We start from the raw sequence: 57,671 nt of genomic DNA, 5'->3' as shown, positions 1-57,671 counted from the left end.
CCCCAGGCTTGTGGTTTCCCGGGCTGCATCGCGACCGCCTCGAACGCGATCCCGCGGTGTGCCAGCGTTGCCTTGACCACGTCGTACGCGCCCATGCTCACCCCGCCGGTGGTCACGACCAGGTCGACGTCGGGCAGGTCGTCGAGGGCGTCACGGAAGGCCCGTTCGTCGTCGCCGACCTGACGCCGCACGACGACCTCGGCTCCCGCCGCACCCGCGGCGGCCGCGATGGCGGGGCCGTTCGAGTCGACGAGCTGCGCCCTCCGCGCCCCCGAGAGGTACCTACCTCCTGCGGGCGCTTCCAATCGGGGCGCAGCACGCGATAAATCGCCGAGCCCAACGAAAATGGTCTTTCAAGGGGGTCCGAAGGACCAAGAACGTAGGGCTCGGCGAGCCAGTCAGTACCCAGGGCGACGCCGGGCGTGCGCGAGCGCGACAACCCAAACGGTGTCGTCGAGGACGAGATCGATCACGCCGAACGGAAAGCGTCGCAACGGCGCCCGTCGTACCTCTGCGGACACTCCTTCGAGCTCGAGTCGAGGAGCGAGATCAGGCCACCAACGGACCTGCTCGATCGTCCACCACATCTCAGCAACGAAGTCCGCCGAGCCCAGGACTCGCGTCGTGTACCAGTTACGGGCCGCTCGCGCCTCATCGAAAGCTGCAAGATCGAAGCGCACCCGCAGCGTCACCGGTCGAGCTGCTCGCGCACCTCGTCCACGGACATACCTTCGGTGGCGCCGGTCTCAATGCGACTAATACGCCGCGCGACCTCGACTGCCCACTCCGACGCGACGACAGCGGGATCGTCGGCCAGCTCATCGAGGCTGGTGAGCAGTCGGTGGGCTAATGCAGCGCGCTCCTCCGGCGGCAGCGTCAGCGCCGCGTCGAACACCTCGAGACGGGCAACCATCGACGTCGGTGTAGGTCGCGAGTCGATGCAGCGCGATCGTGTTGTTGACGCTTGTGGACGCCCAACCACACTGACGCGCAGCTGCGCAAACCGCAACTCGGACTGCAACTGAAAATGCGGGTTGGGTGTGTTTCTCCGGTGGATCGATAAAGAAGAGGACGCAGATCACGAGCCTTCTGGATCACGCCGTCAGACCGTGATGATGTCGAGCTTCCTTCCAGCCGCCGCCGCGAGCACCGTGAGGTCGTCGCGGTCGCTCGTCACGACAGCATCGCCGCGATGCAGCGCACCGATCACGACGCTGGCGTCGACGACATCGCCGCCGCCTGCACGGTCGAGCAGCGCGCCCGATGATCGCGCAATGGGCTCGTTGAAGTCATCGACGACAGTCGAGTCGAGGAGCCGCGACAACAACGGCTGCGGGCCGCCGCGCCAGGCCTGTGCCAAAGCGGCTACCGGGACAGTAGGGAGATGCGAACGTTCGAGCGCGCGGCGATGAATCGCCCAGATTCGACGGTCATTCGCTTCCGCGGCGAGCAAGGCTCCCGCGTCGTAGGTCAGGCCCGCCATTCGCGCTATGCCCGCGCCCGCGACCGGGAAGCGCGCGGAGTCGAGGATCGCCGACCTTTGCTGCTGCCGGCTGTCGTGACAGTGAGGTCCGCGACGCCTGCGAAATCGAGAACTCGATCGGCTTCGGCAAGCTCCGCCTCCGTGAAGGCACCGAACTCCGCTTCGTACGCCTCCATCGCGACCAGTCCGCGTCGGCGACGTAGGTAGTGCACGAGCGCATCGTTGATGAGCGGCGAGACCGCTCCGCCGCCGGCTTCGGAAGTCAACGCATCCCAAACGTCTGCGTCGAACGACACCGATCGCTTCACCACACCCATAGACCCATGGTACGACCATTGGTACGACCACACCAGCGACTGTCCCCAGCGCGTTCCAACGTCGTCACACTTGGCCGGCTTGGCGGAGGCTCCGGGATTTGAACCCGGGATGGGCGATAAACCCAAACCGCATTAGCAGTGCGGCGCCATAGACCGGACTAGGCGAAGCCTCCTCGCGACGTCGCCGCCGCGAGCAGCCAGATTAGCCGAGCCGCCCCCGGGCCGCTCAGGTTGCCGGGACCCAGCGCTGAAGGGCGCCGCGGCGGTCGATGAAGACGACACCGCCGGCCGGGTCGAGGGCGAAGTCGAGGACGCGCCGGCCGACGTGGACATCCGTCGGCGAGGGGTGGCGAGCCTCGAGCGCCTTGCGCGAGAAGTACGCCAGGTTCTCCCGCCGCCGAGGCATCGGCGGCAGCGACACGTAGCAACCACCGTCCCCCGCCATCACGACCCGCATGGGCGGGCCGGGCGTTGCGACGTACCTGCGCGCCGGCCGGTTGTCGGATCCCAATGTTTCGCGGACGAGGTGAGTGCCGCGACGCACCCACGCCGCCTGCGGCCCTGCCGCCCCGATCACCGGACGTCCGAGCTGGAGCGCGGCGAGGAAGGTCGTGTCGGCTCCCGGGAAGATGATCGGGACGAGGTTCATCACCCCGTTGGTGACCTCGATGGCGTCGCGGAGCCCGACCACCGCGCGCGGTCCGCCTCGCTCCTCGATCAGCCGGATCTTCAGCACTCCGCCCGGCGTGATCTCGGCGACCTGGTCGTGGCCGTTGACGGCGGCGTAAGCCCGGTCGCCGTGAAACGCCATCGAGTCGACGGGTCCGCCGGGCAATCTCGCAGTAGCGACCGCGCCCGTCGCCGGCGCCACGGCGGTGATCCGTCGCCCACCGGCGACCCACACGTGCCCAGCGCCGTAGAACAGCCGCGACGCGGGACGCGGCACCTTGACGGCGGGCCCGGCAACCTCGGTGCGCGGATCGACCTTGGTGACGACGCACCGTCCGTGACGGGGCACTCGGCAGTTCAGCGTCCAGATGCTGCCGTGTCCGCTGGTGACCGCCTGCGCAACCAGTCGAGCGCCGGCCACGGCGCCGACGGGCGGGTGGGCCCCGGCCGGGTCCACAGTCGGGCCGGCTCCTCTCGTGCCGGCGACGACTGAGTCGACGACGACGAGTGCGCACACGGCGATGCCGACCGCGACATGGCTACGCAGGCCGAGATCTCTGGGTCGCCAAAACATCTCAAGGAGACAAACGAGCCAGACACCGACAAGTCGCGCGAAACCTGCCGCGCGCGAGATCTAGAGGGTGACGACCTCGAGCTCGCCGTCGGCGTACTGCTTGCGCAGCACCTTCTTGTCGAACTTGCCGACCGAGGTCTTGGGTACGGCGTCGATCACCGTCCAGCGCTCCGGAAGCCACCACTTGACGACCCGGTCAGCGAGGAACGACCTCAGCTCCTCCGCAGTCGCGCTCGCCCCCGACTGGAGGACGACGCAGGCCAGCGGACGCTCCTGCCACTTGTCGTCGGGCACCCCCACCACGCACGCCTCGAGCACCGCGGGGTGGGCCATGATCTCGCCCTCGAGCTCCACCGAGGAGATCCACTCGCCACCGGACTTGATGACGTCCTTCGAGCGATCGCTGATCGTGATGTAGCCCATCGGGTCGATCGCGCCGACGTCGCCGGTGCGCAGCCAGCCGTCGTGGAACTTCGCGGGGTCGTCGTCCTTGTAGTACGCCGCGGTCACCCACGGGCCGCGCAGCTCCACCTCGCCGACGTCCTTGCCGTCCTGCTGCAAGACGTTGCCCTCGTCGTCGACGATGCGCGCCTCGACCCCGAACTGCACCCGCCCGGCCTTGGCCTGGAAGTCCCACGCCGCCTCTCCGGTCACGCCGGCGGGTGGCTTCGCCACCGAGGCGACAGGTGAGGTCTCGGTCATCCCCCAACCCTGGATGATCGTGACGCCGAACTCGGAGTCGAACGCCGAGATCAACGCCCGCGGTACGGCCGACCCACCACACAGCACCGCCCGCAGCGAGGACAGCGCGTCGGGTCGTGGGTTGGCCCGCAGCGACTGGAGGATGTCGTTCCAGATCGTCGGGACCGCGGCGGAGACCGTGGCCTGCTCGGCCTGGATGAACCCGATCACCGGGTCGGCCTGCAGGTAGCGATCCGGCATCAGCAGGTCCGCCCCCGACATGAAGGCGCCGTACGGCAGACCCCACGCGTTGGCGTGGAACATCGGGACGATGGGCAGCGCCCGGTCGTCGGCGGAAAGATTGTTGTTGTTGCCGGTGCAGATCGACATCGAGTGCAGCCAGCAGGAACGGTGCGAGTAGACGACACCTTTCGGGTTGCCGGTCGTACCGCTCGTGTAACACATCGCCGCCGCCGACCGTTCGTCGACGTCTTCGGGCCAGTCGAAGCTCGCCGCCGCCGACGCCAGCACCTCGTCGTAAGACAGGATCTGCTTGCCCGCGCCGTCGAGCGCGGAGCGGTCGCCGGTTCCGTTGACCAGCACGGTGTGCACCGTCGAGAGCTCGGGAAGCACCTTGGCGAAGATCGGGACCAGCGAGTCGTCGACGATGACGACGTTGTCCTCGGCGTGGTTGGCGATGTAGACGATCTGCTCCGGGAACAGCCGAATGTTCAGCGTGTGCAGCACCGCACCCATCGACGGCACGGCGAGGTAGGTCTCGAGGTGCTCGGCGTTGTTCCACATGAACGTCGCGACCCGCTGGTCGCCGGTGATCCCCAGCTCCCGCAGCCCGTTGGCCAGGCGCGCCGCACGACTGGCCGTTTCGGCGTACGAGCGACGCCGGCGCTTGCCGTCCTCGACGAGGGTCACGACCTCGCTGTCGCCGAAGACGTCCCGGCCGAAGCGCAGGATCGAGCCGATGGTGAGCGGAAAGTCCTGCATCGTGCTGCGCAACGAAGCCTCCGGAGCGGGTGCGTGGGTGCCCACATTCTGCAATGCGGACCTGTCCGTGTCTGCGGCCGTCAGGTACGCCGCAGGCACGGACAGCTTGGCTGAGGAGGCGTCGTCAGGTGACGGTCAGCGTCACGGGCGCGGAGGTTCCGGCGGTCAACCCGTGGCCGGGTGAGGCGAGCACCTGGTAGCTCTGCGCGACACCCTTCTTGCGCGCCTTGACCCGGTAGCTGAAACCGCCTTGGGCGTTGACAGTCTTGATCGGACCGGTCTGCCACTTCCCGTTGACCTTCTGCTCGAGCATGACCTGCTCGCCGTCGAACACCGGCGCGACGGTCCCGGTGAGCGCGACCGTCCCGCCGTGCTTGACCTTCGACCTCGCCAGCGTGGCGGTCACCACGGCGTGGACCAGAGTGGTCGAGGTGGCGCTCGCCGCGTCGTACCCCGATGCACCCTTGAAGACGAACTCGACCTCGACCGCGCTCGGCGGGTGCAGCGTCACGTTGACGCTGCCGTCGGAGGCGGTCGTCGTCGTCGCGAAGGTGTGCCAGGTCTTCGCCCGCGGCGCCTTGCGCAGCACCGTCACCGACTGGCCGCTGAGCGGCGTCGCCGGCGTGGTGTCGGTCCGGGACAGTACGGCGGAGATCGACAGCGGCTGGCCGTAGTTGATCGACGCCGGCTGCACGGGCGCGATCTGGGTCGGGACGACCGGCGTGATCGAGGCGCTCGGCGCCGACGGCGTGCTGGACCCGGCGGCGCTGACCGCGGTGACGGTGAAGGTGTACGCCGTCGTCGGGTCGAGCCCGGTCACCGTCGCCGACGTCGCGGCCCCGCTCACCTTCGCGGTCAGGCCACCGGGCACGGAGGTCACCACGTAGGACGTCGTACGCGCGTTGCCGTCGTTGCCGGGAACCCAGGACACCTTCGCGCTCGCCGGCCCGGCGACCGCCGTCACGGCGTGAGGAGCCCTCGGCACCGCGGTCGGCCACGGCACCGTGGCGGTGCCGTCGGACAGCGTCGTCCACGGCAGCTGCGAGCCGCCCGTCCCGAGGTACTCGGACTCGTCGACCTTCCCGCTGATGCCGTTGATCGTCGCCGAGTCGGTGTACTGCCACAGGTCCGCCAGGGGAGCCGACGACCCGTAGGAGGCCATCCACAGCGGGAACCGGGCGAACGCCGTCGGGTCGTCGAGGACGTCGGTCCAGAAGGACGGGTAGGTGTAGAGCATCGGTGTACGGCCGGTCAGCGTGCGCACCCGGTACAGGAAGATCTGCGCCCACGTGACCAGGTCGGCGCGGGACAGCCCGCCGGTGACCTCGAGGTCGAGGACGGGCGGGAGCGTGTCGGGGGTGTCGACCGCACCGATCTGGTTCACGAAGTACTTCGCCTGCGCCATCGCGGTCGAGCTGATCGGATAGGCGGGGCGCGCGAAGTGGTAGGCGCCGTGGACGAGGCCCGCGGCCAACGAGTCGGCGTAGTCGTCGGCGAAGTACGGGTTCGTGTAGTTGTTGGACTCGGTGGCCTTGATGATCGCGAAGGACATGCCAGACCCCGCGACGGCGTTCCAGTCGATCGGCTTGCCGCTGGGGTACGCCGCGGTCGCCGGGTGCTGGTAGGAGGCGACGTCCGGTCCGTTGATGGTCGTCGGGGTGATCGTCGGCGTCGGCGTCCCGGTCGGGGTCGTCGTCGGCGTACCGGTGGGACTGACCGTCGGCGTCGTGGTCAGCGTCGGCGTGGGAGTGACACTCGTGGTCGGTGTCGGTGTCGGCGTGCTGGTGGCCACGTGCGTGGTCGTCGGCGTCGGCGTCGGCGTCGGGCAGAACAGCGTGCAGAAGTCAGGAGACTGGGCTGCGCTGAGCTGCGCCGCCCCGATCTGCCCGACGGCGAGCAACAGAGTCAGCAGGGCGACGATCCGCGAACGACGATGCATGCGATGAGGGCTCCGGCCGGGGGAAGGGAGTCGACGAACTCCCAATCTAAGCCGCGACGGGCGATCGGCCCGTCGTGACGCGCGGTCTGGCGCCGCCCCGTGAGGGCGGCCGTGTGATGTTTCGCACAGCCTAATGGTTTTGTTGTACGAAGTAATCGGATTAACCTGTTCTCGTGAGCACGCCGCCGACTACGACTCCCCCGCTGTCAGCAACAGCGGCCGACCTGGTCTCGGCGTTACGCAACGTGATGAAGCGCCTGGAGCGCACCCAGATCAAGCCACCCGACCCGAGCAAGGAGACGGCGTGGCGTGACGCACCGCCGGCTCCCCGGCACGTTGCCGCCCTGATGCAGATCGTCAGCAACGAGGGCATGAGCGTCAGCGCGCTGGCCGCTCAGCTCGAGATCTCGTTGGCCACCGCCAGTCAGGTCGTCACCGACCTGGACAACGGCGGGCTGGTCGAGCGGTACGAGGACCCGACCGATCGCCGGCGCACCCTCATCAGGATCGCGGAGTCACACCGCGCGCTCGCGGAGACGATCCTCGACACCCGCCTGCGGCCCGTGCAGCGCGCGCTCGACCGGATGCGACCGGCCGAGCAGCGCGCCGTCGTACGCGGCCTTCACCTCATCGCCGAAGAACTAGAAGAAAGCGAAGTGGGGCACTAGATGCCACCGTCTCTCACCCAGCGCCAGATCCGTCTGGTCTTCGTCGGGCTCATCCTCGGGATGTTCCTGGCGGCGCTCGACCAGACCGTCGTGGCGACGGCGTTGCCGACCATCGTCGGCGACCTCGGCGGCCTCAACCACCTGTCGTGGGTGGTGACGTCCTACATCCTCGCCTCGACGGTGACCGTCCCGTTGTGGGGCAAGCTCGGTGACCTGTACGGGCGCAAGGGCTTCTTCCAGGCCGCGATCGTCATCTTCCTGATCGGCTCGGCGCTGTCGGGGGCGGCGCAGAACCTCGACATGCTCATCGCCTTCCGGGCCATCCAGGGTCTCGGCGCCGGCGGTCTGATCGTGGGTGCGCAGGCGATCATCGGCGACGTCGTACCGCCCGCGGAACGCGGTCGTTACACCGGCCTGATCGGCTCGGCGTTCGCGGTCGCGAGCGTGGCCGGACCGCTGATCGGTGGGTTCTTCACCGACGACCTGACCTGGCGGTGGGTCTTCTACATCAACCTGCCCATCGGCGCGATCGCGCTCGTCGCCGTCGCGACGTTCCTGCACGGCGACATGACGAAGGTCGACCACAAGATCGACTACCCCGGCGCCGCGGTGCTCTCGCTCGCGGTGACCGCGCTGATCCTGATGCTGACCTGGGGCGGGGTGAACTACGCCTGGGGGTCCGCAACGATCATCGGGCTCGGCGTCGGGTCGCTGATCCTGTTCGCGGTCTTCGTGCGGATCGAGTCGGTCGCCGACGAGCCGATCGTCCCGCTGCACCTTTTCCGCAACTCGGTGTTCCGCACCTCCTTCGTCACCGGCGGCACGGTCGGGTTCTCGATGTTCGGTGCGCTGACGTTCCTGCCGCTGTTCTTGCAGGTGGTCCACGGCGCGTCGCCGACGGTCTCCGGCCTGGAGATGGCGCCGATCATGGCGTTCGTCCTGATCATGTCGATCGTCAGCGGGCGGCGGATCACGGCGACCGGCACGTACCGGCGCTTCCCGATCGGCGGCACCATCCTGATGGCGATCGCGATCTACATGTTCTCCCACTTGACCGCGTCGACGCCGTTCTGGCAGACGACGATCGTCATGGCGGTGATGGGCACCGGGCTCGGCATGACCATGCAGGTGCTGCTGCTCGTCGCGCAGAACTCGGTGGAGTACTCCGAGCTCGGCGTCGCGACCTCGCTCGCCGCCTTCGGCCGCTCGATCGGCGGCGCGGTGGGTACGGCGGTCTTCGGCACGATCTTCAGCACCCGGCTCGCCCACGACCTGCCGGCGCAGATCGCCAAGGTGCCCGCCGCCGTACGGGACAACCCGCTCGTCAAGCAAGGGCTCGCCCACGTCAACGGCGCCTCGGTGACCGCCAACCCGGCCGCCCTCAAGAAGCTGCCGCCGGTCTTGCTCGACCCGATCCACACCGGTTTCACCGACGCCTTCCGGGTGGTGTTCCTGGGCTGCCTGCCGGTGGCCGTGCTCGGCATCATCGGCGCGCTGATGCTCAAGGAGGTCAAGCTCCGCGCGGCGTACGCACCGGCATCGGCTGATGGCGAGCCCGCGCTCAGCGAAGGTCTCGAGGTCGCCGAGTCGATGGGAATGCCGGCACCGCAGGAGATCGAAGAGCTCGAGCCCCCGGTCCCGGCGCAGCGCCGTTCAACGCCGGCCAAAAAGACTGCCGCAAAGAAGCGCCCTATGTGACATACGTGTCGCCATAGCGGCACCGATGTCACATAGGGCGGATCGCATTCAGGCCGCGCCGCGGCGCAGAAGACGTACGCCGGGCGGCAACGGCTGGCCCTCGAGTCGTCGGTAGCAGGCCAATACCTCGTTCAGCACTGCGGCGCCTTCACGTCGCAGTCGGCGCGGCGAGTTGTGAAGCACGGTGAGGCCGGCGGAAGTCATCGCATCGTGGCGGGCCTGCATCGACTCGAACGCATACTCGCCGCTGTGGAAGGCGCGACCGTTCGTCTCGTGGACCAGGGGAGCGTCCCGGAAGAGGGCATCGGGACTGACCCGACGTCCATCGGGCAGCTCGAGCAGCGGGTTGATGAGCGGCTCGGGCAGCCCCTTGTCGCGGCGGCAAAGCTCGAGGAAGTCGATCTCGGGCGCTGAACGGGCGCCCTTGACGACATCGATCACGGCGCGTCGAGCGATGCCGGCGCCCCGACCAGCGAGGTGTGCCAGCTCGTCAAGCAGCGCTTGCTCGCGAGCCAGACGGCGTTGGACGGCGTCCGCGACGATCGCGTTCGCCGTCTGTTGACTTCCGATCCGGGCTGCCGCCTCGACCAGCGCTCGCTCTGTCGGGCAGTACGGAAGGCCGTTGAGGTACACCGGTTCGGGGAGGCGGTGGGTACGGCGTACGACGACAGATCCTTTGCTCATCCGATGCTCGGTAGCCGGAATCAGGAGGTGGATGGCCGACTGTGTCGGCAGGAACCGCACGCCGTGTGCGGCAAGCGCCGTCACGTCGGCGAGCTGTGCCGACGAGCCGGCGTACAGCAACGCCGCCCGGCAGCGCTGCCGCAACGACAGGCGGCCAGTGAAGGTCGCGTAGACGCCGGGAAGCACCGGCGTCCAACGGCGAGCCAGGCGATGTCGGAGCTGGCCCAGCGTCAGCTCCTCGAGGGCCTGGCCACGGGTGACGATGCCGTCCTGCCGGGCAGCGAAAGATTGCAGTGAGTGCGTCATGGGCCCAAGTTGTCCGCTCCGCCCTGCGCCACGGTGACGCATGAGCCGATCGGTGGACAGCGTCAGGAGGTGTGGAGCGTCAGCTGCTCGTATGTGACATACGTGTCGCTATAGCTGCACACATGTCACATAGGCACGGCTAGGGGTGGTCGAGGGCGGCGCGGACTCGGGCGCGGGCTTCAGAGGGCCCGTCGGCTGACAGCGCTGCGGCGGCGTAGCGCACACAGTCCTCCGATGTGTGGCGCAGCAACGTTGCACGTACGTCGGCGAGCGCCCGCGCGGTCATCGACAGCGCGCCCGCACCCAACCCGACGAGCACGAGCGCGAGCAGCGGGTCGCTGGGCGCCTCGCCGCAGACCGTCACCGGCCGCCCCAAGACCGCGCCCGCCCGCAGCACGGTCGCGACCAGGTCGAGGAAGGCCGGCTGCCACGGGTCGAGCAGGTCGGCGAGCTCACCGTCAGCACGGTCGGTGGCGAACGTGTACTGCGCGAGGTCGTTGCTACCGACCGACACGAAGTCGACGACCTGCAGCAGGTCGGTCGCCCGCAGCGCGGCCGCCGGCACCTCCACCATCACGCCGGCGGTTTCGACGCCGTGTTCCCGGCACTGCGCGGCGAACCAGGCGGCCTCGGCGGTGGTCGCGACCATCGGCGCCATCACGCGCACCCGCGCCGGTGAGCCGCGCGAGGCGATCCCGATCGCGGTGAGCTGGTCGGCGAGCAGCTCCGGGTGGCGCCTGGCGACGCGCAGTCCGCGTACGCCGAGCGCCGGGTTCGGCTGGTCGCCCAGGCGGACGAACGACGCCGGCTTGTCCGCCCCGATGTCGAGCGTGCGGACGGTGACCTCGCGGTCGGGAAAGGCCGCCAGCACCTCGGTGTACGCCGCGGCCTGCTCGGCGATCGTCGGCGGCTCGTCGCGGTCGAGGAACGCGAACTCGGTACGGAATACGCCGACGCCTTCCGCCCCGGCCCCGATCGCGTCGGCGATGTCGGCCGCGCCGCCGAGCGCGGCGAGCAGCTGGACCGGCCGGCCGTCCTTGGTCCGCCCCGGCCCGGCCGCGACCAGTTCCGCAGGCTCGGGAACCTTCACCGCCTCCCCGACCGCGTCGGAGTCCGGGTCGGCGGTGACTTCGCCGCTCGCCCCGTCGACCATCACCCGCTGGCCGCTGCGCAACGACGCGACGCCGGGGCAGGCGACGATCGCGGGAATCCCAAGTGACTTCGCCAGCACGGCCGTGTGGCTGGTCGGACCGCCACGCTCGGTGACGATGCCGAGCACCCGCTGCGGGTCCAGGCCCGCGGTGACCGCGGGCGACAAATCCCGCGCTACGAGGACGAACGGCGTACCCGGGTCCGGTATGCCAGGCGTCGGCTCGCCGAGCAGCCGGGCGACGACGCGGTCGCGGATGTCGTCGAGCTCGGCGCGGTCGGGGACGGCGCGCATCGGGTCGGAGGCGCGCATGTCCCGGTACGCCGCGAACGCCTCCCACGCGGCGCGCGGTGCGGCACGCCCGGTGCTGACCAGCTGCGCCGCCAGCGCGGTCAGCGACGGGTCACGCGCGATCCGCGCCTGCCGCACCAGCACCGCGCCCGATGCTCCCGCCCGCGACGCCAACGCCTCGAGCTCACCGCCCACCGCGTCGAACGCCTCGCGCGCCCGATCGGTCTCGGCTCGCACGTCGACCGGTGCGCCGTCACGCGGCGGCAGCACCGGGCCGTGCACCCGCGCGACCGGGCCGACGGCGACACCGTTGCTCACGCCGATGCCGGCGTACGTCGAGGGCACCGTTCGAGTCTGGACTAGGCGGTCGACGGCTCCACGCCGGCGGGTACGTCGGGCGCCTGCGCGCCCGGCGGCAGTACCAGACCGGCCATGGTGAGCAGCCGCACGATTCCGAACGCAAGGGCGACCGTGACGAAGCCGGCCAGGACGTCGATCAGGTAATGGTTCGCGGTCGCCATGACCACGACCGAGAGCACGATCGGGTAGAGCGCGCCGAGCACCTGGGTCACCCGATGCCTGCCGTACTGCACGAGCTGCCAGCCGCACCACAGCGCCCACCCGACGTGCAGGGACGGCAGCGCGGCGTACTGGTTGGTGTCCGCACCGAGCCCGCGCGGCGCGCTCGCCGCGTTGCTCCACCAGCCGTAGTGGGAGAACTTCGCCATCGTGTCGATGAAGTCGGGCAACAGTCGCGGCGGCGCGACCGGCAGCAGCGAGAAGCCGACCAGTCCCAGAATCGTCGCGACCATCAGCACCGAGCGCGCCTGCGAGTACGCCGAGCCGTGCCGCCGCCACATCCAGACGAGGACGACGGGCGTCACGATGTAGTGCAGCGTCGCGTAGATGTAGTCGGCGGGCAGACCGAGCGCCATGTGCGCCGAGAACGCCTTGTTGAGCCAGTGTTCGGGCGCGAGGCCCACGACCTTCTCGAAGTGCAGGATCGAGTGACCGTTCTCGAACGCCTCGCTCGACTTGCCGGCGACCAGGTACCGCGTTGCGTCGTAGAGGGAGTAGACGCCCGCGATCAGCAGGATCTCGCGGAAGCCGCGGATCGCCATCCAGGTCTTGCGGTGGGTCTGCAGGCGGCGGTACCAGCCGAGCCGCTGCGCCTCGGTCACCGAGACGACCGGGTCCGGGGAGTGCACGATCGAAAGCGTGTCATCGGCGGGCGACGATTCCGATGCGGTGACGTCGACGCGTTCTGAGGTCAAAAGTGAACCTCCCCGCCCGACCGCCCGGATACTTACGTCGTCTTACTACTTTGGCACGAAGCGTCCCGGAACCGGAAACTTATTCCCGATCCAGGCATCTCACGCCGTTTGCACCAAGCCGTTGCCCACGACGAGCGGCAGGTCGAGGGCGGTGACCAGGCCGGGTGCCGCTTCGACGACGTGGGGCAGCGCGTTGATCAGCCGCATCGCCGTCGCCTTCAAGCCCGCCGTGTTGTGGTCGCCGTCGCTGCCCAGCAGCTGCAAATCGACGGTGTAGTTCGGCTCCCCGCTGACGATCACCCGGTAGCAGCCGTGGCCAGCCGGCTGCGGCCAGTCCGACGCGAGGTCGTCACGCAGCCGCGTCACGTGCTCGAGCACCAGTCGAGGCTTCCCGCCCACCATCCCGCGCACCTCGAAGCGCAGCGCTGCCTGCGTGCCCGCAGCGATGGTCCCGGTCGGGATGTCGAAGTCCTCCGGCGCCGGGAAGCGGGTGTAGCTCTCCTCGACCGCGTCCAACGTCACGTCGAGCGCCTTCGCGAGCTGATGGACGACGCTGCCCCACGCCATCGTCAGCACGCCGGGCAGCAGGATGAATGGCGTCTCCTCCAGCGACATCCCGAAGCCCATCAGGGGACCGAGCACATCCGCCTGGTCGTACGTCGCGTAGTTGAGCAGCTCGATGCAGCGCACCTCGTCGATCCGCTCGCTGATTCCGGTGACCAACAGCGGCAGCGCATCGTTGCCGAACCCTGGGTCGACGCCGTTGACGAAGATCGACGCGCCGCCTTCGTGCGCCGCCGCGATCACGTCCGCGGCCATCTCGTCGGCAACGCCGTACGGATACTGCAGGAACACCGGACTCGACGACACCACGTTGATGCCGGCGCGCAGGAAGCGCGCGAGGTCGGCGAGCGCATCGGTGATCCGGTCGTCCGCCCACGCGGTGTGCACGATGCAGTCCGGCTTCAACGCGAGCAGCGCCTCGGCGTCGTTGGTCGCCGCGACACCGAGCGTGCGACCGAGCCCGGCGAGCTCACCGGCGTCCTTGCCGACCTTGTCCGGGTTGGACACCCACAGCCCGACCAGCTCGACGTCGGGACGCGCGTCGATGCCGGCGATCGCGTGCTTGCCGACGTGTCCGGTGCTCCACTGCACGACTTTGTAGGTCACGAGGTCCCATTCAATGAGGCGACCGGAGCCGCGAAGTCGGGAAGCGAACACGTCTGGTCCAGGCCGAGCACCTGCATGAACCTGCCCTGCGACAGGTACTTGCCGATGACCAGCGACAGCTCGACGATCTCACCCGGGTCGAAGTGCTGTTCGAGGCGCGCCAGCAGGTCGTCGCCGATCGACAACGAGTCGCCGCAGAACGCCTCGGTGTACTCCAACGCCACCCGCTCGGCATCGCTGTAGTCGGTGGCGTCCCGCCACCCCGCCACGCCGGTCAGCACGTCCTCGGTCAGGCCCGCGTCGATTGCTTCCGGCGAGCGCCACGACAGGCAGACGGTGCAGCCGTTGATGATCGCGATCCGCATCCGGACCAGTTCGTGCAACCGCCAGTCCAGCGTGCTCGCAAACGTGGCAGCGTTCATCGCGCCGACCGCCGCCGCGAACTCCGGTCGCAGCGACAGCGCCTTGACGACGTCGAGTCCGTCGCCGTCGGGCAGAGAAATCCGGGCCATGCGTGCAGCGTCTCGCGTCCCGCGTGCGTTGTCATGGTTGTGACGACGAAAGGGCCGGGCATGGGTGAGGACTCGTTCCGCGAGTTCGTCGTCGGTCGCGGCCCCGAGCTGACCCGGTTCGCGACGTTGCTGTGCCGCGACCGCCACGAGGCCGAGGACCTGCTCCAGGACACCCTCGCGTCGGCCTACGCAAGCTGGCGGCGCATCGAGCGTGTCGACTCGCCCGAGGCATACGTACGCCGCATGCTGGTCAACCGGCACGTGTCCCGGTGGCGCCGCCACCGAGGCCGGACCGAGCCGCGCGCCGCCGTCCCCGACACCACCACGCCGGACCACGCGGAAGCCAACGCGACCGCCGACGCGGTACGCCGGATGCTGCGCGACCTGCCGCCCAGGCAACGCGCCGCCGTGGTCCTTCGCTACTACGCCGACTACACCGACGCCCAGATCGCCGAGACCCTCGGCTGCAGTGAGCCGACGGTCCGCAGCCAGATCTCGCGCGCGCTGACCCATCTCCGTGCCCCCGCCGAGGCCGCGACGCTCGGCGCGACCGATTGGACACATTCATGAACGTCGACGACCTGCTCCGCTCCGGCCTGCGCGACCTCGCCGACGAGGCCGGCGAGTTCCCCGATCTGCACCACGTCGTGGTGCAGCGAGGCCGGCGGCGACGCACCGTACGACGGGCGACGGCGGCCGGCGGCGCGGTCCTCACGGTCGCCGCGGTGGCGGGAATCGGCGTGGTCGTCGCCGGCGACACCGGCGGCGGCAGCTCCGCCGTCGTGACCCCGCTGGCCGGCGACTCGACCGCGGCCGCGCCGTGGTGGCAGACCTGGCAGGCGGACCGCCACGACGGCCCGGTCGACCAGACGTTCCTCGACGCCGCCAACCACTCCTATGAGGCGACCAGCGGCGGTGGGCCGATCGACGTCTACGCAACCGGCACGACACCCGACGGGACCGACTGGGTGATGTTCACCGACTCGACCCAGCCCGACGTCGTCCAGTGGCTCCAAGGCTGGGACGGTGCTCCGGACTTCGGCACCAGCACCGGCGACGTCGTACCCGCCATGACCTGGTCGTCCTTCGCCACACCGACTCGCGCCGGTCACGACATGGTCGGCGGCGACGTCCCGCACTGGCTCGTCGTGGTGGGCCGGCCGGGCACCACCGAGATCGACTACAGCCCGGACGGCACGTCGTGGACGGCATTGCCGCTCCAGGACGGGGTCGGCGTCATCAAGATCGCCGACGGCTACCCGCCCGCGACGGCACTCGTACGACTCTCCGACGCGACGGGGGTCTACGCAACCGGTACGCCGGACGGCTCCGGTGCCGCCGAGCCGGACGGGGACAACTCCGCTCCGGCGGGGTCGGCGACACCGACCGCGACCCCCACGACCCCGGCCACGGCCGCGACGGGAGCGCCGACACCGACCGCCACGAGCCCGTGACCCTTTCAGGAATCGCTCAGCAACCTCGCAGGGTTCTCGGCTAGCGTCGGACGGTCCCGAGCTCCCGGTCCTAGGCGACGTCCCGCGTGCCCTCCCGATTCCTCTACCGTGTCGTGCCCCGCGCGATCACGGAGCGCAAACAGCGCATCGACCGCCTGGTCCTGATGTACCGGCGCCTCGAGGTCCGCCACGCGAAGGTGCTGCCGGGTGGGCGGGCCAGCCGCGGGCTTCACCTGCCGCCGGTCGACCGGATCGAGAAGATCGAGCACGCGCTCATCGCCAAGCGGACCTACGACGACTTCACCCTCACCCTCGAACGCACCGCCGACATCCAGGCCGCGTCCGTCGCCGCCTTCCGCGCCGTGATGAACCGCGGCCGCGAAGGCAGGGCTCGCACCCTGGCCCTGGCCGTGCAGCGCAACGCCGAGACCGCCCTCGCCGGGGACGTCTGCCGTGCGATCCTCGCGATCTTCGACTGGCAGCCCGGCTTCGCCTGGGAGCTGCTGCGTCGCCACGACCCGGCGGCCGTGCTGCCACTCGCGCCGGGCGAGTTCTTCCGCGCCGCGTTCGCCGTTGCGCCCGACGAGGCGGTTGGTGTCCTCAACCGGCTCCGAGCCGGCGAGCTGCAACCGGCGATCTCCGCGGTCGGCTGGCGCGGGATCGCCAACGTCGCTTTCGCCTACGGCGAGGAGGACCTGTCGAAGTGGGCGATCGAGCGGGCGATCGCGCAGGCGAAGGGCGACCCGGTCACGTTGCAGCGCGCCGCGGAGCTGGCCCGCTGGTACGGCCGGCGCACCAAACGTGACGACCGCGACGCGAGGCGTCCGATCGCCTTCGTGCTGCTCGACGAACGCTCGCCCGAGCATTCCAAGCGCCGGACCCGCAAGCCCGATCGACGGCAGCGGCGGACCATGCTCGAGCTTCTTTCGAAGACGCGGGACACCCGCTTCGACGGCGACGTCCAGGTGGTCCGGCAGGTCAACGACTTCATGGCCCGACGGCCGGGTGACCGCACCGCCGGCACCGGTTCGACCACCGTGTGGCTCTACGCCGCGGGACGCAACGCCACGGCGTACGCCGACGTCCCGCGAGGGACCTGGCTGCCGGTGATCGGCAAGCTGCCGCTGCCGCTGTTCGGCGTAACGGCGAACTTCCCGTTCGACGACCGCTACCGGCCGATCTTCGCCTCGATCACCGTCGACGGCGTCGTCGGGCTGCGCACCCTCGTCCCGGCCGCGCTCGACCAGCTTCGACGTTGCGGTCCGGTCGGCTGCGCCGACTGGGACACCTACTGGCTGATGCGCGCGGCAGGGGTTGCGGCATTCCTCGCCGAGGACGCCCCCGACGCCCTGTCCGACGTCGTCACCAGGATCGTGGCCGGTGACGACGAGCAAGCCGTGTACGACGCGTGGCGTGCGGCGTGTGCACCCGCAGTCGCCAAAGGCCTGGCACGCGACGCGGACTACGCCGAACCGCTTCCGCTGAAGCTGGACATCGACGGCGTCTGCCGCTCGATCCGAGCGAAACGGGTCGTCGTCGAACGCACCGAACCGGCTGGCGAGGGTCCCGAGATCAACCTCGAGTTCTCCCTCGACGGCAACCTCAAGCACCAGATGGTGGTGTGCCTGGACTCCATCGTGCGCCGCGCCAGTCGGCCGATCCGGCTGTTCGTCATGTGCCGCGACCACGACGCGGCCGACTTCACGCGACTGGCGGCGTTGTTCCCGACCGTGTCGTTCGTGTGGCTGCCCACCGACGAAGTCGACCACGGCGACCTGGCTTCGATGATCAGTCACCTCACGGTCGCGACGATGGACCGACTGCTGTTGCCGGAGCTGCTCGACGACGTCGACCGCGTGGTGCACCACGACATCGACGCGGTGTGCCTCGCCGACGTCGCCGAGCTCGCGGACCTCGATCTCCAGGGGCACCCGATCGCCGCCGCGTCCTCGACCCGCTGGCGCTACCAGAGCGGCTTCAACGAGCTACGCGGCACCGCGTACCGGCTGCGCGCCCAGGGCCGGCCCGACATGGCCGAGGAGCTCATCGCCCGCACCCACCTGCGGCACGCGTTCGACTTCGGCGTGTTCAACGCCGGGGTGATCGTGTTCGACCTCGCGCGGATGCGCGCCGACGGCTTCTGCCGCAACTACTTCCCGTACATCGAGCGCTACGAGATGAACGACCAGGCCGTGCTCAACGCCTACGCCGGCGCCGATCGGCTGGTCCTTGCCCGGGAGTGGAACTGGTGTCCGCGGCTCGAGGACGTCGACGACCCGAAGATCGTTCACTGGGCCGGGCGGTTCAAGCCGTGGAAGCCGACCTGGGTGCGTGCCCGTGAGCTGTGGGACGCCGCCGAAGAGCTGGCGGCCACCCGTTCGGCCGACTGAGAGATCTCGCAGGTGCCCGTGGGCCGGTCACACCGTCCAGGGCGGACGTGCCAGCCAGCTGACGTCGTCCTCCCATGACGCCGCGCTCGCCCACTGCTCTGGTCCGCCGCGCGCGGCGAGGAACACCTCGCCCGCATAGTGGCGGATGAACCGAGACGGGAAGTCGGGCGACGACAACGAGATGCCCTGCCCGTTCTTGCCCGGCGACACGTCGAACGTGGCGTCCAACGCGTGCTGCTCGTCGCCGTCGTTGTAGTGCAGGACGAGCACGCCATGGTGATGGCGCAAGAAGTTCCCGGGAAGGTTCTGCGCTTCCAGCGACAGCTTCGAGCGGTCGGCCAACCCCGCTCGCACGACCCACGTCGCGTCGGCTCGATCCAGCGAGGAGCTGTTCCGCGAGATCGGGGACAGCAACACCTTGCCCTCGCGATGGCGCAGACAGTCACCGTTGCAGCCGGGCGTCGTCGCGCTCAGCATGATCTGTGACCCGGGCGGAAGAGACGGCCCGGCCGTACCTGTGCTCATTTCGGCCATCACCGTAGCCGAACCAGGGGTCAGGCTTCGAAGGCCTGACGCCACTGCTCGGGAGAGGTGAACTCCGCCGCCGCCTGCTGGTAACGCTCGGCAAGGGCCGGCCACTCGCGATAGAGCCGGGCGTGAGCCACAGCGCTGGCCCGCATCAGCTCGCGGAAGAGCTCCGGGTCGCGCTTGTACCAGGAAACCGTGACGCCGTCGGCCGCTGAGACGACCGCGCCGTCGAGCGGCGACAGGATCCACCAGTGTGCGTCCTGGCTCGCCACGACGGCCTGCGGCCGGTCCTTCGTCGCCGGATCGACCGGGCGCAGCTGACGCAGCCCACCGATCGCCGCCTTGATGACGAGGTCGATCGGGTTCGACGGCGACGTCGGCTCCTTGCCACGCCTCGGCGGCTTCTTGCGCTTCGCCGGCGGAAACGCCTCGACGTCAGGACTGCTCTGCGCGTCGGCGAACGTCGCACGAACCCGCCGCAGCTCGGCGGGCTTGGTCGCCAGCTCGCGGTGCATGTGCTCCGGTCCGCTGAGCACGTCCTCCAGCGCCATGAGCCGCATCTTCGCCGTCGAGTACTGCATCGACAGCAGATGCTGGACCTGGTGCTGTGAGCTCTCGCTGACCAGCGAGCCACCGCGCTTGTACGGCGAGTGCAGCAGTGCGGAGACCAGGCGGTTGCGCAGGTGGTGGTAAGCCTGCCAGTCGACGGCGTCCGTCTTGTCCTGCCACGGCACGTGCCAGACCGCGACGCCCGGCATCGACACCGTGGGGAAGCCGGCGGCCCGCGCCCGGATGCCGTACTCCGCGTCGTCCCACTTGATGAAGACCGGGAGGGCGAGCCCGATCTCCCGGATGATCGCGGTGGGGATCAGGCACATCCACCAGCCGTTGTACTCGACGTCGACGCGGCGGTGCAGCCACGACGTGTGACGCAGCGACCGGCGGCCGAAGTCGTGCCCGTGGTAGGTCCGCGGCGCCGGTCCCCACCACCAGCTGTACGGCGCGACCGTCTCGCCGAACGCGTGCAGCACGCTGCGGTCGTAGAGGCTGAACATGTGCCCGCCGACGATCGTCGGCCTGCGGGCGAGGTCGGCGAACGTGACCGCGCGCAAGATGCTCTCCGGCTCGGTCACCACGTCGTCGTCGAGCAGCAGCGCGTAGTCGCTGGTGCCGGCGCGGACGGTCTCGTCCATCACCCGGGAGAAGCCACCGGATCCGCCGAGGTTGCCCTGGTTGATGATGGCGAGTCGCTCGCCGATTCCCTTGGTCGACGCGGCGAAGTCGGCGTGGTCGGCGACCTTCTGCGTTCCCTGGTCGATGACGTAGACCTTGTCGACGACGTCGAGCACGTCGGTCGCACTCGCAAGGACTGCCAGGCCGTCGACACAGAAGTCCGGACGGTTGTACGTCGTGATGCCGATCGACACGCGACCGGACTGCTGGCGGTCGGTCTGCGCCGCCCACTCGGCCGACTCGAGCGTCACGTCCTTGGGGCCGGCGACGATGTCGAACCAGTACCAGCCGCCGTCGGCGAAGGTCGACAGGGGCAGCTTGATCGTGAGGTCGCCCACCTCAGCGACTTGGATGGACTCGACCGGGTGGACGTGCCCCTTCGCGTTGGAGCGGAGGACGACGACCGTGCACTCACCGCTGACCTTCACCCGGAGCACGACCTCGTCGATGACGCTCCAGCGGCTCCAGTACGACGCCGGGAACGCGTTGAAGTACGTGCCGAACGAAACGCGCTCACCGGCGGTGATGAGAGCCGAGCGACGGTTCGCGAGGTCGCCCATGCCTGAGGGGTTGCCGAGCGCTCGGATCAGCGACTGTGCAACGCCGGCGGCGGCGTTGACGACCGCGGAGGACTGCGTCTTCTTCTTCTTCTCCTCTTCCTCGATGTCGCTGGCGTCGAGTACGGCGAGGTTGGAGCCGCGGTCGAGGTCGGTCTCGACGTACAGCGGAAGCACGTCCATGTCGTCGGCCATCGGCAGGACGACACGCTGCAACACGCGCAGGCCGAGGCCCGCATCCGTCACGTCGACCGTGGGCGCGACCTGCAGGTCGGTCCGCTGCTCGGCGATGCTCATTCGTCGTCTCCAGATGCGAGAGGCGCGTGGTCGGCGAAGTGCGGCCGGATCCGGTTGTCGAAGGTCGACAGCGCGGCCCCGATGGCCATGTGCATGTCGAGGTACTTGTACGAGCCGAGCCGGCCGCCGAACACGACCTGCGGCTCGCGCTTGGCGAGCTCGCGGTACTTCAGCAGCCGCTCGCGGTCCTCGGCGGTGTTGATCGGGTAGTACGGCTCGTCGCTGGCGTCGGCGACCCGGGAGAACTCCCGCATGATCACCGAGGCGTCAGAGGGGTAGTAGTCGCGCTCCGGGTGCAGATGACGGAACTCGTGGATCCGGGTGAACGGGACGTCCGGGTCGGCGTAGTTGACCACCGAGGTTCCCTGGTAGTCCCCGGTGGCGACGACCTCGGTCTCCAGATCGAGCGTGCGCCAGCCGAGCGTGCCCTCGACGTGGTCGAAGTACGCGTCGAGCGGGCCGGTGTACACGATGGGTACCTGCCCCACGACGTCCTTGCGGATGTCGAAGAAGTCGACGTTGAGGTCGATCTCGATCTTGGGGTGGTCGGCCATCCGCTCGAGCCACTTCGTGTAGCCGTCGACCGGCAGACCCTCGTAGGTGTCGGCGAAGTAGCGGTTGTCGAAGGTGTAGCGCACCGGCAGCCGCGTGATGATGTCGGCCGAGAGCTCGCGCGGGTCGGTCTGCCACTGCTTTGCGGTGTAGCCGCGGATGAACGCCTCGTACAGCGGCCGGCCGATCAGTGAGATCGCCTTCTCCTCGAGGTTGCTCGCCTCGGCGGAGACGCCACCGGCCTGTTCGGCGACGAGCGCGCGCGCTTCGTCCGGGGACATCGCCTTCTCGAAGTAGGAGCAGATGGTGCCCAGGTTGATCGGCATCGGGTAGATCCGGCCCTGGTATTTCGAGTAGACGTGGTGGCGATAGTCGGTGAACGACGAGTAGAGGTTCGCGTAATCCCACACTCGCTTGTTCGACGTGTGGAACAGGTGCGAGCCGTACATGTGGACCTCGATGCCGGTCTGCGGCTCGGGTTCGGTGTAGGCGTTGCCACCGATGTGATGACGACGTTCGATGACGCGGACCGACAGCCCCAGCTCGGTGGCGCAGCGCTCGGCAACGGTCAGACCGAAGAAGCCCGATCCGACGACGACAAGGTCGCTCACCTGGTCACCGGGTCGGTCGATTTCGCGAAACGGGTGGCGACCATGGTGGTGTACAGGCTACGCCGCAGCCGCCACGGGACCAGCCGGTAACCGCCGCGGATCGCAACGTTTCGAACGTACTGCGCCCGGCTGGTGATGCCGGCATCGCGCATGCCGCGCTGCAGCCGCAGCTCGGCGCGCAGCAGGTCCCGCCCGCCGCGACGCTGGTAGGCCCCGCTGCTGACCCGGTAGTAGACGAGTGGCTCGGCGACGTTCACCGGCGTGACGCCGTTGGCGAGCATCCGCGCGAACAGCCAGTAGTCCTCCATGAGCGGCACGGTGGCGCCGTACCCGCCGGCAGCCAGCACGGCCGCACGCCGGTAGACGACGGTCGGGTGGTTGAACGGGTCGTGCAGGTGCGCGTAGCCGCGGATCGCGTCGGCCCCCACCGGCGGCGTACGCTGGCCGACGACGTTGGCGATGTCGTCATGGAACTCGAGCAGCCCGGACCCCACGATGTCCGCGTCGGCGATGAGCGGGACCTGGACGGCGAACCGGTTCGGCATCGACACGTCGTCGGCGTCCATCCGCGCGACGACGTCGTACTGCGAGGCCTCGAGTCCCGCGTCCAACGCCGGACCGAGCCCGCCGTTCTCGGCGATCTCGACGTAGGTCACCGGCACCGGCGAAGTCGCCCGCAGGTGGTCCAGCGTGCTCGCCAGCGCCTCGCCCACCGGGCCGTCGCGGACGAGGATCACCTGGCTGGGTCGCAGCTGCTGGTCGTCGACCGAGCTGCGAAAAGCCTGGGCCAGGAAGTCGGCACGATCGCCCCCGAACACGGGCAGCATCAGCGCAAAGGGCTCGTGCACCGCGATTATCCTAGGGCGGTGCGGGCCAACCCGGGGTCAACCAGCTCTGGGCCGTCCAAGGTGTTCCTGCACGTCGGCGAGCCCAAGACCGGCAGCACCCACCTCCAGCAGGTGATGTGGCGCAACCGCGCCGCGCTCGCCGTCGACGGCGTCGTGCTCCCCGGCCCGCGTCCGCTCGCCCACTGGCGTGCCGCGATGGATCTGCGGGAGGTCCCGCAGCAGCCCAACGACCCGATCGGCTCCTACGCCGGGGCGTGGGAGCGAATCGCCCGCCAGGCCCAGCGCGCGCCGCGTGCGGCCGTGATCTCCCACGAGCTGCTCGCCGCGGTCAGCGAGGCGCAGGCCGGGCGGGCGCTGGCGTCCTTCGGCGACGCCGAGGTGCACGTGATCCTCGGCGTACGCGACTTTGCGACGCTCATCCCGGCCGAGTGGCAGGAGAGCGTCAAGCACCGCAGCACCCGCGGCTGGCACGACTGGGTCGGCGACATCATCGACCACGAGGCGGACGCCGAGGACCGGCGCCGGTTCTGGTTCTGGCGAGTCCACGACACTCTCGAGATCCTGCGAATCTGGTCGCAGGGTCTGTCCCCCGAGCAGGTGCACGTCGTGACGATGCCACCGCGGGGCAGCGCGCCCGACCTGCTCTGGCAGCGCTTCGCCGGGATCATCGGCGTCGACCCCGACCGGGTCGACACTTCGGTCGCGGAGTCCAACGCCTCGCTCGGGCTCGCCGAGACCGAGCTGCTCAGGCAGATCAACCTGGCCATCCCCGCCGAGCTGCCGAACTGGTTCTACATGAACACGGTCAAGGACCGGCTGGCGGCGCAGGTGCTCGCGAACGAGCCGAAGCCGGAGCGCCTCGAGCTGCCGAAAGAGCGCTTCGCCTGGGCGGCCAAGGAGTCCAAGCGGGTGGCCGCCGGTCTGCGCGCCGCGGGAGTCGACATCGTCGGCGACCTGGCCGACCTCGCGCCGGTCAAGGGTCCGTCACGTCAGGCCTCCCGCAGTCCCGACCACGTCGACGGTGACGATCTGCTGCGCCCGGCGCTGTCGATCATCACCGCCATGCTGACCGAGCAGGCCGCTGCCCAGGGCATTCGTGACGACGGCGACGAGGCGGCGAAGAAGTCGTTCGTCAAGCGAGCCGTCATCCGCGCGAGCCACCGCTCCCGCATCGTCCACGGCCTTCGGCGTACCTACTGGAACCTCGCCAACGCGACCCGGCGCAGCGGCGCGCAACGCGAACAGCACGGTGGTTGGTCATGACGGGCAAGGTCTTCCTGCACATCGGCGAACCGAAATGCGGCACCACGTTTCTCCAAGACGTCCTGTTCCGTCATCGCGACGCGCTCGCCGCGCACCACATCACGATCCCGGGCGTCGACATCAGCGACCACTACCGCGCCGCTCAGGACGTGCTCGAAGCCACCCAGGATCCCGACGACCCGGGCGGGCTGTGGGCGGGGTCGTGGGAAGCGCTCGCGAAGGTTGCGCGCACCAACAAGGACACCTCGATCATCACCCACGAGCTGATCTGCGGCGCCAACGACGCCCAGGCGGCACGTGCCATCGCCTCGCTGCAGCCGGCGGAGGTGCACGTGGTGCTGACCGCGCGCGACCTCGCCGGGCTGCTTCCGGCGGAATGGCAGGAGACGGTCAAGCACCGCAACTCCCGCACCTGGGAGCAGTGGCTGGTCGACGTGATCGACACGCCGCCGCGGCGGCGGCGGCTTCGGGCGCGCTGGTTCTGGTCGGCGCACAGCACGGTCGCGATCCTTCAGCGCTGGGCCGCCCTCGTCGGCCCGGAGCGGGTGCATCTGGTCACGGTGCCGCCGTCGTCGGCGGGCCCGGACGTGCTCTGGCACCGCTTCGCCCAGGTCATCGGCGCCGGCGACGTCGAGCTGGCGCTCGACGAGGTGCGCTCCAACCAGTCGCTCGGCGTGGTCGAGGTCGAGATGCTGCGCCGCCTCAACGAGCGGGTCGGTGAGCTTCCGCTGTGGTTCTACGCCCGCAACGTCAAGGGCAACCTCGCACACGGCCTGCTCGCCGAACTCAGCCGCGGTGAGAAGCTGCAGATCCCGGTCGACCGCCAGGAGTGGGTCCGGACCAGGTCCAGGCAGCGGATCCGGCGGATCAAGTCGCTCGGCGTCGACGTGGTCGGTGACCTCGGCGAGCTCGCCGCCCCGAAGGAGTTCCGTACCAGCCGCCAACCCAGCGACGTGACCGACGACGAGGTGCTCACGGTCGCGCTCGACGTACTCGGGACCACCATCGAGCGACGCTACGAGCGCGCGGTGGAACGCTCGCGCATGCGGCTGGTGGCGCGCCACGCCGCACCCCGGTTCCTTCGCTACGTTCCGACGAAGGCCGGCCGCGACGTCGCCTGGCGGATGGTGCACAAGATCGGCCGCCCCGACGCATGACGCACCCGACGACGCAGGTCGTCGCAGTGGTCGTGACCTACAACCGGCGCGAGCTGCTGCTGGAGTGTCTCGCCGCGATCGAGGCGCAGACCTCCCCGGTCGCCGAGATCGTCGTCGTCGACAACGCCTCTTCCGACGGCACCGCCGCGGCCGTCCGCGCCACGCACCCGAACGCGACGCTCTACGAGCTGTCGGCCAATCTCGGCGGGGCGGGCGGCTTCGCGTTCGGCGTCGCGGCCGCCCGGCCGTACGCCGACGCGCTGTGGCTGATGGACGACGACGCCGCGCCACTCCCCGATGCGCTCGAGCAGCTACTGGCGGCTCGTGATCGCTATCCCGGTCCGCGGCCGGCGATCGTCGCGAGCCGCGTGGTCGCCACCGACGGCAGTCCGATCCCGATGAACGCGCCGCGCGAGCGTCCCGGCGTCTCCCCGAAGGAACGTGCCGACGCCGCGGCCGCCGGGTGCATGGCGATCCGCTCCGCGTCGTTCGTGTCGGTGCTCGTCGACGGGCTGGCCGCTCGGCGCAACGAGCTTCCGGTCGCCGACTACTTCATCTGGAACGACGACTTCGAATACACCACCCGCCTGTTGCGGTCATCGGTCGGTCTGCTGTGCCCGGACAGCGTCACGCGGCACGCGGCCAAGCCGGCGGCAGACCCGGGCGCCCGGATGCACTTCGAGGTCCGCAACAAGCTGTGGCTGTGGACCCGCAGCCCGGCGCTCACCCCGAAGGAGCGCCTCCTCTACGGCGGCGCGACGTTGCGCCGCTGGGCCGGCTGGCTGATCCACTCACCGAATCGGTGGCGGCTCGTCAAAGGCATCGCCACCGGCGTCGGCGCGGCGTTGCGGGGCCCGCGGCGTACCGCCGACGTGCTGCCCGCCGTACCGCCCGCCGTACCGCCCGCCGTACCTTCCAGCCGTTCCCCGAAGTAGCACACGACCCGGTACGGTTCGCCCCATTGAGGGGGCCTTGTCCGGTTCCGTGGGCGTACTTGTGTGCTACTTCGTACGACGGGGCGCGGGTTTGACCGACCACTTCGGCGGGATCCGGCCCGGCCCGTCGGTGCTGCACTTCAACGTCGCCGGGCGGTAGTTGGCCTTGCGCATCGTGGGCAGAGCCGGGAAGGTCGGCCGGCCGGCGCGAAGCGCGGCGAGGTCGAGGCAGTCGGTCAGGTCGTTAGCGTTGGCGTCGCGATAGGTCAGCGCGCCGAGGTTCCACTTGCGCTCGACGAAGGCGAGGATCGAGCCGAAGTCGTACACCGTCGAGGAGACGTGGTTGCGCTTGGCGTACGCCGAGACGACGACGGTCGGCACGCGGAACCCGTAGCGACGGAAGGCGTCGTAGGTGTGCTCCTCGAGCCCGACGAGTGGCGGGATCGGGTCGGGCGCCAGCGCCACCGGCGGCGGCACGTGGTCGTAGTAGCCGCCGTGCTCGTCGTAAGTGACGATCAGGACGGTCTTGTGCCACGCCGGTCCGTGCCCGACCGCCTCGACGACGTCCTGAAGGAGCTTCTCGCCGACGACGATGTTCTGCGGGTTCTCCTGTGACTGCGTGCCGAAGTCCGGGTCGACCAGGCTGAACGCCGGGAGCTTGCCCGCGGCCGCATCGGTGAAGAACGCATCGAGCGGCTGCTTCTTGGCCAGGATCAGCCCGGTGTCGGGCGTCGGGAACAGCTCCGCGGTCGCGCCCAGCGGGAAGCTCGCGCAGTAGTCGGTCCAGCTGATCCCGTGCAACGTCAGCTTGTCGAAGATCGTGCCGTTGGCGGGCAACGGCAACGTGAGGTCGGGCACGATCGTGTTGCCCGACGTTCCGATGTCGTCGGTCATGCCTGCGGCGGTCCCGGCGATCAGGAAGCGCCGGTTGGGGTCGGTCTGGCCGAGCATCGAGCAGAAGAAGCGGTCGCACAGCGGGAAGTGCGTGGCGAGGTCGTAGGTGAACGGCAGGTCACGGTCGTCCCAGTAGCCCATCGCGACCGGTCCGTTGGTCTTGGCGATGACCGGGCTGACCGGCGCGCGGACGAAGCCGTCCATCTTGCCGTCGTTGAACTGGTCGTGGCTGGCCCGCCACTCCTGGCTCGGCTGCTGCGAGAGCTGACACGTGGTGGGCATCCGGAACGCGCGCTGGATCCGGCCGTCGTCGTAGGGGTTCGTCGCCGTCGGCTTGCCGTCGGCGCCGATCGTGAAGCCGTCGCCGCGGGGCGTCTGCCCGGGACGGCGCCCGAGCATCCCGAGCAGGTTGTCGTAGGAGTGGTTCTCCAGCATCAGTACGACGACGTGCTCGATGCCCGGCATCGTGTCGGTCCCGGGCGCCAGGTTCGGGAACGGCCGCGAGCCGGGGTGGCGCAACGTGCGCTTGCCGAGGACCCGAAGCGCGGCACGGACGTCGGGATCGGCCGTGGACAGCGCGTGTTGCGGCAACGGCGCCGCGGCGGCGGACGGCGCGTTGGCGGCGATGGCACCGGCCGCCAGCGCTCCGGCGCCGCTTTTGAGGAACGAGCGTCGGCTCAGCCGCCCGCGCTTGCCGTCGTCGCTCACCGCACGATGATCCCGCGGGCGTCGGTACGCCGCCAGGACCCTGCGGGACGAGCAGCCGTCAGGACAGTGAAGCCCGCAGGTACGCCGCCTCGGTCGCGGCGATGTCGAAGTGGGTGCCGGTCTGCCACATCCACCACAGGTCGCCGAGCACACCGGGCAGCTCGTCGGTGATCGACGGCGCGGTGGTCGAACCGTCCGCCGCGACGGTCGTGACCGGCGGAGCACCGCCGATCGCGCTGTTCGGGATGATCATCCGGGCTCCGGCGATGATCAACGCGACGGCGACCAGCCCGGCCGCACCGACGCGCGAGAGCCGCACCATCTCCGGGTTCATCCGGTGGCCCAAGTCACGCAGCCGCTCGCCGAGCGGCTTGCGGACCGGCCGCGCGACGGGCAGCCGCAGCGAGCGTCGTACCACGACCAGCGTGGCGCCCAGCGACACGACGGTCAGCGCGACCAGCGAGGCGATGGCGACGAGCCACGACTGCGCGTCGCCGGTCACGGTGGCCTCGATCGCCTGGACCGCCCAGTGAGTGCCGGCGAGGTCGCGCAGCTGAGCCAGCCCCGGCCAGCTGACCGAAGGGGTGAGTCCGGAGAGCACGAACTCGACGACGATGAGCATCGGCAGCACCGCGAGCGCCTTGTCGGCGCTGCGCACGATGGCCGACACGAACAGTCCGAGGGCGACGGCGCTGACCCCGGCAAGGGCGAGCGCGATCACGATCTCGGCGATGCCTGACGGCAGCGCCGCGCCGGTGCGCGGAACCTCCTGGCGTTGCACCGCGAAGATCCCCACGATGGTCGCCTCTGCCGCCAGCAGCGGGCCGAGGACGGCGAGCTTCGAGCCGACGTACGCCGCCGGCGACAGGCCCGCCCGGTGCTCGCGAGTCAGGATGTGGCGCTCCTTCACGATCTCGCGGATCGCGTTGGACATGCCGAGCCAGGTCAGGCAGGTGACGAGCAGCACCGCCATGCCCGTCGCCGACACCGGCGCGCCGTAGGACAGCTCGCCGACCGGGCGAGCCAACCCGTCCGGAGTGACGAAGGCCAGCAGCAGGCCGCCGAGCACGATGCCCTGGAACGCCAGCAGCCAGGAGCGACGCCGGTCGGCGAAGGTGAGGTTGAAGTAGCGACGGCTGAGCACCCGCAGCTGCGTCCGTACGCCGGTGCGCTCCGCGACGTCGTGGGCCTGCTCGGTGACCTGCGGCATGGCCGACGGGTGTCCCGCCAGCACCCGCGGGCGCGCCTGGTCCAGCGCGGTGAACAGCTCGGCGGCGTCCGTCGTACCGAACCGCGCGTGCATGCGCGACGGGTCACCGAAGTACGCCAACCGCCCGCCGGAGGCCAGCAGGACGACCCGGTCGCAGGCGGCGACCGCCGACTGGCTGTGCGTGACGACGACGATGGCGTGACCGAGGTCGGCAAGCCGGCGCAGCGTCGTCAGCACGCTGCCCTCGTAGCCCGGGTCGAGGCTCGAGGTGGGCTCGTCGAGGACGAGTACGGCGGGCCGGCTCAGCAGCTCGACCGCAATCGCGGTGCGCTTGCGCTGCCCCGCGGACAGCGTGGCGACGACGAGCGCGGACTGACCGGTCAGCCGGGTCTCCTCGAGGACCGCGTCGACGCGCTCCTGCCGCTGCTCGGCGGTCGCGCCGGGCATGCGCAGCGCGGCGGCGTAGTCGAGCGTGCGGCGTACCGACAGCTCGGCGTGCAGCGCGTCGTCCTGCGGGACGTAGCCGATGCCGCGACGGCTCGGGTCGAGGCTCGTGACGTCGCTGCCGCCGACGGTCACGGCTCCAGCCGCGACGGGGATCGCGCCCACGATCGCCCGAGCGAGGGTGGTCTTGCCGGCGCCGGTCGGGCCGGCCACGGCCAGCATCGAACCGCCGGGGACGACAAAGCCGACGCCCTCGAGCAGCCGCGCGCCGCCCGGCGCGTCGACGATCAGCCCGTCGACGGCGAGCGAGCTGCTACGCGCTGTCGGCGGTGAGTCGACGCGCTGGTCAGGGATCGGGGGCATGGCGTGCACAGTGTTCTCCGGCGAAGTGGTCATCGGCTAGTTCGTGCGTGAGGTGTAGCCGGGGCAGAAGAGCTTGACGGCGGTCCGCACCACGTAGTCGGCCGCTCCGGCCGTCACCGTCGTGAACGGCAGCTGCTTCACCTTGGCGCTGATCTGCGACTTGATGCTCGCGTAGCTCTCGTTCTTGTCGAACGCCGAGCACACCTGGTCGCCGAACTGGTCCACCTCGGAGGTGGTGATGGAGAAGACGGTGTGGACGTACTTCTTCAGTCCGGTGATCGCGCTGGCGAGCTGACCGGCGGACGGCTTCGTCCGAGCTGCCTTCTTCGGTGCGGTCGGCTTGGCCGGCGCGGTCTTCTTGTGGTGCTTCTTGGGTGCCTTCTTGTGGTGCTTTTTCGCCGGCTGCTTCGTGGTCGGCTTGGTGGTCGCTGGCTTTGCGGTGCCGGCGGACACGAGATGCGCGGCCGCGTCCTCGACGGTCACCACGTGAGAGGTAGCCGACTGCACGGCCGGATCGAGGGAGGTGTGCGAGGCTGCCGCCGGGTGGGCGAGGTGGGCGTTGCTGTGGACGGTGTGGCGCGCGTGCGAACGCGGGTGGGACGTCACGTGCTGCGGAGCGTGGAGTGCCTCGGCGCCGAAACGGACGACGCTGGACACCGCGGCGGCGCGGGCCTGGCCGTCGTTATCGGTCTGGCGCGGGACCGCCCCCAGCGTCACGGCCAGCGCCAGCCCGAGGGTGACGCAGGTGCCGGTTGCGATTGCGGTACGGGTGTGCTGGCCGACCACTGTCGTCTCCCTGTGCTGTCGTTCGGCCCGTGCTCAGGGCCCTACACAGGATTCGACAAATCGGATGCCGGGGAACATGGCGAGCTCGGATGATTTCGGACTAGTCACCTCGACCTATCCGACACCACCCGGTACGTCCGCAGACGCCCGCTTTCTCGTACTTGGCGGGGATTGCGGGCGTTCGTCACCAGGCGATCGAGCTCACCCCGGTCGCGTCCGAGAGCTCGCTCGGGTCGCCGTAGCCGGCCCACTCCCAGACCGAGTGCGTGGCGCCTTCGAGGAGCACCCGGCCTCGGTCGTCGACGGCGAGCGCCGTGGGGGTGTCGTTGCGGGGCACGCTGAACTCGACGCTCGGCTGGCCGGCTGCGCAGCTGACGACCTGCATCGAGGTGCCGGTCTGGGTGGCGAACCACAGCGTCCCGTCCGGGGCGGTCGTCGCGACGGCGTTCTGCATGCCACCGTCGGCCTGGTAGCCGGGGCAGGCGTTGGCCGACGGGGTGGACGCGTCGGGGCCCTGGGTCGACGCCGTCGAGTCGTAGCGGGCGAGGTAGCCCTGCATCCCGGTCCGCACGAACGCGTCGACGTGTACGCCGTCGGACTCCCACACCGGGTCGCCCAGGATCGCGGGCGGCTCGCCCGGGAACTGGATCGTGTGCGCGGTGCCCTGCGTCAGGTCGGAGAACACGAGCGCGGCCTGCCCGGCGTTGTCGCCGCAACCGGACTCGAAGTACGTCAGCTTCGACCCGTCCGGGGTCAGGTCGAACCCGACGATGCCGTAGCCGCGGCCCGCGGTTGCGACGCTCCGGGTCGCCCCGTCCGTCCCGACGGACATCAGTGTCGACAGGCACCCGTCGGCGCCCTTCACGGTGACGTAGACCGTGCCGGCGATGTCGCGGACCTCACCGATGCTGCCGGTCAGGCCGGACATCGAAACCGGGCCTTCGCTGGCTCCGGTGGTCGGGTCGAGAGTGACCAGCGTGCCACCTTGTACGGCGTAGACGACGCCCGCACCGGTCGTGCTGGCGGGGCGTGCGCTCTTGCCGAAGGTGACCTTCTCGGCGGCGAGGGTGGCCACCCGACCGTCGGCCGCCGAGGCAACGGTGGCAACCACGACGCCGGCGTCGGAGGTCGTTGTGAACGGCACCGTCGCCGACCACTGCGCGGAGCCGTTGCCGAACGGACCGGTGGTGGCCTGGCCGAACAACGCCGGCGTCTCGGCGTCGCGAACCTCGACCGTGGCCTGCTCGTCGACGCCGTACGCCGGACCGTCGACGGTCAACGGTGAGCTGACCGCGCTGTCTGCGGCGGGGTCGCTGAACTGGAGCTTGCCGTAGGGGTCGGTCGCGCCAGTGACGATCCACGCCTTCCCGTAGCGCTGGAGCGCGACGACCGTCACCGGCTGCGGACTGCCGTCCACGTCCCGACCCATCGTGACCGAGTCGGTCGCCCCGTCAGGCTGGTTGTTCGCGTCGAGGGAACGCAGCCCCGACTGCTTCAGGTAGTTGTCGACCCAGGACTCCACGACCGCCTCCGGCGAGGTGATCCACGGCATCGATCCGCCCGAGTCGTACTGCTGCTCCCAGGACTGCTCCTCGGCGGCGTTGGTGAAGGGGAAGATGCCCTGTGCCGGGAACCCGGACTCGGTCACCGGGACCGCGGTCGGCGAGGGCGAACCGTCGCCGTACTTCACCGTCTGGTTGCCGCTGCCGTTCGTGGCGATCGCATAACCGCCGACGGCGCCGCCGAGCACGACGACCGCCGCGGCGCCCGCGAGCGCAGGACGCATCCAGCGCAGCCGTGACTGGCGCGCGGCCACCCGCTGCTGGATGCGCGACAGCCCGTCGCCGGTGGGCTGGACCTGCTGCGCTTCGAGGGCGAGGACGCGTCGCAGCGCGTCTTCGGAGCGGGTGTCGTCGGTTCGGTCGTCGGTCATGACAGCGACTCCAAGGACTCGCGCAGCGCGGCGAGACCGCGCGACGCGTGGCTTTTGACGGCGCCGTTGCTGATCTGCAGGGCGTCGGCGATCTGGGATTCGGAAAGGTCGGAGTAGTAGCGGAGCACCAGCACCTCGCGCTGACGGCGCGGCAGCGCGCGAAGCGCCGCCATGACACCGGAGCGCTCCACCTCGTGGATCGCGCTGTACTCCGCGCTCGGCGCATCGGGCATCGGAGCGGGAGCCTTCCGGTCCACCACCTTCAGGTGGCGCAGCCGCGACCGGGATCGGTTGACCACCGCCTGACGCAGGTAGGCCAGGGCTGCTTCCGGGTCGCGCAGGCCACGCCACGACCGGTACATCGCGACGAACGCGTCCTGCACGACGTCCTCGGCGGCGGCGGTGTCGTGCAACAGCAGCGCGGACAGCCGCACCAAGGAGTAGTAGTGAGCGGTGTAGAGCGCCACGAGCGCTTCGTCCGCGTCGCGCTGCGTGGCAGCGCGGTCCGGGGCGGTCACCAGGTGTCCCCTCGGGTCGGTTGCGACTGCGTCGATCACCAACGTACGACGCACGACCGCCCGCGCCGGTTTACCGTCCGTGCCTGGTCACCGGGGCGACCGGAGGCACGGAGAACCGGGGCTACCGTCGGAGCATGACCCCGACCCGACTGGCGTTGACCGCGCTCAGCCTGGTGCTGGTCGCGGTCGGCGCCTATTCGGTCGCCGCGTTGACGCCTGCCGCGGCAACCCCTCCGACCGCCGTCCGGACCGTCGGCCCGCTCGACGCCACCGGCGCGTTGCAGTCGTCGTACCGAATCACCCGGCGAATCGGCGACGGCACCTGTCAGCTCGGCTCGTTCCAGGTCGGCTCGGCGTACCGCTGTGCGAGCCCGCAGGCCCGGCAAGTGCTGCTCGACCCGTGCTGGCCGTTGGCAGCCGACTCGGCGACCATGATCTGTCAGGACAAGCCGTGGCAGGCGCGCGTCGTCGAGGTGCACCTCGTCGGCACCGCGACCGGCGGGCCCACCTCGCGTCCGGCGTCGGCTCCGTGGGGGCTGGCGCTCGGCCGGACGGTTCGCTGTCTGCGCGACGTCGGCGCCGTGCTCCGCGTGGCCGGCAACCTGCTCGCCTACCACTGCTCTCACCACCGCGACGTGATCGGGCCGCTCCAGACGACGGGTACGACGTGGCGGGCACACGTCTACCGGACCGGCGCGCACACCGCGACCGGCGAGAAGTCGATCGGCTGGCAGCCGGTCACGATCGTGTGGCGAGGGGCGCCGATTTCCGGGACCGGCCAACAGCAGTCACCGCCGCCGGCCGCCACCCCGACCGTCACGTCGTCATCGACGACCAGCGCGCCGCCCGCACCGACGGAAACGGCGACGGCGACGGCTACGGCCTGACGATCCCGGCGACCTTGCCGTGGACCGGCACCACGTTGACGTACTGGCCGGTGTAGGGAGCGTTGAGCATCCAGCCGGACCCGAGGTAGATGCCGACGTGGCTGAGGTCGCGGTAGAAGAGCACCAGGTCGCCGGGCAGCGCGTCCCGCGCAGGGATCAGCCGACCTTCTTCCCACTGGTAGCCGGTGTAGTGGAGCAGCCGGAGACCGGCCTTGCCGAAGGCCCACCGGACCAGTCCCGAACAGTCGAACGTGTCAGGCCCGGCGGCCGCCCAGACGTAGGGGTCGCCAAGCCGCGTCATCGCCGCTCGGATGGCCACCATCGCGACGGTCGCGTGAGCCGGTAGCGCGGGCAGCACCGGATCGACGTAGACGCCGTCAGCGTGCTGCGGCTGGGCGGGGAACACCGCGTCGTGCGATCGGTCGAGACCGAGTCCGCGTGAGACCCCGACCGCAACGGCGTGACCGAACAGCCGCAGTGCGTGGGTCAGCGGATGGTTGGGGTGACGAGCCCGGATGTGGATCTGGTGCACCAGGTTGAACGGCGTCGCGCCCACCAGCGATCGGGTGTCACGTGGCTGCAGCGACGGGTCGTCGGTGCGTGCCTGCTGCAACGTGGCGTAGACGGCAGACACGATCGCCGCGGCCGGCTCGGTGGCGAGGTTCGCCGGCGCCGCCGCGAGCACGCCGCTGGCAACCGCCTGGTCGACGAGAGCGACCGCGGCGAGGTGAAGATCCGCGTCGTCGATCGAGGCGTTGCGCTGGTCGCGGAACGCCGCCGTCGCCGGCAGGCTCGCAAGCTTCGGCAAGCTGCTCGACGGCGCCGCGACCACCGCCGTTCCGATGCCGGCCACGATCGCCAGCGATAGTCCGATGACCGGCCAGTCCAGCCGTCTCGATCTGATCAGCGCGAACCGGCGACGCCGCACGGCGGCGGGTAGGACGGTGGCCGAGGAAGACGGGCCGCTGGGAACCGGCACCGACTCACGGTATGCGCTCTTTCGGGAGGGGCGAGCAAAACGTTGGCGAATCCACCGGAATGCGCACCACTCGCACCCTCGTGTTGACCGCGGCGGCGGCCGCGTCCGTCATCGCCTCCCCCGCGCTGGCGACGGCGCGCGCTCACGCCGGCGGCGGTTCGGCCGAGATCAAGATGTGCAACGTCGGCGTCACCATGAGCGACGGCGCGGTGATGCGGGCGAACGTGGTGCGGCCGGGCCCCGGCAAGCACGCCACGATCATGATCGTCGACGGCTACAACAAGGACCTCGGCGACCCTGAAGGCCACTGCAACAGCTACGACGGCGCGCTGACTGCCGCCGGCTTCAACGTCGTCACCTGGGACGACCGCGGGACCGGTTCGTCCGACGGCACCTGGGGTGTGTGGAACCACCGCACCCAGCAGGACTACGCCGAAGAGCTGAAGTGGATCGAGAAGCAGCCGTGGCAGAACGGCAAGATCGGCACCACCGGTACGTCGTACCTGGCGATCACGTCGCTGCTGGTCGCGGAGACCGGTGACCCGCACGTGAAGGCGGTGTTCGCCAACTATCCGATGGCTGACGCGTACCGCGACGTGACGTACTTCGGCGGCGAGCTCGACACGACGTTCATGCCGTTCTGGTTCGGCTTCACCCAGGCGACCAGCACGATGGTCCCGACCCAGGTGCTGCAAGGCGACCTCGGCACCGCTCCGGCGATCGACCTCGGCAACCGCCTGCTCAACGAGGCCGGCGGTGTCGGCGCGAAGGCGATGGTCAGTGCGGCGCTGCTCGACGAGGCGAACAACGGCCTGAACTCGCCGTACGACGACGCCGAGTTCAAGTACTCCTCGCCCGCGACCCGCGCATCGAAGATCCACGCCGCCGTGTTCTGGGTCGGCGGTTGGTACGACATCTTCCAGCGAGGCGAGCCGTACCTGTGGCGAGCGCTGACCGGGACACCCAAGGGCGGCAAGGTGTGGGTGCAGGGCGCGACGTATCACGGTGGCGCGATCCCGCAGTGGTCCTCGCTCGGCTACGGACCCAGTGAAGAGGCGACCGAGGTTGCCTGGTTCGAGCACTACCTCGACGGCAGGCACAACGAGTTCGGCGCCGACAGCGCCCGTCATCACGTCGCGCCGATCAACTTGTGGGAGGTGGGCGCCAACCACTGGGGTCGCTACCGGTCCTGGCCGCTGCCGGGGACCAGGTGGACCTCGACGTACCTGTCGTCGGCCAAGTCGGCGAGCAGTGCGAACTCACTCAACGACGGAAGCCTCGTCTTCTCAGCCGACCAGGCGGTCGGCTCGTCACAGATGCCCTTCGAGCCGGTCGGCGGGCTGTGCGACCGAAGTGACGCGCAGTGGTCGGCCGGCATCGTCAGCGGGCTGCCGTGTACGACGAACGAGACGCTGGCCGAGACCGGGACGCTCACCTTCACGACCGCCCCGCTCGCGCACCCGGTGCACATCGCCGGACCGATCACCCTGAACCTCTGGGCGACCCTGTCCCGTCCCGACGCCTCGCTCTACGCCACGATCACCGACGTCTCCTCGACCGGCTCGGAGCAGATCACCTCCGGCGGTCTCGACGCGCAGTTTCGCAAGCTCGACCAGGACAAGACGTGGCGGAACTCCGCTGGTCAGGTGATCTTGCCCTACCACCCGTTCACGAAGGCCTCGCTGGAGCCGGTGCCTGCCGGCAAGCCGCAGCTGTACCGCATCGAGATCTACCCGACCGACACGACGATCGCCGCCGGCCACCGGCTGCGGCTGGTCGTCGGCACCGCGAACACCCCCGGGTTCACCGTCCCGGTCGACCGGTTGACCCAGATGCTCGGTGGGACGGTCACCGTGCTGTCCTCGGGCGAGCACCGCTCGACGCTGCTGCTCCCGTTGCGTGGCGCGTGAGGCGGCGCCTGCTCCTGGTCGCCGCCGCCCTCGCAGCGGCGGTGGTCACCGCGGTACCCGCCGGTGCGCACGCGACGCCACGTGCCGGCGTGCCGAGCGCCGCTTCGGCGGCCGGCGGCCACGGGTTCTGGATCCCGGGCGACCTGCACGTCCACACCATCTATGGCCACGACACGTGCATCACGCCGTTCACGGCCTGGGACTACACCAAGCCCAACCGCGCGGCGCGACGGCCGTGCCCGGCGGCGTACACGTGGGGATTCCCGCCGGTGGACCGGCTCAACGAAGCCCTGCAGCGGGGCCTGGGCTACGTCGCAATCACCGACCACAACAACGTGATCAACCAGAGCGACCCCGCGGTGATCGCGTGGGAGAAGGCGCACCCGGACTTCGTGTCGATCCCGGGCTACGAGAACTCCCAGGCGGGCCACGTCCAGATGCTCGGTGCGACGTCCTGCTACGGCAACCACGGGCCGACGAAACAGATCGTCGAGTGCGATGCGACGCCCAAGGACAAGAGCGTTCGCGGCATGCAGGAGATGGCCGACGCGCTGCGCGCGCACGGCGGCGTCTTCCAGATCAACCATCCCAGCGACATGGACTGGCTCGGCACCTACGGCCACAAGATCGTCCCCGACACCGTCGAGGTCTGGAACATCGGGCTGTGGGCCTACCAGAACCCGTTGCCCAGCGCCAACGACAACAATTTCTCGCTGCGGTGGTACGACGTGTTCCTGCGCCGCGGCGACGAGGTCGGTGTCACCGGCGGCAGCGACTCGCACTGGCGGCTGACCGACTCCTTCCAGGGCGTTGGCGATCCCACGACGTGGGTGTACGTCACCCAGCGGTCGATCCAGGGAGTGCTCGACGGGATCAAGGCGCATCACACGTTCGTCTCCGACTTCCCGCCGGTCGAGGACGGCGCGCAGCTCTATCTCGAGGCCGACGCAAACCACGACGGCAGCTACGAGGCGATCGCCGGGTCGCAGGTCGCACCCGGCGCGGACTTCCGGGTGCGTACCGAGAACGCACTGCCCGGTTCGGTCGTGCAGATCGTGACCGACCAGGGCAAGGTGCGCGTGCGGCTGCCACTCGGCGGAACGCTCGACTTCCGGCCGGGGGCTGACGGAATCCCCAAGGCGTCGCTGTTCGTCCGTGCCGAGCTCCTCGAGCCCGACGCGCGCCAGCTACGCACCGACGTCTGTGACCCGATCGTCGGGAAGGAGACGACGATCTGCCGGGACGATCTGCTGATGGAGTCGCTGACCAGCCCGATCTTCATCCGGCCAGACGCCGGCTGAGGCAGCTAGGGCAGCTTCACCGCGACGTAGCTGCCATTGGTCCACGGCGGGTCGGGCAGATGCTCGTCGAGCGAGCCGTTGAGGCGGCACTCGTCCTACTGGTAGCCGGCGGGCATGTCCGGATACACGGTCAGCCAGTACGCCCGTGCCAGCTCCAGACCCTCCTGAGGGGTCGCCCCGAGCAACTGTGCCGTCTCGGCGTCGCGCTGCATCGCCTCACACTCTGCGAGCGCCTCGACCGGCTGCCCCCGCATGTGCATCGACTCGTGCGTCAGCACGTGCACCGCGACGATCTCGTCGTGACTGGGCCGAGCCTGGTCGCCGTCGTAGTAGTGCTTGAGCGCCTCACACGGCTCGCGCATGATCGTCGTGTGCCGCTCGGGCACGCCGTCCGGGCCGAACTTCACGTAGCCGAGGTCCCCGGTGGTGTCGGTGAACGTCTCGCCGAACGTCTGGCAGTGCACCGTGGCGGGCGCGCCGACGAGGATGCTCGCCACCTTGTCGAGCTTCGACTCTTCCCGATGCCGCAAGAAGGTCGGGGTGGCGAGCACGACCGCCACGAGCGCGAGCAACGCAACGCTGATCGTCGGGAAGCTTCGCGGGCGGCCGAGCGCGTCGTGGCGATGGAGCACCCAGCGGATCGCGACCGCACCCGCGCCGCACAACACCACCGCCGCGACGATCAAGAGCACCCGCAAACGATGACATGTCTACGGTGGCAGGCGTGAGTGCTTCCGGGGTCTCCGCTGCGCTGACGGCCCTCGGCGTCACCAACCCGGTCATCGCCGCGCCGATGGCCGGCGGACCGACGGTCCCGGCGCTGGTGACGGGCGCGTGGTCGGCCGGCAGCCTCGGCTTCCTCGCGGGCGGGTACAAGTCGGCCGACGCGTTGGCGACCCAACTCGCGGAAGTGCGCACCACGACCGAGATCGTGGGAGTCAACCTCTTCGCGCCCAACCCGCTGCCGGTCGACCGGGCCGAGTACCGGCGCTACGCCCACCAGCTCCAGGAGGTCGCCGACCGGTACGGCGTGGACCTCACGCACGCCGAGCCCGTCGAGGACGACGACGCCTGGTCGGACAAGATCGACCTGCTGGTGTCTTCTCCCGTGCCGGTCGTGAGCTTCACGTTCGGCGTGCCTGAGGAGTCGGTCATCCGGGCGCTGTCGAAGTCCGGCAGCTATCTCGTGCAGACGATCACGTCACCGGACGAGGTAGCCGCCGCCGAGGCGGCGGGCGTCGACGCCCTCGCCGTACAGTCCGCGGCCGCCGGCGGCCACCGCGGTGTCCTCGACCCGCGGCGACCCAGCGACGACCGGCCGCTGCCCGAGCTGGTGGCGGCGGTGAAGCGGGTCAGCCGGCTGCCGGTCTACGCCGCAGGCGGGGTCAGCGGCCCCGCCGACGTGGCGGCTGCACTCGTCGCCGGCGCCGAAGCGGTCATGGTCGGGACGTTGCTCGTCCGCGCAATCGAGAGCGGCGCGTCCGCAGTCCATCGTGCGGCGTTGGCCGATGCGGCGCGGGGTGAGCCGGTGGTGACCCGGGCGTTCACCGGCCGACCGGCGCGCGGCCTGCCCAACGAGTTCATCGCGCGCTTCGACTCCTCGGCCCCGTTCGGGTACCCGGCGATCCACCACCTCACCAGCGGCCTGCGCAAGGCGGCGGCCGCCGCAGGTGACCCAGAACTCGTGAATCTGTGGGCGGGTCTCGGTCGGCTCGCCGCGACCGAGGAGCCGGTCGACGTGATCTTGCGCCGGCTCGCGGGCGGATCGCTCGGTTAGACCAGTTCCGCTTCGCGTGCGTCGAGAGCCGCCGACGTGCGGTGCGTCTGGGGATCGGTTCGCGCCGAGTCCGCGACCATGCCGGTGTTGACCAGCAGGGTGTGGCGCGCCATCAGCTCCGCGGTCTCCAACGCGTCGGCGGCGTCGAGGGCCATGCGGTCAGTGAGGGAACGCGCGTCGAGCAGGCACCGAAGCACCCGCTCGGTCGGCTCCGTCGGGAAGTCGTTGAGCAGATGGTCGGCCAAGGTCGACCAGTCGGGGTGCTGCGGGCAGCACCGGTCCATCGGGACACATCTGGCGGAAGACGGCTGTGCGACCGGCATGCGAAACTCACTCCTGTCAGGAAAGCCAGCGACCGGCCCACTGCTCGAGTCGTGCGGCGAGGTTGTTGTGCCCGGCATGCAGTTCGGTAAACGATCTACCGAACGCGACACCCCACGAGGAGCCTGCGATGCGACGGATGGCCTGCCTGGTCGGATTGGCGCTGGCCGCCACAACGGTGGTCGGCACCGCCCCCGTCGCGGCGGCCTCTCATCCAGGTCTCCACTTGAAGGTTCCGGCACACGCGCACGCCGGCAAGGCCGCGACGGTGACCTACACCTCGTCCAACACCGGGTCCGATCGACTCGTGATCCAGCGACTCGCCGGCAGCACCTGGAAGACGATGCGACGGCTGCACGCCTCGCACGGTTCGGCCACGTTGCCGGCGCTCCCGATCGGCGTGTACGACGTCCGGCTCGCGGCGTACACCGGGAGCGGTCGGCTGGTCAGCGCGGTCGGGCGCAAGCTGCGGGTGTTCGAGCGCGTGAGCTTCGCGACGCTGTTCAACCTGCCGGTGCACGCCTACAGCACTCCGGAGGCGAACTTCCACTACACGATGCAGTTCTACAACGGCCGCGGCACCTACACCGCACTCGTGGTGAAGGACGCTCCCTGCGACTCGGTGCACGTGCAGTTCATCCCCGGCAGCGACAACGGTGAGGAGACGGTCGTCGGTGTCAGCTCGGGCACGCTCTACCTCGGTCGCCACGACCGGTCGAAGCTGCACGCCACCGTCGCGCCGCAGCACATCGGCCGGGTCGGCGGCCCCCTCGACGTCGACGGGGCGTGGTCGCTGCTCGTCGCGCAAGCCGCCAGCGGCGGCCAGCTGCTGACCTGGTACGTCAACGGGTTCGCCGACTGCGACGCAAACCACATCACCACCTGGGCGACGCCGGGCTCGGACTGACCTCACACGTCGCGGCGTACGAACGACCACGTGCCGACTCCCATCGCGACGGCCGCGTAGAGCACGAGGAGCGACATCCCGGTCCACGGCCCGAAGTAGTGCGGCTCGGCGAGCACCGCGCCGGTCGAGCTCGCCGCGATCTGCTCGGGCAGGAACTTCTCGACCGCGTTCTGGGCGCCGCTGGGCAGTGCCGCGAACACGCCGGGCAGGACGAGCAGCACCGCCACCATCGCAGCGATCGCTCCCGCAGTGTGACGCAACGCCAATCCGACGCCGAGCGCCATCAGGCAGACGAGCGCCAGGTACCCGCCCGTCATCGCAACCGCTCGAAACACGCCTGGGTCGCCGATGTGGCTGATCGGGGCGCGGCCCGAGTGCAGTGACTGACCGACGAAGTACGACGTGAACGAGATCACCTCGCCCACCACCAGCGCGACGCCGCCGTACACCAACGCCTTCGCCGCCAGCAACGGGGTGCGCCGCGGTGCCGCCGCGACGCTGCTGCGGATGGTGCCGCTGGCGTACTCCGCGGTGATCGCCAGCACCCCGAAAACCGCAACCGCGAGCTGACCGAACGCGGCCCCGGCGAGGCTGTTGTTCGTCGGGTCCCACGTCCGCTTGTCGTGCGCCGAGAACGTATGGAAACTGGACGCCGCCTCGTAGCTGATCAGCGCACCGAGGCCGATCGTCGTCAGCACCAGGACGGCGATCGTCCACTTGCTGGAACGCAGCGACCGCAGCTTGATCCACTCCGCGTGCACCAACTGGCGCAGTTCAGTCATGACGTGCTCCCAAACGACTCGGTGAGCTCGAGGAACGCCTCTTCGAGCGAGGTCTGACGAGGGGTGAGCTGGTGGACGGCGAGCCGGGCAGCGAGGGCCAGGTCGCCGATCTGTGCCGACTCCATGCCGCTGACGACGAGTGAGTCGACGTCGCAGACCTCGACCGTGGCACCGGCCTCGATCAGGACAGCGGCAAGCTGATCGCGCTGCGGCGCGACGACGAGCACGTTGGCGGTCTCGTCGGCCGTGAGCTGCCCGGTCGGGCAGTCGGCGACCAGCCGGCCGCGCTGGATCACCACGAGATGGTCGGCGGTCACCGAGACCTCCGCGAGCAGATGGCTCGACAGCAGAACCGTCCGGCCTTCCTGGGCAAGCGAGCGCAACAGCTCGCGGATCCAGCGAACGCCGTCGACGTCGAGCCCGTTGACCGGCTCGTCGAGGATGACGACGCCCGGGTCACCGAGCAGTGCGACCGCGACGCCGAGTCGCTGACCCATCCCGAGGGAGAAGCCGCCGACCCGGCGATCCGCCGCGTTCGCGATTCCGACGAGCTCGAGCAGCTCGTCGACGCGGGCGAAGCCGATGCCTTGGCTTGCCGCGAGGTAGCGCAGGTGCTCGCGCGCGGTGCGGCCCGGGTGCAGCGCCTTCGCTTCCAGCAAGGCCCCGACCGTGCGGAGGGGGTTCGGGAGATCCCGGTAGGCCTTGCCGCCGATCCGCGCCCAGCCCTCGTCCGGCCGGTCCAGGCCCACGATCATCCGCATCGTCGTCGACTTCCCGGCACCGTTCGGGCCGAGGAACCCGGTGACCTTGCCCGGTTCGACGGTGAAGCTCAGGCCGTCGACGGCGAGCGAGGTCCCGTATCGCTTGGTGAGCTGATGTACCTCGATTGCGTCCATGCCGTCAGCCTCCGGATTCGCGACGTCGGTCAACAGCCGGAACGCCCCCGAATCGGGGTAGGGCTGACCCCACCCGCAGATGGGGGCGCACCGGCTGGGTAACGGGCGGCCGGTGCGGCACGCTGGTCGGCATGCGAGTGCTGAAGGCGTACGCCGACCCCCGGACGTGGGGTGCTCTCGCTTACTGCCTGTTCGGCTTCCCGCTCGCCATCGCCAGCTTTGTCTTCGTCGTGGTGTCGATCGCGGTCTCCCTCGGGCTGTCGGTCACGTTGGTCGGGCTGCCGCTGCTCGGTCTGGCGGTGGCGATGTCGCGCGGCTGGGGCGCCGCGCACCGCGGCCTCGGCCGTACCTTTCTCGGGGTCGAGGTCGTCGCGCCGACGGTGCGCCGACGGCCCGGGATCGTCGGCTACATCGGTGAGCGCAACGGCTGGCGCGCGATTTTGTACATGCTGCTGAACTTCCCGTTGGCCATCGTCGAGTTCGTCGTCGCGGTCTCGCTGTTCGCCTACGGCTTGGGCGGGCTGACCTATCCGATCTGGTGGCACCAGGTGTCGCAGAAGGTCGACGGCAAGACCGTCCACGGGCTGGCCTTCGGCGGCGGGCCCAACGCCTTCGCCGACAAGCCGAAGTGGATCTGGCTGATCTTCGCCGGTGGTGTCGCGCTCACCGTCGCCTGGCCGTGGGTGCTTCGCGGCATCACCCGGTTGGATGGGGTGATGATCCGCGGCCTGCTCGGTCCGAGCGAAGCCGAGCGCCGGATCGCGTCGTTGGAGGAGACCCGCTCGATCGCGGTCGACGAGTCGGCGGCAACTCTGCGGCGCATCGAGCGCGATCTGCACGACGGAGCCCAGGCGCGACTGGTCGGGCTGGCGATGAGCCTCGGCATGGTGAAAGAGGAGCTCGACGGCGCCGACTCCGAGATCGCGCTGGCACGGGTCCGCGAGCTCGTCGACACCGCCCACCGCGAGGCGAAAGGCACGATCGTCGATCTCCGCGATCTCGCCCGCGGGATCCACCCGCCCGCGCTCGACAACGGCCTGCCCGACGCACTCGGGACGCTGACCGCGAGGTCGGCGTTGCCGACATCGTTGCGGATCGACCTGCCGCAACGACCGTCGCAAGCCGTCGAGACGATCATCTACTTCTCCACCGCTGAGCTGATCACCAACGCGGTGAAGCACAGCGGCGCCCACCGGATCTCGGTCGACGTACGTCAGGTCGACCACACCGTGACGCTGCGGGTCCACGACGACGGCGCCGGCGGTGCCGAAGCGGGGCAGCGGCTCGGCAGCGGGCTGAGCGGTCTCGCCGACCGGGTCGCCACCGTCGACGGGACGATGACGATCGTCAGCCCGGTCGGCGGCCCGACCGACATCACCGTCTCGATTCCGGTGGCGTGATGCGGATCGCGATCGCCGAGGATGCGGCCGTCCTTCGAGACGGGTTGGCTCAGCTGCTGGCCGCCCACGGGCATGAGGTGACCGCGGCCGTCCCGACCGCGGTCGAGCTGATCCGCGCGGTCGACGACGCCCTGCCCGATCTCGTCGTACTCGACATCCGGATGCCGCCCACCCACACGACCGAGGGGCTGCAGGCGGCGATCGAGCTGCGCGAGCGATACCCGAAGCTCGGTGTCCTGCTGTTCTCCCAGTACGTCGAGACGCGCTACGCCGCCGACCTGCTCACCGACGGCGCAGCCGGAGTCGGCTACCTGCTCAAGGAGCGGGTGGCCGACGTGAAGGACTTCATCGACGCGGTCGAACGGATCGCGGCCGGCGGGACGGTCCTCGACCCCGAAGTCGTCACGCAGCTGCTCGGTAAGACCAGGCGCGGCGACACCGTCGAGACCCTGACCGCTCGGGAGCGGCAGGTGTTGCGGCTGATGGCGGAAGGGCGTGCCAACGCGGCCATCGCCTCGACGCTGCACCTGTCGGCGGGTTCGGTCGAGAAGTACGTGACGAGCATCTTCAACAAGCTCGACCTGGCGCCGTCGGCCGACGATCACCGCCGCGTCCTCGCCGTACTCCGCTGGCTCGAGTCCTGACGCGGCGCCGCCGTCAGGCGGGAACGGCGATCCGGACGCGCGAGGTCAGATGGTTGCCCAGGTCGTTGTCGGCGCGGACCGCGACCTCGACGACCCGCTCGCCGTCCTCCACGGCCTCGGTGGCAACCTGGCCGCGAAACCGCAGCGGCTGGCCCGGGATGGCAGGACCGCCCAACCGGGTGGAGATGGTGAGGACCCGCGCGTCCCCGCCGGCCCAGTCCGTGACGTAGCGCGAGACGTAGCCGTTGCTGGTCAAGATGTTCATGAAGATGTCAGGCGCACCCTGCGCCTGCGCGTAGTCCCGGTCGTGATGGACCGGCATGAAGTCGCGCGTCGCGAGCGCCCCGGCGACGATCACCGTCGCGGTCACCTCGAGGTCGAACGGCGGCAGCTCCTCGCCCGACGGTGGCTCGCTGCTCGACGACGGCCGGCTTGCCCGCCGCTGCGGCGGCGGACCCGGCGCGAACTTGTAGACGGTGAACAGCTGGCTGCCGACCCGCTCGCCCGCCGCGTCGTAGAAGTTGTTCGACCAGGCGATGAAGTAGCCCTTGCCGAGGCCGGTGTGCTTCTGTTCGGAAACCGACTCGAACGCGGTGTCCGAGGTGAGGACGTCGCCGACTCGCAGGTAGCGGTCGAAGGTCAGCTCGGTGTTGGTAGCGAGGGTACCGACGTACCCAGCCGCGGCCAGCACGGACAGCGGGCTGTCAGGCCCGACCTCGCCCGCCGAACCGCCGCGCTCGCGAATGCCCGCGATCGTCGGGCGTCCCATCGTCCAGGTCTGCAACATCGCCGGCGGCGCGACGATCGCGCCGAACCGGGTGCCGGCGGCGGTCGTCTCCTCGTACGCAGGGTGACGGTCGTCGAGCGCGTCCACCCAGTGCCGGATCATCGCGACGTTGACCGGATCCGGTGCCGTCGACGGGCCGGACAGCCCCATCGGCTTGCCGATCTTGGTCAGCAGCTCGTCGCGCAGCGGGTCGTCGGTCACGCGAGCGCCCTCACAGGATGCGGGAGGCGCGACCCTCCCAGTAGCGGTCACGGATCCGGCGCTTGTAGAGCTTGCCGTTGGGGTCGCGCGGCAGCTGCGGGTCGAAGTCGATGGACCGCGGGCACTTGTAGCCCGCCAGGTGCGTACGGCAGTAGTCCATCAGCTCGTCGGCAAGCTCGGCCGAGGGCTCGATGCCGTCGAGCGGCTGCACCACGGCCTTGACCTCCTCGCCGAACTCGTCGTTCGGGATGCCGAAGACCGCGGCGTCGGCAACCTTCGGATGCATGATCAGGAGGTTCTCGGTCTCCTGCGGGTAGATGTTCACCCCACCCGACACGATCATGAAGGTCGCGCGGTCGGTGAGGTAGACGTAGCCGTCCTCGTCGAGATAGCCCATGTCGCCGAGGCTTCGCCAGCCGCGCTCGTTGGACACCGACTTCGTCTTCTCGGGGTCACCCCAGTACGAGAACTCCGGGCCGCCTTCGAAGAACAGCTCGCCCGCCTCGCCGACCGGCAGCTCCTCGCCGTCCTCGCCGAGCACGTGCACCGTGGTGAGCGGCCGACCGACCGAGCCAGGATGCGCCAGCCACTCCGGCGGACCGATCGTCGCGCCGGCGAAGCCTTCGGTGCCGCCGTAGTACTCGTAGATGATCGGTCCGAGCCAGTCGAACATCGCCCGCTTCACGTCGACCGGGCACGGCGCGGCCGCGTGAACGACCCATCGCAGGCTCGACAGGTCGTAGCTGTCACGCACCTGCTTCGGCAGCTTGAGCATCCGGACGAACATGGTCGGCACGAACTGGGCGTGGGTGACCCGATGCCGCTCGATCAGGCGCAGGGTCTCCTCGGCGTCGAACTTGGGGACGATCACGGTCGCGGCGCCGATGCGGTGCATCGCCATCGTGTAGTTGACGCCGGCGGCGTGATACAGCGGCGCCGGCGACAGGTACACACTGTCGGCGTTCGCCTGGTAGAGGTGCAGCGCCGCCTGCTCCAACAGGCCTTGCGCCCAGGACCCGTTCTCGGTCGGCAGCGGTCGGCGGATGCCCTTCGGCCGGCCGGTGGTGCCCGACGAGTAGAGCATCTCGCAGCCGTCGGAGATCTCGGGGTACGACGAGACCGCACTCAGCGCAGCCTCGTAGGACTGCCAGCCGTCCCAGTCGGCGCCGACCACGACCCACGACCCGACCCGGCTGTCACGGTTGCGGAGCTCGGCGGCCAGCTGCGGCATCGACGCATCGATGAACAGGGCCTGCGCCTGGCAGTCGTCGACGATGTAGGCCACCTCGTCGAAGGTCAGGTGGGTGTTGACCGGCGTGTAGTACAGCCCGGACAGCTGGCAGCCCCACGTGACTTCGAGAAACTCGCGACGGTTCGTGAGCATCAACGCGACCGCGTCACCCCGACGCAAGCCTGCCTCGTGGAGGAGTCCGGCGACTCGCATCGCGCGGGCGTGCAGCTCGGCGTACGTGACGCGCTCGTCGCCGACGAGCAGTGCGACCGCGTCGGGCCTGCTCGCGGCGTGGTCGGCGACGTTCACTGCTCGTCCGCCGGTCGCGCGGTCTCTGGCTGCGCGATCTCCGAGTGCTCCAGGAAGGCGCGCGGCTTGAGGTTCGTCTTGATCATCTCGGCGCGACGCTGCTGGACGTCAGTCGCTGCCCCGACCATGTTCGTGAGGATGTGGCTGACCTGAAGGTGCACTCGCATGCCCATCAGCTCATACGCCCGCTTCACGTTGTTCTTGACCGCCATCAGGGTGGTCAACGGGATCTGCGCGATGCGCTGCGCCATGTCCTCTACGGTCGATTCGAGGTCCTCGCGCGCAACCACCTTGTTGAGCAGCCCCCACTCCAGCGCCTGATGGGCGTCGAGCGTGGGCGCGAGCAGCAGCCAGTCCATCGTGCGATGCCAGTTCATGAGCAGCCACGGCTCGATCATCGTGTGGCCGCCCGGCTCGCCGAGGCTTCGCGCCAGCGGCATCTGGAAGTACGCGTCGTCGGACGCGACGCAGAAGTCGGTGAGCAGTCCGAGATAGATGCCGCCGCCGAGGCAGTACCCGTGGATCTGGGAGATGGTCGGCTTCGGGAACTCCCACAGATACAACGTCGGCCACAGGAAGAGGTCAGCCGTGCCCTTGTAGAGGCTTTCGAACGTGTCGCCGAAGTCCGGGTATGGGGACTCGTCGGGGCCCCAGCGCGCAACATGACCGCCGCAGAAGCCGTTGCCGTTGGCCTTGATGATCACCACTTTGATGGCGCCGTCGCGGTCGGCTTCGTGCAGGCAGGCGTCGACCTCCTCGACCAGCTGGGCGTCCTTGGTGTTGGCCTTGTCGACCCGGTTCAGGATGATGCGCGCGATCGGCCCGTCCGTTTCGTAAATGACGGCATTCAGCTCGCGACGCTCGACCACCCGGGCACCATATCGATGGACAGGCGGCCGCCGGCCGATGCCATGATCGGCCTCGTGACTCGATCGCTGATCCGGCTGCTCATCGTCCTTTCCGCCGTACTCGCCGCGGGTGCCGGCGTGGCGCAGGCGACCACCACCCCGGCCGGCGGCTTCACGATCAGGCCGAACATCGCCGACTCCGGCTGCAACGGCGGCCACGGCGTCCAGCTGGCGACCAACGGGTTCAGGAGCGCCGCGATCGCCAGCGGGCTGCTGGCGGACGGTTCATCCCTGACGTCGTTCGGGCAGATCTACCCCGGCCAGCCCTACGTCGTGCTCGACGCGGTGACCACGCAGTGCACTCCCGACGCGCAGTTCGGCAACGGCGGTACGACGCACCTCACCATCCCGTCGTCGCTGGTCGCCGACCCCGGGAACGTGCCGGGCAACTTCGGCCTGTGGATCGACGCGATCGCGCCGCGCAGCGGCGGCGGCGCGCTGCTCGCCGGGTCCTACCGTGCCCGCTGGGTCGTCGCCGCGATCACGGCGTCGGGCGCGCTCGACCCGACCTTCGGCGCCGGCGGCTGGATCGCGCTGCCGCAACACGGCGAGGCGACGGCGATCACCCAGGAGCGCTCGGGCGAGGTGGTGGTCGCCGGCGACAACTCCGGCGGCGGGTGCTGCACCGTCAACCACGCCGCGGGTCTCACCGAGCAAGGCGAATACGACCCGGACTTCGGGCACAACGGCAGCGTCGTACTGCCGACCGGGGAGGACTCCGGGGTCTCGTCGCTGTCGTTGTTGCCGGACGGCGACATCCTCGCCCAGGTCAACTACGGGAACATGGGGTGCTGGGGACACCAGCTGGAGCTGCTCACCTCGATGGGCAGGCCGGTCGTCCGGTTCACCAACTCGTTGAACCGCTTCTGGCGCACGCATACGTTCGGTGCCTTCGTCGGTGACGCATACGCGGACGGCAACGAGATCACCCTTGTCGGGGTCGGGCAGCGGCCGTGCGCCGACGGGCCGAAGATCACCGCGAAGTCCGCCCACGGCGTCCTCGCGCACTTCGCGGTGAGCGGACGCATCATCGGCCGCGTGGTCCGCTTCGCGTCACCGCTGTACGGCGAGATCGACGCGTTCCAGCACGGCCCGAACACCCTGCTCGCCGAGAGCTCCTTCGCCAGCGAGTCGAGCGAGCTGCTGCGGGTGATCAAGCCGAACGGCGCCGTCGCGAAGAGCTTCGGCACACACGGGCTGGTCCGGATCCGGCTGCCGTGGCAAGGGGCCCAGGCCAGCTACGACGACCAGCTCGCGACCGCCCAAGCCGGCCCGTCGTCGCTGGTGCTGGTCGCCACCGAGAACGGCCGTCGGACGATGGCCGTCATGCGCCTCGACGTCTAGGCGGCAAAGTCGGTCGAGACCGGACTTGCCGGCCCCGACCGACCGAGACCGACGGTCAGCGCATCGCCTCGCGGCTCTGCACCGCTTCGTGAGCCATCGCCGCACCGTCGGCGATGTCGATGACCGGGTGGATCTCGTAGCTGAGCCACGGTGCGAACAGTTGAGGCGCCCGCCCCAGGCCGGCAATGTCGTCGGTCTCGACGATCGCTGCCCCGCCGTTGCCGTCCAGGCGCAACACCCACTGATGGAAAGTCTGGTCCGCCGGTTGCTCCCACTTGCCGAACGTGCTCAACATCGTCTTGAGGTCGTCGTGGTTCTGCTGAGCCGACAACCCTTCTCGGATCTTCCAGGTGATCAGGAACTTTGCCATCTGCTTGCCCTCCTCGTTGACGGTCGATGCCAGATACGTAGCGGTCGAATCAAGAGCCGGCGAGATGCACCACCGGGACGATCGCGTTCCTGCGGATCGCTGCGGCAGAGAAGCTGTCGCGGATCCAGCGCTTGCGCGCGAACAGCGTTGTTTGGTCGTCGTAGTACGGATCAGTCGGATCGCTCGACTCCGAATAGCTCAAGATGGTCCGCGCGACGGGGTACGGATCTCCCGTCTTCCAGGTCACTACCTGCACGAACGACGAGCCATCGTCGACGTCACCGAGCCCTTTGCCTTTGATCCACGGCGCATAGATCGCGTTGAACTCACCGTTCGGGTCACCCTCGCCGCCGGGGATTGGAATGAAGTGCCCGGCCCGGTGGACGCCCTGGATCTTGCCGGGTGCGACGTCCAGAGGAAGGTCGGCCTGCCGCAAGTCGTTGATCGCGTTGCCGAGCGCGATCGCGACTTCTGGATCGGCTACGTCAAGTCCGTACGGGGTATGCACCGGATCGCTCACGTCGAACGGATGCTGCCAGTACAGCGCGACCCCTGTGTCGCCCTCGACGGTGCTGAGGCTGCCGCTCATCAGGTTGTCAACGAACCGCCGGAACAGGATCGCGCCATGACTGTCCGGGTCTTCCCGGAGATCCCAGTCCGTCAGGACGCCACACGCGTCGCCGACCGGCGTAACTCCACTCGTCGTAGGGATTACGCCGGCGGCATGGAATGTCTTGCACAGCGAAACGAGCTGACTGCGCCACAGCACGCCTGCGTACGGCCGGTCGGAGAAAAAGAGGTTTTGCATCGCACGGAGGGTGAACCCCTTCTGCTCTCCGATGCCTGACACGCGGTCCTGCGTCATGATCAGCCCGATGCGGGTCCGCAGCGACCGCGCGGTTCCTTCGGTGCCGATGATCCGCGCGTACCCGGTCAGCGGGTGGCTCGGGTTGGCCAGCCAGTACGAGTCGTTGGCGTTGGTGACGTAGTCGCTGCGGAACAGATGCGGCTCGTGGCTGGGGCCGAAGATGCCGGGGACAGCTGCGTCGGGGTCGTTCCCCCAGTTGCATCCAGAGGTCGCACCGTCGAGGATTGGCAGGCCAAGGAGCGCGTACGTCGCATCACCGAGCGCCGTGTCGCAGCGATGCGCCTTCTGGTTCGACACGTTCGGGATCGCGCCGATGTCGGCGTACAGCGCATGTCCCGTGCGGTCGGCGACGATCGTGTTGACCCACGGAATGCCCTGGTACTTGTCCAGGATGTGCAGCACCTGGCGCGCGGAGTGCGCTTCATCCGTTCTGAGGAAGTGGTTGTAGACCCGCAAGTTCGTCGCGTTGGCGTCGCGGAAGGTGAAGCCTGTGGCGGCAGTCCACGGAAGCGGGACGCCCTCCAGCGAGGTGATCATCGGGCCGTACCTCGTCCACCACAGCGTGTGGCTCACCTTCGTGACCTTGCCGTCGACGCGCTCGGCGACCGTCACCGTACGCGGCCGCATCTTCATTACGGCACCGTCGTAGTAGTACTCAGTCGGCTCGCCGGCGACGATGCTCAGCTCATACGGCGTGAACTCGAACGCCGTCGACACCGTGTGGGTCCACGCAACCCACTTGTTGTGTCCGACGAGGACCAGTGGCACGCCGAACAGCGAGGCGCCCGATGCGTTGAGCCGACCCGGGATCGTGATCTGGGCGTCATAGAACCGCTCGGTCCCGATCCACGGGAAGTGCGGGTTGCCGATCAGCAGACCGTGGGTGTGGTCGCGCGTGCCGGCCTTGCCAACGGCGATCCCGTTGCTGCCCATCCCAGCCATGGCGCGTTTCCAGCCCTCCGCGATCAGGGTCGCCGTCCGCCGCACGTTGACCGCCGCAGAGATGGGACTGGTCAGCGTGGGCGGTGCGGCCTCGGCGATCGCGGGCATCAGCACGTCGGAACTTGCCATCAGGACCAGTTGGTAGAGGCGCAGGTACGCGTCCTGAATGGTGATCGGCTGCACCCAGGGCTTGCCATGACATGCCGGGTCAGTTATCCCGTCAGCGCCCCCGACGCTGCGCAGGTAACGGTCGTAGCCGGCCACGTAGCCACGCATTACGGCACGGACGCCGGGAAGCAGTCCGAGCGGTGGACGCTGACGGGTGAGCCTGCCGACGATCCCCGAGTCACGCACCTCGGCCCAAAAGACATCGGAGTCGAGATTGCTGACCGTCACTCCGTTGGCACGCTGCTGGTAGCTCGCCGCCGGCCCGAAATAGAACGAGCGCCTGCCCTCGACCGTCACGTAGTCGGCGGCCATCGTGCAGATGTTGTCCTGTGCGAACGCGTAGCCGTAGCCGTAGCCCACGTCGCCGAAGTTTGCGCCGACGATGTGGGGAATGCCTCCCTGTGTACGGGTGATCGAGGCTGCATAGCGGGGCTCGATCCCCGCTGTGGCCGAGATCGCCGAGGCGAAGACGTGCCGACGCTCTGCCCCTCGGCCGGGGGATGCAGCCGAGGCAACAGTGACCGGAAGCACAAGAGCAGTAGCGATCACCATCGTCAGGACAAACCGGGCCCTGGAGTGCGTGACGCCTTTTGCACCATCGTCGTCGCGGCGGGACAGAGCAGACGGCCTCCTGCTCACTGCGTCAGGCACCAGACGCTGCGAGCTTCGCAGCCGCGAGGCTTGCCAACTGAAAGGCAGTCGATCTCGCGAAGCGAAGCGTCGAGTTGAAGACGTAGAACGCCGACAAGTAATTGCCGTCGAACTGGTAGACGTCGACTTCCCAAGTGCGGGGCCCGTTCGGCTGGGTGATCGAGAACTGCATCGTCAGCTGCTTCGCAAGCAAGTCGGGGTTGGGCGGATCGATCGTCACTTTCGATGCGACGCTGCCTTTGGTGATTGGGAAGGACTTCGGGCACGACCGCGTCGCGGAGCGGAGCTCCCGCAGAGCCAGTGCGGCACCACCGGATCGATAACGGACCACCTCCTGGCTTGCTGCCAGAAAGCCATGCTGGATGTAGGCGACCTGGCGGCGCGCCACCCGGTCGGCGTCGCTTGGAAACGTCGGCACCCCGCAGACCGCGCTGAGTGTGGCGTTGTCCGGGCCCATCAAGCCGGTGTATAGGTAGCGACGCGGCTCCGTCACCGGGCCGAACGGCTTCCCCCGCATCGCCGGGCTGACCTGCGCAACCGACAGCGTCAATGAGGTCAACTTCACCGCCGCTGTGGGAGCGATTGGCGTGGGACCGACGAACCCGGAGGTTCGCGCAATCGGCGCCGAGCCATTCGAACCGCACGCGGTCATCAGTGCCGCCATTGCGATGCATCCCGCAAACGTTGCGCCGCGACCCATCGGTTGCCGGCGTACGTCGACGCCCGAGTCGCAAACCGTTCGGCTCATTCGTCCCACCCCCTCGGAGCTGCACCACGGAGGTATTCCTACCTTCGATCTGATAACCTAATGGCATTAGGAAAAGCCGTCAAGGGGGTTCCGCGATGCAACCACCCTGGGTCCGAAGCCCCGCCGTGCTACGTTTGCGCCCCTGAAATCGACGTCGCATCACAGCAAGTTGGGCGTGGACACAACAGATAGCGGCGACGCTCACGGGTCGAGCGGGCGCGATCGACGGGCCAGGCGACACGCCGCAACCCGCGACGAAATCCTCGCTGCGGCCTGGGGCGTCGCGCGCGAGCAAGGGCTCGGGGCGATGTCGCTGTCCGAAGTGGCCGCTCGCGTCGATATGCGACCCCCGTCCCTCTACGTCTACTTCGCTTCGAAGAACGCGCTCTACGACGCGCTGTTCGGTCAGGCAGCACGACAGTTCCTCGACGCGTACCGCGGGTGGCTGACGACGATGTCGTCCGACCCCACGATCCGGATGCGGGAGAACTACCGTTTCTTTTTCAACTTTTGCACCTCGGATCCGACGCGCTACCTGCTGCTGTTCCAGCGCGCGATCCCTGGCTTCGTTCCGTCGCCAGAGTCCTACAGCTGCGCTGTCGAAGCGCTCGCTTTGGTTCGTGACGACTTCGCCGCAATGGGCGTGGTCGCCGCTCCGGCCGATCTCGATTTGATCACCGCGGTCATCACCGGCCTGGTTGACCAGCAGATCTCGAATGACCCGGGTGGGGAACGATGGAAGTCGCTGACCGACCGCGTTGCCGATATGGTCTATGGGCACCTGGCGGAAAGGAAGACGGCCCGAGGTGAGCGAGCGCGCCGCACACGTCGCTGACATCTCCGTGCTGTCACATAGTGAGGCGCTCGACCTGGCGGGGACCGAGTACGCCCGGTTCATCGATCTGCTCACGGGCCTCGAACCCGACAGCTGGCGGAACCCAACTGAGTGCCCCAGCTGGGACGTGCGGACGATGGCGTCCCACGTGCTCGCCGCCGCAGAGGCTCACGCCTCCGCCGTCGAGTTCGCCCGTCAGATGTGGCTTGCCCGTCCGCTCGCGCCGCCACTCGAGGATGCGCTGAGTGAGGTCCAAACTCGACGACGCCAGGCGCTCTCGCCCGACCAGATCGTCGACGGCTTGCGCCGGACATCACCGCGCTCGGTGAGCCGGCGGCGCCGGATTCCCGCCGCGCTGCGGGCCATCAAGATCACCTACGACGCCGTCACGCCACCCGAGAAGTGGAAGCTCGGCTATCTGCTCGATGTGATCTACACCCGCGACTGTTGGATGCACCGCATCGACATCTCACGGGCGACCGGCCGCGACGTGCGCCTGGACAGCGATCACGACGGTCGCATCGTTGCCGAAGTCGTGGTCGAGTGGGCTCGTCGCTCGCAACAAGCCGTCGAGCTGAACCTCACCGGCCCTGCCGGTGGCCGCTATCTGACTGCGGCGCGGGAGGCGATAACAAGCCCCGCGATCACCATTGATGCCGTCGAGTTCTGCCGGATTGCCGCCGGCCGACAGCCCGTTGCCAGCACCGGCGACCTGCCACTTGTCCGGGTTCCGTTCTGAGGTCGTCCGATACCGACGATCACGGACTCCCGATCGAGGCCCCCAGTGGTGACCTGGTTCGTGTAGCCGCGAGGGCGAAGCGTGCCGTCGCCAGCTCGCAGTCGGGTTCACCCGGGTAGGCATCAGCCGGCGACTCGGCGACCCGCGAAGCCGCCTTGGCGGTGAAGGCGGAGCCGGCGAACGCGACGAGGGCGAGCACGATCACGACGGCGGCGTACCCGCGTGCGGTCGTCAGCAGGCCGAGGTGCTCCACCACAACGCCGGCGGCGATCGCGGGCAGCCCGAACGCGAGGTAGGAGACGACGTACAACGCTGAGAGCAGGCCGGCTCGTTCATGCGGATGTGCGAGCGGTACGACGGTGCGGATGCTGCCCTGGAAGCCGCCGCCGAACCCGAGGCCGGCCACGACGGTCGACGCGAAGAACCCGGTCACCGATCCCACCTCCACGCTGGTGAGCGCACCGGCCATGCCCAGCCCGATCAATGCCGCTCCGCCCTGCATCGTGCGGTGCGGGTCGACGTCGCGGGTGAGATAGATGCTGACCGCCGCCCCGCTTGCCAGGAAGGTGAGGGAGAGCCCGCCGAGCACGTAGGAGGACGAGGCGGAGAGCTCACGCACCAGGGACGGCGCCAGGGAACCGTCGAAGCCGGCGATCGACCAGACCGCGACGAGGGCGGGTATCGCGGCGTAAAACGCGCCGCGGGTGCGCGACGGAATCCCGAGCTGCGGTTTGAGGGAGGCCAGCGCCCCAACCTTGCGGGTGACCGTCTCGTTCATCAGCGCCAGCCCGGCCAGTTGGGCTACGACCGCGCCGATCAGCACGAGGTAGGTCAGGTGGGTCGGTGAGGGCAGGAACTGGACCGCAAGCCCTGACAGCAACGCGCCGGTACCCGTCCCGGTCATCGGCCCGACTCCGTTGGCGACGGTCCCTCGCCGCGAGTCGAGATCGATCAGGCCCGCTCCCAGAGCGCCGACCGCTGCGCCGGTCGACACGCCCTGCAGCACCCGACCCGCAGCCAGCATCCAGATGCCAGACGCGGTGGCAAGCACGACGAGCGCGGCGAGCTGAGAAGCCAACGCCGCGAACAGCACCGGGCGACGACCGACGTGGTCGGAGAGCTTTCCGACAACGAGCAGTGCGGACAGTACGGCGAACGCGTAGACGGCGAAGACGACCGTGACCGTGATCGCGCTGAATCCCCACTTCTGCTGATAGATCGAGTAGAGCGGGGTTGGGACGCTCGACGACGCGAGCAGTTCGATCAGGATCGTCAGCTGAAGGACGAACGCCGCCTTCTTGCTCATCGGTCTCTCCGCATCTAACAGACAGGTCTGTCTGGTTAGGCAGACACTAGACAGACCTGTCTGTTATCGTCAAGCGATTATGGGAGCCAGTACGGCGCGGCGCTCGGACACCGACCGAGGGACGGCACGTGAGCGACTGCTCGCGGCCGCCGACGAGCTGTTCTACGAACACGGCGTCCACACCGTGGGGATCGACACCGTGATCGCGCGGGCCGGTGTGGCAAAGGCCAGCCTCTACAGCAGCTTCGGCAGCAAGGACGCGCTGATCGAGGCCTACCTGCTGCGTCGCTACGAGGAGCGCAACGAGCGGGTGCGGCAAGGCGTCGCGAAACACCAGGACCCGCGGTCGAAGATGCTCGCCGTCTTCGACGTCGCCGACGCCGCGATCGCGAAGCCGTCGTACCGCGGTTGCGCGTTCATCAACGCCAGCGCCGAGGGACTGCCCGGCGGGGTCGAGGAAGCCGTCTCGGCGAAGGCTCGCGGCTGGCTGCGTGAGCTGTTCACCGAGCTCGCCGCCGAGGCGGGGATCAAAGAGGCCAAGGCGCTCGGCGAGCAACTCGGGATGCTCTACGACGGGGCGATCGTCAGCGCGCGTCTGGACCGCAAGAAGAAGGCCGCGCAGTGCGCCAAAGCCGCCGCCGCGGTTCTCATCGACGCCGCGCGCTGAGGGCTCCCGTCACGTTTGCGGTGCGCCGGAGGTGAAAGCCGACTCACAGCGTCAGCGCCGGGTGCTCCAGGCTTCGAGGGTGTACGCCGTCGCTGTCTCGCCAGCAACGGCGGGGGCGAGGCTGACGACGATCGCGTGCTTGCCGGCGGTCAGGTCCGGGCGAAGCGCGTAGTCGGTCTCGAGCCAGCGTTTCAGCGGGTCGCCCTGGAACTCGGCGCCCGGCCAGATGCCGACCGGCTGACCGTCGACGCTGACCCGCACCGGCACGCTCGCCACCTGATCGGCGAGCCGCCGCAAGACGACGCCGCGGTTGTCCGGCGGGATGCGCAAGGTGACCGAGATCGGCCCACGAAACGCCAGCCCGGTTGCGTGCAGCGACTGGTCGGAAAGCTGCGGCGGGGGCGACACGTAGTAGCTGCCGCCGATCGCAAGCGTCGACACCGGCACAGTCCCGTCGTGCACGCCCTCGAAGTAGGAGTCGAGACTGACCGGCCTGCCGGATCCGGTCAGCCGATGACGCTTCTCGCTCTTGGCATCGCCGAACCGGACAACATCGGAGGCGAACAGCCGCTGCGCTGCGCGGTAGGAGAACGTCGTGGCGGCCGCGTCCACCGTCGGCCCCTCGTTGTCTCCGCCCGCCTGCTGGCTGTAGCGGATGCCGGCCGACCAGATGGCGCCGTCATCGGCGAACACG

At 69.3% G+C, this 57,671-nt stretch carries 53 protein-coding genes, 1 tRNA gene and 1 pseudogene (1 of these 55 running past the window's edge); 19 read left to right on the top strand and 36 right to left on the bottom strand.

Annotated elements, in window-relative coordinates:
• From VG899_07595 to VG899_07560, 8 genes are all read right to left on the bottom strand, one after another.
• A protein-coding gene (locus VG899_07595; GenBank protein HWA66216.1) for a molybdopterin-binding protein crosses the window boundary here: on the bottom strand, nucleotides 1-305 show its 5' end (the start). 328 nt of this gene lie to the left of the window's left edge; only the first 305 of its 633 coding nucleotides appear in the window; the start codon lies at nucleotides 303-305; its stop codon lies beyond the left edge, outside the window.
• Between the two features lie 383 nt (nucleotides 306-688).
• Nucleotides 689-913 (bottom strand): addiction module protein, encoded by a 225-nt coding sequence (locus VG899_07590; protein ID HWA66215.1) that lies wholly within the window; start codon nucleotides 911-913, stop codon nucleotides 689-691.
• 189 nt (nucleotides 914-1,102) lie between these two features.
• A complete protein-coding gene (locus tag VG899_07585) occupies nucleotides 1,103-1,483 on the bottom strand; it encodes a hypothetical protein (GenBank protein ID HWA66214.1) in 381 nt (126 codons plus the stop codon).
• A 5-nt stretch (nucleotides 1,484-1,488) separates the two neighbouring features.
• Complete coding sequence (locus VG899_07580; protein ID HWA66213.1) at nucleotides 1,489-1,800, bottom strand: hypothetical protein; 312 nt, start codon at nucleotides 1,798-1,800, stop codon at nucleotides 1,489-1,491.
• 80 nt (nucleotides 1,801-1,880) lie between these two features.
• Nucleotides 1,881-1,973: transfer RNA gene (locus VG899_07575), tRNA-Ser, on the bottom strand.
• A 53-nt stretch (nucleotides 1,974-2,026) separates the two neighbouring features.
• A complete protein-coding gene (locus VG899_07570; GenBank protein HWA66212.1) occupies nucleotides 2,027-3,043 on the bottom strand; it encodes a hypothetical protein in 1,017 nt (338 codons plus the stop codon).
• Nucleotides 3,044-3,103: 60 nt separating this feature from the next.
• Nucleotides 3,104-4,738 carry a long-chain fatty acid--CoA ligase gene (locus VG899_07565; GenBank protein HWA66211.1) on the bottom strand — a complete coding sequence of 545 codons (1,635 nt, stop codon included), beginning with the start codon at nucleotides 4,736-4,738 and terminating at the stop codon, nucleotides 3,104-3,106.
• Nucleotides 4,739-4,850: 112 nt separating this feature from the next.
• A complete protein-coding gene (locus VG899_07560) occupies nucleotides 4,851-6,665 on the bottom strand; it encodes a GH25 family lysozyme (protein HWA66210.1) in 1,815 nt (604 codons plus the stop codon).
• A 173-nt stretch (nucleotides 6,666-6,838) separates the two neighbouring features.
• Here VG899_07560 and VG899_07555 point away from each other — a divergent pair, with 173 nt between their 5' ends.
• Nucleotides 6,839-7,333, top strand: coding sequence for a MarR family transcriptional regulator (locus VG899_07555; GenBank protein ID HWA66209.1), 495 nt, complete (start codon nucleotides 6,839-6,841; stop codon nucleotides 7,331-7,333).
• Nucleotides 7,334-9,031 (top strand): MDR family MFS transporter, encoded by a 1,698-nt coding sequence (locus VG899_07550; GenBank protein HWA66208.1) that lies wholly within the window; start codon nucleotides 7,334-7,336, stop codon nucleotides 9,029-9,031. It abuts the gene before it with no gap.
• A 48-nt stretch (nucleotides 9,032-9,079) separates the two neighbouring features.
• On the opposite strand, the gene VG899_07545 is transcribed toward VG899_07550, so the two are convergent.
• From VG899_07545 to VG899_07525, 5 genes are all read right to left on the bottom strand, one after another.
• Nucleotides 9,080-10,021 carry a hypothetical protein gene (locus tag VG899_07545; protein HWA66207.1) on the bottom strand — a complete coding sequence of 314 codons (942 nt, stop codon included), beginning with the start codon at nucleotides 10,019-10,021 and terminating at the stop codon, nucleotides 9,080-9,082.
• A gap of 139 nt (nucleotides 10,022-10,160) precedes the next feature.
• Nucleotides 10,161-11,807 carry a putative PEP-binding protein gene (locus VG899_07540; GenBank protein ID HWA66206.1) on the bottom strand — a complete coding sequence of 549 codons (1,647 nt, stop codon included), beginning with the start codon at nucleotides 11,805-11,807 and terminating at the stop codon, nucleotides 10,161-10,163.
• Between the two features lie 14 nt (nucleotides 11,808-11,821).
• A complete protein-coding gene (locus tag VG899_07535; GenBank protein HWA66205.1) occupies nucleotides 11,822-12,670 on the bottom strand; it encodes a phosphatase PAP2 family protein in 849 nt (282 codons plus the stop codon).
• A 165-nt stretch (nucleotides 12,671-12,835) separates the two neighbouring features.
• Nucleotides 12,836-13,906: a diacylglycerol kinase gene (locus tag VG899_07530; protein ID HWA66204.1), complete on the bottom strand. Its 1,071-nt coding sequence runs from the start codon at nucleotides 13,904-13,906 to the stop codon at nucleotides 12,836-12,838.
• The gene (locus VG899_07525; protein ID HWA66203.1) at nucleotides 13,903-14,418 is read right to left on the bottom strand and encodes a carboxymuconolactone decarboxylase family protein; all 516 of its coding nucleotides are present in this window, start codon (nucleotides 14,416-14,418) and stop codon (nucleotides 13,903-13,905) included. Before VG899_07525 ends, VG899_07530 begins: the two co-directional genes overlap by 4 nt.
• Nucleotides 14,419-14,478: 60 nt before the next feature.
• On the opposite strand from VG899_07525, the gene VG899_07520 reads away from it, so the two are divergent.
• The 3 genes from VG899_07520 to VG899_07510 all read left to right on the top strand — a co-directional run bounded on the left by VG899_07520 (nucleotide 14,479) and on the right by VG899_07510 (nucleotide 18,262).
• Nucleotides 14,479-14,988: a SigE family RNA polymerase sigma factor gene (locus tag VG899_07520; protein HWA66202.1), complete on the top strand. Its 510-nt coding sequence runs from the start codon at nucleotides 14,479-14,481 to the stop codon at nucleotides 14,986-14,988.
• On the top strand, nucleotides 14,985-15,872 hold the full coding sequence (locus VG899_07515) for a hypothetical protein (protein ID HWA66201.1): 888 nt from the start codon (nucleotides 14,985-14,987) through the stop codon (nucleotides 15,870-15,872). Before VG899_07520 ends, VG899_07515 begins: the two co-directional genes overlap by 4 nt.
• Before the next feature lie 113 nt (nucleotides 15,873-15,985).
• Nucleotides 15,986-18,262, top strand: a complete 2,277-nt coding sequence (locus VG899_07510) for a glycosyltransferase (GenBank protein HWA66200.1) — start codon at nucleotides 15,986-15,988, stop codon at nucleotides 18,260-18,262.
• A 27-nt stretch (nucleotides 18,263-18,289) separates the two neighbouring features.
• On the opposite strand, the gene VG899_07505 is transcribed toward VG899_07510, so the two are convergent.
• From VG899_07505 to VG899_07490, 4 genes are read right to left on the bottom strand one after another with little or no spacing between them, the layout of a single operon-like run.
• Nucleotides 18,290-18,787 (bottom strand): AbfB domain-containing protein, encoded by a 498-nt coding sequence (locus VG899_07505; protein ID HWA66199.1) that lies wholly within the window; start codon nucleotides 18,785-18,787, stop codon nucleotides 18,290-18,292.
• A 29-nt stretch (nucleotides 18,788-18,816) separates the two neighbouring features.
• Nucleotides 18,817-20,877 carry a glycosyltransferase gene (locus tag VG899_07500; protein ID HWA66198.1) on the bottom strand — a complete coding sequence of 687 codons (2,061 nt, stop codon included), beginning with the start codon at nucleotides 20,875-20,877 and terminating at the stop codon, nucleotides 18,817-18,819.
• A complete protein-coding gene (glf, locus tag VG899_07495; GenBank protein ID HWA66197.1) occupies nucleotides 20,874-22,040 on the bottom strand; it encodes a UDP-galactopyranose mutase in 1,167 nt (388 codons plus the stop codon). Before glf ends, VG899_07500 begins: the two co-directional genes overlap by 4 nt.
• Nucleotides 22,037-22,888 carry a glycosyltransferase gene (locus tag VG899_07490; protein ID HWA66196.1) on the bottom strand — a complete coding sequence of 284 codons (852 nt, stop codon included), beginning with the start codon at nucleotides 22,886-22,888 and terminating at the stop codon, nucleotides 22,037-22,039. The genes glf and VG899_07490 overlap by 4 nt, the downstream gene beginning before the upstream one ends.
• 18 nt (nucleotides 22,889-22,906) lie before the next feature.
• Here VG899_07490 and VG899_07485 point away from each other — a divergent pair, with 18 nt between their 5' ends.
• The 3 genes from VG899_07485 to VG899_07475 are packed head-to-tail and all read left to right on the top strand — an operon-like array spanning nucleotide 22,907 to nucleotide 26,243.
• The gene (locus VG899_07485) at nucleotides 22,907-24,151 is read left to right on the top strand and encodes a hypothetical protein (GenBank protein ID HWA66195.1); all 1,245 of its coding nucleotides are present in this window, start codon (nucleotides 22,907-22,909) and stop codon (nucleotides 24,149-24,151) included.
• A complete protein-coding gene (locus VG899_07480) occupies nucleotides 24,148-25,308 on the top strand; it encodes a hypothetical protein (GenBank protein HWA66194.1) in 1,161 nt (386 codons plus the stop codon). Before VG899_07485 ends, VG899_07480 begins: the two co-directional genes overlap by 4 nt.
• Nucleotides 25,305-26,243, top strand: coding sequence for a glycosyltransferase (locus VG899_07475; GenBank protein HWA66193.1), 939 nt, complete (start codon nucleotides 25,305-25,307; stop codon nucleotides 26,241-26,243). Before VG899_07480 ends, VG899_07475 begins: the two co-directional genes overlap by 4 nt.
• 66 nt (nucleotides 26,244-26,309) lie before the next feature.
• Here the strand turns inward: VG899_07475 and VG899_07470 are convergent, their stop codons facing one another.
• From VG899_07470 to VG899_07450, 5 genes are all read right to left on the bottom strand, one after another.
• Nucleotides 26,310-27,845 carry an alkaline phosphatase family protein gene (locus tag VG899_07470; protein ID HWA66192.1) on the bottom strand — a complete coding sequence of 512 codons (1,536 nt, stop codon included), beginning with the start codon at nucleotides 27,843-27,845 and terminating at the stop codon, nucleotides 26,310-26,312.
• Nucleotides 27,846-27,903: 58 nt separating this feature from the next.
• Entirely contained in the window at nucleotides 27,904-29,895 is a 1,992-nt protein-coding gene (locus tag VG899_07465; protein HWA66191.1) for an ATP-binding cassette domain-containing protein, read from the bottom strand.
• A gap of 3 nt (nucleotides 29,896-29,898) precedes the next feature.
• Entirely contained in the window at nucleotides 29,899-30,648 is a 750-nt protein-coding gene (locus tag VG899_07460; GenBank protein HWA66190.1) for a hypothetical protein, read from the bottom strand.
• A gap of 184 nt (nucleotides 30,649-30,832) precedes the next feature.
• Complete coding sequence (locus tag VG899_07455) at nucleotides 30,833-32,581, bottom strand: Gmad2 immunoglobulin-like domain-containing protein (protein HWA66189.1); 1,749 nt, start codon at nucleotides 32,579-32,581, stop codon at nucleotides 30,833-30,835.
• The gene (locus tag VG899_07450; GenBank protein HWA66188.1) at nucleotides 32,578-33,099 is read right to left on the bottom strand and encodes a SigE family RNA polymerase sigma factor; all 522 of its coding nucleotides are present in this window, start codon (nucleotides 33,097-33,099) and stop codon (nucleotides 32,578-32,580) included. Before VG899_07450 ends, VG899_07455 begins: the two co-directional genes overlap by 4 nt.
• 134 nt (nucleotides 33,100-33,233) lie before the next feature.
• Between VG899_07450 and VG899_07445 the strand changes: the two genes are divergently transcribed.
• Nucleotides 33,234-33,986, top strand: coding sequence for a hypothetical protein (locus VG899_07445; GenBank protein HWA66187.1), 753 nt, complete (start codon nucleotides 33,234-33,236; stop codon nucleotides 33,984-33,986).
• Here VG899_07445 and VG899_07440 read toward each other — a convergent pair.
• Complete coding sequence (locus VG899_07440; protein HWA66186.1) at nucleotides 33,976-34,965, bottom strand: C40 family peptidase; 990 nt, start codon at nucleotides 34,963-34,965, stop codon at nucleotides 33,976-33,978. The genes VG899_07445 and VG899_07440 overlap by 11 nt on opposite strands.
• Nucleotides 34,966-35,024: 59 nt before the next feature.
• Between VG899_07440 and VG899_07435 the strand changes: the two genes are divergently transcribed.
• On the top strand, nucleotides 35,025-36,875 hold the full coding sequence (locus tag VG899_07435) for a CocE/NonD family hydrolase (protein ID HWA66185.1): 1,851 nt from the start codon (nucleotides 35,025-35,027) through the stop codon (nucleotides 36,873-36,875).
• On the top strand, nucleotides 36,872-38,176 hold the full coding sequence (locus tag VG899_07430; protein HWA66184.1) for a CehA/McbA family metallohydrolase: 1,305 nt from the start codon (nucleotides 36,872-36,874) through the stop codon (nucleotides 38,174-38,176). Before VG899_07435 ends, VG899_07430 begins: the two co-directional genes overlap by 4 nt.
• Before the next feature lie 95 nt (nucleotides 38,177-38,271).
• Here VG899_07430 and VG899_07425 read toward each other — a convergent pair whose 3' ends face one another.
• The gene (locus VG899_07425) at nucleotides 38,272-38,868 is read right to left on the bottom strand and encodes a hypothetical protein (protein HWA66183.1); all 597 of its coding nucleotides are present in this window, start codon (nucleotides 38,866-38,868) and stop codon (nucleotides 38,272-38,274) included.
• Nucleotides 38,869-38,900: 32 nt separating this feature from the next.
• Between VG899_07425 and VG899_07420 the strand changes: the two genes are divergently transcribed.
• Nucleotides 38,901-39,953 carry a nitronate monooxygenase gene (locus VG899_07420; protein ID HWA66182.1) on the top strand — a complete coding sequence of 351 codons (1,053 nt, stop codon included), beginning with the start codon at nucleotides 38,901-38,903 and terminating at the stop codon, nucleotides 39,951-39,953.
• Here the strand turns inward: VG899_07420 and VG899_07415 are convergent.
• Nucleotides 39,950-40,237 (bottom strand): hypothetical protein, encoded by a 288-nt coding sequence (locus VG899_07415; protein HWA66181.1) that lies wholly within the window; start codon nucleotides 40,235-40,237, stop codon nucleotides 39,950-39,952. The two genes, VG899_07420 and VG899_07415, sit on opposite strands and share 4 nt — an antisense overlap.
• Before the next feature lie 167 nt (nucleotides 40,238-40,404).
• On the opposite strand from VG899_07415, the gene VG899_07410 reads away from it, so the two are divergent.
• On the top strand, nucleotides 40,405-41,181 hold the full coding sequence (locus VG899_07410; GenBank protein HWA66180.1) for a hypothetical protein: 777 nt from the start codon (nucleotides 40,405-40,407) through the stop codon (nucleotides 41,179-41,181).
• Between the two features lie 2 nt (nucleotides 41,182-41,183).
• On the opposite strand, the gene VG899_07405 is transcribed toward VG899_07410, so the two are convergent.
• Together VG899_07405 and VG899_07400 are read right to left on the bottom strand one after the other, a co-directional pair.
• Nucleotides 41,184-41,963: an ABC transporter permease subunit gene (locus tag VG899_07405; GenBank protein HWA66179.1), complete on the bottom strand. Its 780-nt coding sequence runs from the start codon at nucleotides 41,961-41,963 to the stop codon at nucleotides 41,184-41,186.
• Nucleotides 41,960-42,859 carry an ABC transporter ATP-binding protein gene (locus VG899_07400; GenBank protein HWA66178.1) on the bottom strand — a complete coding sequence of 300 codons (900 nt, stop codon included), beginning with the start codon at nucleotides 42,857-42,859 and terminating at the stop codon, nucleotides 41,960-41,962. Before VG899_07400 ends, VG899_07405 begins: the two co-directional genes overlap by 4 nt.
• 131 nt (nucleotides 42,860-42,990) lie before the next feature.
• Between VG899_07400 and VG899_07395 the strand changes: the two genes are divergently transcribed.
• Nucleotides 42,991-44,259, top strand: coding sequence for a sensor domain-containing protein (locus tag VG899_07395; protein HWA66177.1), 1,269 nt, complete (start codon nucleotides 42,991-42,993; stop codon nucleotides 44,257-44,259).
• Entirely contained in the window at nucleotides 44,259-44,903 is a 645-nt protein-coding gene (locus tag VG899_07390; GenBank protein ID HWA66176.1) for a response regulator transcription factor, read from the top strand. Before VG899_07395 ends, VG899_07390 begins: the two co-directional genes overlap by 1 nt.
• Before the next feature lie 13 nt (nucleotides 44,904-44,916).
• Here VG899_07390 and VG899_07385 read toward each other — a convergent pair whose 3' ends face one another.
• From VG899_07385 to VG899_07370, 4 genes and pseudogenes are all read right to left on the bottom strand, one after another.
• Nucleotides 44,917-45,294, bottom strand: a complete 378-nt coding sequence (locus VG899_07385; GenBank protein ID HWA66175.1) for a MaoC/PaaZ C-terminal domain-containing protein — start codon at nucleotides 45,292-45,294, stop codon at nucleotides 44,917-44,919.
• A 114-nt stretch (nucleotides 45,295-45,408) separates the two neighbouring features.
• A pseudogene (locus VG899_07380) lies at nucleotides 45,409-45,840 on the bottom strand (MaoC family dehydratase N-terminal domain-containing protein).
• A 61-nt stretch (nucleotides 45,841-45,901) separates the two neighbouring features.
• Nucleotides 45,902-47,431, bottom strand: coding sequence for an acyl-CoA synthetase (locus VG899_07375; protein HWA66174.1), 1,530 nt, complete (start codon nucleotides 47,429-47,431; stop codon nucleotides 45,902-45,904).
• On the bottom strand, nucleotides 47,428-48,300 hold the full coding sequence (locus VG899_07370; GenBank protein ID HWA66173.1) for an enoyl-CoA hydratase-related protein: 873 nt from the start codon (nucleotides 48,298-48,300) through the stop codon (nucleotides 47,428-47,430). Before VG899_07370 ends, VG899_07375 begins: the two co-directional genes overlap by 4 nt.
• Nucleotides 48,301-48,354: 54 nt before the next feature.
• On the opposite strand from VG899_07370, the gene VG899_07365 reads away from it, so the two are divergent.
• Nucleotides 48,355-49,683, top strand: a complete 1,329-nt coding sequence (locus VG899_07365; GenBank protein ID HWA66172.1) for a hypothetical protein — start codon at nucleotides 48,355-48,357, stop codon at nucleotides 49,681-49,683.
• 55 nt (nucleotides 49,684-49,738) lie between these two features.
• Here VG899_07365 and VG899_07360 read toward each other — a convergent pair whose 3' ends face one another.
• From VG899_07360 to VG899_07350, 3 genes are all read right to left on the bottom strand, one after another.
• Nucleotides 49,739-50,053, bottom strand: coding sequence for a DUF3303 family protein (locus tag VG899_07360; protein HWA66171.1), 315 nt, complete (start codon nucleotides 50,051-50,053; stop codon nucleotides 49,739-49,741).
• A 49-nt stretch (nucleotides 50,054-50,102) separates the two neighbouring features.
• A complete protein-coding gene (locus VG899_07355; protein HWA66170.1) occupies nucleotides 50,103-52,583 on the bottom strand; it encodes a penicillin acylase family protein in 2,481 nt (826 codons plus the stop codon).
• A 91-nt stretch (nucleotides 52,584-52,674) separates the two neighbouring features.
• Nucleotides 52,675-53,232: a hypothetical protein gene (locus VG899_07350; protein ID HWA66169.1), complete on the bottom strand. Its 558-nt coding sequence runs from the start codon at nucleotides 53,230-53,232 to the stop codon at nucleotides 52,675-52,677.
• Nucleotides 53,233-53,605: 373 nt separating this feature from the next.
• Between VG899_07350 and VG899_07345 the strand changes: the two genes are divergently transcribed.
• Nucleotides 53,606-54,265: a TetR/AcrR family transcriptional regulator gene (locus VG899_07345; protein HWA66168.1), complete on the top strand. Its 660-nt coding sequence runs from the start codon at nucleotides 53,606-53,608 to the stop codon at nucleotides 54,263-54,265.
• The gene (locus VG899_07340; protein ID HWA66167.1) at nucleotides 54,237-55,004 is read left to right on the top strand and encodes a maleylpyruvate isomerase family mycothiol-dependent enzyme; all 768 of its coding nucleotides are present in this window, start codon (nucleotides 54,237-54,239) and stop codon (nucleotides 55,002-55,004) included. The genes VG899_07345 and VG899_07340 overlap by 29 nt, the downstream gene beginning before the upstream one ends.
• Nucleotides 55,005-55,023: 19 nt before the next feature.
• Here the strand turns inward: VG899_07340 and VG899_07335 are convergent, their stop codons facing one another.
• Nucleotides 55,024-56,310 (bottom strand): MFS transporter, encoded by a 1,287-nt coding sequence (locus tag VG899_07335; GenBank protein HWA66166.1) that lies wholly within the window; start codon nucleotides 56,308-56,310, stop codon nucleotides 55,024-55,026.
• Nucleotides 56,311-56,389: 79 nt separating this feature from the next.
• Here VG899_07335 and VG899_07330 point away from each other — a divergent pair, with 79 nt between their 5' ends.
• The gene (locus VG899_07330) at nucleotides 56,390-56,977 is read left to right on the top strand and encodes a TetR/AcrR family transcriptional regulator (GenBank protein HWA66165.1); all 588 of its coding nucleotides are present in this window, start codon (nucleotides 56,390-56,392) and stop codon (nucleotides 56,975-56,977) included.
• Nucleotides 56,978-57,028: 51 nt separating this feature from the next.
• Here VG899_07330 and VG899_07325 read toward each other — a convergent pair.
• Nucleotides 57,029-57,671 (bottom strand): hypothetical protein (locus tag VG899_07325; GenBank protein HWA66164.1); only part of this gene is annotated, 643 nt, incomplete at its 5' end.

Source organism: Mycobacteriales bacterium (genome assembly GCA_035550055.1).
Taxonomy (GTDB): Bacteria; Actinomycetota; Actinomycetes; order JAFAQI01; family JAFAQI01; genus DASZTV01.
Note: the sequence above shows the minus strand (reverse complement) of the source record. Positions and strands in the feature narration are given on the sequence as shown.

Coding starts and splice junctions, on each gene's coding strand:
- VG899_07505 (HWA66199.1), bottom strand. CDS start 18,787: ATGAGCACAGGTACGGCCGGGCCGTCTCTTCCGCCCGGGTCACAGATC.
- VG899_07550 (HWA66208.1), top strand. CDS start 7,334: ATGCCACCGTCTCTCACCCAGCGCCAGATCCGTCTGGTCTTCGTCGGG.
- VG899_07545 (HWA66207.1), bottom strand. CDS start 10,021: ATGACGCACTCACTGCAATCTTTCGCTGCCCGGCAGGACGGCATCGTC.
- VG899_07580 (HWA66213.1), bottom strand. CDS start 1,800: ATGGGTGTGGTGAAGCGATCGGTGTCGTTCGACGCAGACGTTTGGGAT.
- VG899_07570 (HWA66212.1), bottom strand. CDS start 3,043: ATGTTTTGGCGACCCAGAGATCTCGGCCTGCGTAGCCATGTCGCGGTC.
- VG899_07330 (HWA66165.1), top strand. CDS start 56,390: ATGGGAGCCAGTACGGCGCGGCGCTCGGACACCGACCGAGGGACGGCA.
- VG899_07515 (HWA66201.1), top strand. CDS start 14,985: ATGAACGTCGACGACCTGCTCCGCTCCGGCCTGCGCGACCTCGCCGAC.
- VG899_07520 (HWA66202.1), top strand. CDS start 14,479: ATGGGTGAGGACTCGTTCCGCGAGTTCGTCGTCGGTCGCGGCCCCGAG.
- VG899_07455 (HWA66189.1), bottom strand. CDS start 32,581: ATGACCGACGACCGAACCGACGACACCCGCTCCGAAGACGCGCTGCGA.
- VG899_07405 (HWA66179.1), bottom strand. CDS start 41,963: ATGACTGAACTGCGCCAGTTGGTGCACGCGGAGTGGATCAAGCTGCGG.
- VG899_07435 (HWA66185.1), top strand. CDS start 35,025: ATGCGCACCACTCGCACCCTCGTGTTGACCGCGGCGGCGGCCGCGTCC.
- VG899_07390 (HWA66176.1), top strand. CDS start 44,259: ATGCGGATCGCGATCGCCGAGGATGCGGCCGTCCTTCGAGACGGGTTG.
- VG899_07445 (HWA66187.1), top strand. CDS start 33,234: ATGACCCCGACCCGACTGGCGTTGACCGCGCTCAGCCTGGTGCTGGTC.
- VG899_07475 (HWA66193.1), top strand. CDS start 25,305: ATGACGCACCCGACGACGCAGGTCGTCGCAGTGGTCGTGACCTACAAC.
- VG899_07590 (HWA66215.1), bottom strand. CDS start 913: ATGGTTGCCCGTCTCGAGGTGTTCGACGCGGCGCTGACGCTGCCGCCG.
- VG899_07355 (HWA66170.1), bottom strand. CDS start 52,583: ATGGTGATCGCTACTGCTCTTGTGCTTCCGGTCACTGTTGCCTCGGCT.
- VG899_07395 (HWA66177.1), top strand. CDS start 42,991: ATGCGAGTGCTGAAGGCGTACGCCGACCCCCGGACGTGGGGTGCTCTC.
- VG899_07560 (HWA66210.1), bottom strand. CDS start 6,665: ATGCATCGTCGTTCGCGGATCGTCGCCCTGCTGACTCTGTTGCTCGCC.
- VG899_07400 (HWA66178.1), bottom strand. CDS start 42,859: ATGGACGCAATCGAGGTACATCAGCTCACCAAGCGATACGGGACCTCG.
- VG899_07465 (HWA66191.1), bottom strand. CDS start 29,895: ATGACCACTTCGCCGGAGAACACTGTGCACGCCATGCCCCCGATCCCT.
- VG899_07410 (HWA66180.1), top strand. CDS start 40,405: ATGCGACGGATGGCCTGCCTGGTCGGATTGGCGCTGGCCGCCACAACG.
- VG899_07585 (HWA66214.1), bottom strand. CDS start 1,483: ATGGCGGGCCTGACCTACGACGCGGGAGCCTTGCTCGCCGCGGAAGCG.
- VG899_07415 (HWA66181.1), bottom strand. CDS start 40,237: ATGGACCGGTGCTGCCCGCAGCACCCCGACTGGTCGACCTTGGCCGAC.
- VG899_07525 (HWA66203.1), bottom strand. CDS start 14,418: ATGGCCCGGATTTCTCTGCCCGACGGCGACGGACTCGACGTCGTCAAG.
- VG899_07500 (HWA66198.1), bottom strand. CDS start 20,877: ATGAGCATCGCCGAGCAGCGGACCGACCTGCAGGTCGCGCCCACGGTC.
- VG899_07480 (HWA66194.1), top strand. CDS start 24,148: ATGACGGGCAAGGTCTTCCTGCACATCGGCGAACCGAAATGCGGCACC.
- VG899_07335 (HWA66166.1), bottom strand. CDS start 56,310: ATGAGCAAGAAGGCGGCGTTCGTCCTTCAGCTGACGATCCTGATCGAA.
- VG899_07360 (HWA66171.1), bottom strand. CDS start 50,053: ATGGCAAAGTTCCTGATCACCTGGAAGATCCGAGAAGGGTTGTCGGCT.